The sequence below is a fragment of the Streptomyces sp. NPDC002574 genome (genome assembly GCF_042889545.1).
Lineage (GTDB): Bacteria > Actinomycetota > Actinomycetes > Streptomycetales > Streptomycetaceae > Actinacidiphila.
Genome location: NZ_JBIARB010000012.1, coordinates 56815 through 114136 on the forward strand (window position 1 = coordinate 56815; position 57322 = coordinate 114136).

A 57322-nucleotide genomic window follows, 5' to 3' on the forward strand; every position below is an offset into this window, starting at 1 on the left:
GCGCAGGTCGCATGAGGTTTCGACCGCTGGTTACGTGACCGGCCGCCGGGATAGCGGGGGCATGTGCCCCTGGTCAGGAGCAGCATCAACTCACCCCTACGAGGGATGCGCGCCACCGCGCGCGCCACCGGCGCGCATCGCTTCCTCCAGCACGCCGCCGCGGCCGGGCGCCCCTCGGTGCCCGCACGCTTCGGGGCCTCCCCAGAGAGGGGGGCCGCTCGTATGGTGTGGGCATGAACCCCCGACTGCGCCGCGAACTGGACGGTATCCCCACCTACAAGCCGGGTCGACCCCCGGCGGTGGCGGACGGCGTGACGGCTTACAAGCTGTCCTCCAACGAGAATCCCTACCCGCCGCTGCCCGGTGTCCTCGAGGCGGTCACGGCCGCCGCGGGGAGCTTCAACCGCTATCCCGACATGGCCTGCACCACGCTCCAGACCGAGCTGGCGGACCGGTTCGGCGTTCCCCCCGAGCACATCGCGACCGGCACCGGATCGGTCGGCGTCGCCCAGCAGTTGCTCCAGATCACCTCGGGCCCCGGCGACGAGGTCGTCTACGCCTGGCGGTCCTTCGAGGCATATCCGATCATCACGCAGATCAGCGGTGCGACCGCGGTGCCGGTCCCGCTGGACGCCGAGGAGACGCACGACCTCGACGCGATGGCGGACGCGATCACCGACCGCACCCGGCTGGTCTTCGTCTGCAACCCCAACAACCCCACCGGCACCGTGGTCCGCCGCGCCGCGCTGGAGCGCTTCCTGGACCGTGTCCCCTCCGACGTGCTCGTCGTCCTGGACGAGGCGTACAAGGAGTTCATCCGCGACCCCGAGGTGCCCGACGGCGTCGAGGTCTACCGGGACCGGCCCAACGTCGCCGTGCTGCGCACCTTCTCCAAGGCGTACGGTCTGGCCGGCCTGCGCGTCGGCTTCGCGATCGCGCACGAGCCGGTGGCGGTGGCGCTGCGCAAGACCGCCGTCCCCTTCGGCGTCAGCCAGCTCGCCCAGGACGCCGCGGTGGCCTCGCTGCGCGCCGAGGAGGCGCTGATGGACCGGGTGGACGCGCTGGTCGCCGAGCGGGCCCGGGTGTACGAGGGGCTGACCGCGCAGGGCTGGACGGTCCCGGTGACGCAGGCCAACTTCGTCTGGCTGCGGCTGGGGGACCGTACGACGGACTTCGCGGCGCGCTGCGAGAGCGCGGGCGTCACGGTGCGTCCGTTCGCCGGCGAGGGCGTGCGGATCACGATCGGCGAGACCGCCGCCAACGACGTGCTGCTGCGCACGGCCGAAGCCTTCCGCAAGGAGCTGTAGCCGAGCTGCAGCCCCGGCGCTTCCTCCCTTTTGCCCCCTCCCACCCCCCCGGTGCGAGGGGGCAAAAGTATGTACGTCATACTGAGCTTGTGAATGCGTTCACATTCACAAGCTCGCAAGATAGGAGGCGTGACGTGGACCTGGCACTGGACCCCGTCGTCGTCGCGCGATGGCAATTCGGTATCACGACCGTCTACCACTACCTCTTCGTCCCCCTCACGATCTCCCTCGCCGCCCTGACCGCCGGCCTCCAGACGGCCTGGGTGCGCAGCGGCAAGGAGAAGTACCTCCGGGCGACCAAGTTCTGGGGCAAGCTCTTCCTGATCAACATCGCCATGGGCGTGGCCACCGGCCTGGTCCAGGAGTTCCAGTTCGGCATGAACTGGTCGGACTACTCGCGCTTCGTCGGCGACGTGTTCGGCGCCCCGCTCGCCTTCGAGTCGCTGATCGCCTTCTTCTTCGAGTCCACCTTCATCGGCCTGTGGATCTTCGGCTGGGACAAGCTCCCGCAGAAGCTCCACCTGGCCTGCATCTGGCTGGTCTCGCTGGGCACGATCCTGTCCGCGTACTTCATCCTCGCCGCCAACTCCTGGATGCAGCACCCGGTCGGCTACCGCTACAACAAGGTCACCGGCCGTGCCGAACTCACCGACTTCTGGGCCGTGCTCACCCAGAACACCACCCTCGTCGTGGTCTTCCACACGCTGACCGCGGCCTTCCTGACCGGTGCCGCCTTCATGATCGGCATATCGGCGTACCACCTGGCCCGCCGCAAGCACGTCGCCGTCATGCGGACCTCGCTGCGCCTGGCCCTGGTCACCGCCGTCGTCGCCGGTCTGCTCACCGCGATCAGCGGCGACCGGCTGGGCAAGGTCATGTACCAGCAGCAGCCGATGAAGATGGCCGCCGCCGAGGCCCTGTGGGACGGCGAGTCCCCGGCCCCGTTCTCGATCTTCGCGTACGGCGACGTCGAGAAGGGCCACAACACGGTGGCCGTCGAGGTCCCCGGCCTGCTGTCCTTCCTCGCCCACGACGACTTCAGCTCCTACGTCCCCGGCATCAACGACGTCAACAAGGCCGAGCAGGCGAAGTACGGGCCCGGCGACTACCGGCCCAGCATCCCGGTCGCCTACTGGGGCTTCCGCTGGATGATCGGCTTCGGCATGACCTCCTTCGCGGTCGGCCTGGCCGGACTCTGGCTCACCCGCCGCAGGTTCTGGCTGGCCGAGGACCGGCGCACCGCCGACGACGAGCCACCGCACCTGATGCTCACCAGGAACACCGCCCTCTCCCCGGCGCTGTCCCGCTGGTACTGGCGGATCGGGCTGCTCACCATGGGCTTCCCGCTGATCGCCAACTCCTGGGGCTGGATCTTCACCGAGAACGGCCGCCAGCCGTGGGTCGTGTACGGGCTGCTGCGCACCGAGGACGCGGTCTCCCCCGGCGTCTCCACCGCCGAGATGCTCACCTCGCTGATCGTCCTCACCGGGCTCTACGCCGTCCTCGCCGTCGTCGAGGTCAAGCTCCTGGTCACGTACGCCAAGGCCGGGCCACCCGAGCTCACCGAGGCCGACCTCCATCCGCCCACGAAGATCGGCGGCGACGCCGACGCCGACCGCCCGATGGCGTTCTCGTACTAGGGAGAGACGGCATGCACCTCCACGACGTCTGGTTCGTCATCATCGCCGTCCTGTGGACCGGCTACTTCTTCCTCGAGGGCTTCGACTTCGGCATCGGCGTCCTCACCCGGCTGCTCGCCCGCGACCGCCCCGAGCGGCGGGTGCTGATCAACACCATCGGCCCGGTCTGGGACGGCAACGAGGTCTGGCTGATCACCGCCGCCGGCGCCACCTTCGCCGCCTTCCCCGAGTGGTACGCCACCTTGTTCTCCGGCTTCTACCTGCCGCTGCTGGCGATCCTGCTCTGCCTGATCGTCCGGGTCGTCGCCTTCGAGTACCGCGCCAAGCGCCCCGGCGAGCGCTGGCAGGTCACCTGGGAACGGGCCATCTTCTGGACCTCCCTCATCCCCGCGTTCCTGTGGGGCGTGGTCTTCGCCGACATCGTGCACGGCGTGGCGATCGACCGGTCCGGCGACTACACCGGGCAGGTCTGGGATCTGCTCGGTCCGTACGCGCTGCTCGGCGGGCTGGTCACGCTGAGCCTCTTCACCTTCCACGGGGCGGTCTTCGCGGCGCTCAAGACCCTCGGCGACATCCGCGCGCGGGCCCGCCGCTTCGCCACGGGCGCCGGCGCGGTCACCGCGGTGCTCGCGGTGGCGTTCCTGGCGTGGACGCGGGGCAGCGGCGGGGACTCCGCGAGCCTGGCCACCGCGATCGCCGCCGTTCTGGCGCTGCTCGGGGCGCTCGGCGCGAACCTGCGCGGGCGGGAGGGCTGGGCGTTCGCCCTGTCCGGGGTCACGGTCGTCGCCGTCGTGGCGACGCTGTTCCTGACGCTCTTCCCGGACGTCATGCCCTCGTCGTCGGACCCGGCGTGGAACCTGACGGTCGAGAACGCGTCCTCGACCCCCTACACCCTGAAGATCATGACCTGGTGCGCGGGGATCGCGGCACCGCTGGTCGTGCTCTACCAGGGCTGGACGTACTGGGTGTTCCGCAAGCGGATCGGCACCCAGCACATCGCCGAAGCGCACTGAGCGACACGAGGGGCTGTTTCACGTGAAACCCGTCGACCCGCGGCTGCTGCGGTACGCCCGCGCCACCCGCGTCTTCCTCGCCGTCTCCGTCCTGTTGGGCCTCGCCGGCGCGGGGCTGGTCATCGCCCAGGCGATGCTCCTCGCGAAGATCGTGGTCGGCGGGTTCCAGGACGGCCTCGGCGCGGGGGAGTTGCGCACCCCGCTGCTGCTGCTCGCCGCGGTCGCGGCCGGCCGGGCCCTGGTCTCCTGGCTCACCGAACTGTGCGCGCACCGGGCCGCGGCGGAGGTGAAGTCCACCCTGCGCACCCGGCTGATCGACCACGCGACCCTGCTCGGCCCGTCACAGCTCACCGACCGCAGGACCGGTGAACTCACCGCCCTCGCCACCCGCGGAATCGACGCCCTCGACGGCTACTTCGCCCGCTACCTGCCGCAACTCGGGCTCGCCGTCGTCGTTCCCGCCGCCGTCCTCGCCCGCATCGTCACCGAGGACTGGGTCTCGGCAGCCATCATCGCCGGCACCCTGCCCCTCGTCCCGTTGTTCATGGTCCTCATCGGCTGGGCCACCCAGGCCCACATGGACCGCCAATGGCAGCTGCTCGCCCGGCTGTCCGGGCACTTCCTCGACGTCGTCGCCGGTCTTCCCACACTCAAGGTCTTCGGCCGCGCCAAGGCGCAGGCGGCGTCGATCCGCGCCGTCACCGCCGACTACCGGCGGGCCACGATGCGGACGCTGCGCATCTCCTTCCTCTCCTCCTTCGCCCTCGAACTGCTCTCCACGCTCTCGGTGGCCCTCGTCGCGGTCGGCGTCGGCATGCGCCTCGTGCACGGTGAACTCGACCTGTACACCGGGCTGGTCATCCTCGTCCTCGCACCCGAGGCGTACCTGCCGCTGCGGCAGGTCGGCACCCACTACCACGCGGCGGCCGAAGGGCTGTCGGCCGCCGACGAGGTCTTCGCCCTCCTGGAGACCCCGGCCCCGCGGCACGGGGACGCCGCCGCCCCCGACCCGCGCACCGCGGCCGTCGAGGCCGAGGGCCTCACCGTCGCCGGCCGCCTCGGCGCGGTGTCCCTGCGGGTCTCCCCCGGTGAGACGGTCGCGATCACCGGAGCCAGCGGCGTCGGCAAGTCCACGCTGCTGAGCGTGCTCCTCGGCTTCACCCGGCCGACCGCCGGACGCGTGCTGGTCGGCGGCACCGACCTCGGCGATCTCGAACCCGCCGACTGGCACCGGCACATCGCCTGGGTCCCGCAGCGGCCCCACCTCTTCGCCGGCACCATCGCCGACAACGTCCGGCTCGCCCGCCCGGACGCGGACGACGCGCGGGTGCGCGCCGCCCTCGACGACGCGGGCGCCCCCGAACTCGACCCCGCCCGCCGGCTCGGCGAAGCCGGATCCGGGCTCTCCGCCGGGCAGCGTCAACGGGTCGCGCTCGCGCGGGCGTTCCTCGCCGACCGGCCGGTCCTCCTACTGGACGAGCCCACGGCGGCGCTGGACGGCGAGACCGAGGCCGCCGTGGTCGACGCGGTCCGGCGGCTCGCCGTCGGCCGCACCGTCCTGCTGGTCGTCCACCGGCCCGCACTGCTGGCGATCGCGGACCGCGAGGTGCGGCTCGGCGACGGACCGGCGCGCGCGGGCGTCCGGCCCTTCGGAGCGGCCGCGTTGTCCGCGCGTCCCCAGGTGCCTGCCGAACCTGCCGACCAGGACACCGGTGCCGGCGCGCCCGCCCGTTCCACCGGGACCCGGCCGGGGGAGGCCGGCGCGGCCCGGCGGGTGCGGGCCGCGGCGTCGCCGCTGCGGCCGCGGTTCGTGCTCGCGCTGGTGCTGGCGGCGCTCGCGCTGCTCAGCGCGGTCGGCCTGATGGCGACCTCCGCATGGCTGATCGCCCGGGCCTCGCAACAGCCCCCGGTGCTCTATCTGATGGTCGCGGTGACGGCGACCAGGGCCTTCGGCATCGGACGTGCCGCGTTCCGGTACGCGGAGCGCCTGGTGTCGCACGACGCGACGTTCCGCGCGCTCGCCGACCTGCGGGTGGCGGTCTACCGCCGCCTGGAGCGGCTGGCGCCGGCCGGGCTGCGCGACATCCGCCGCGGGGACCTGCTCTCCCGCCTCGTCGCGGACGTGGACTCGCTCCAGGACTACTTCCTGCGCTGGCTGCTGCCCGCCTCCGCGGCCGCGCTCACCGGCGCCGCGGCAGCCGGGTTCACGGCATGGCTGCTGCCGGAGGCCGGAGCCGCCCTCGCCCTGGGGCTGCTCGTGGCGGGCGCGGCCCTACCGGCACTGTCGTCCGCGCTGTCCCGCCGGGCGGAGCACGCCCTCGCCCCGGCGCGCGGGGAACTGGCCACGCAGGTGGTCGACGTGCTCACCGGCACGGCCGAGTCGGCCGTCGCCGGGGCACTGCCCGCACGGCGCGCCAAGGCCGCGGACGCGGACCGCGCGCTGACCCGGATCGCGGCCCGCTCGGCGGCCGGGGCGGCCCTCGGCGCGGGCCTGAGCACCCTGCTGACCGGGCTGACCGTCGTCGTGTGCGCCTTCGCCGGCGTGCAGGCCACCGCCGCCGGACGGCTGGACGGACTCGGACTCGCGGTGGTCGTGCTCACCCCGCTGGCCGCCTTCGAGGCTGTCGCGGGCCTGCCCCTCGCGGCCCAGCACCGCCGCCGCAGCCTGCGCGCCGCACAGCGGGTCCACGACGTCCTGGACGCCCCCGAGCCCGTACGGGAGCCGGAGCACCCGGCGCGGCCGCCGCGGGCACCGCACCCGGTGGTGCTGCGCGCCCTGACCGCGCGGCACCCCGGACAGCCGGTGCCCGCGCTCGACGGCGTGGACCTGGAACTGACCCCCGGCCGCCGCGTGGCCGTCGTGGGCCCCTCCGGCGCGGGCAAGACGACCCTGGCCCACGTCCTGCTCCGCTTCCTGGACCCCGAGTCCGGCTCCTACACCCTCGCCGGCACCGACGCGACGACCCTCGACGGCGACGCCGTCCGCCGCATGGTGGGGCTGTGCGCGCAGGACGCGCACGCCTTCGACAGCACGGTCCGGGAGAACCTGCGGATGGCCCGCCCCGGCGCCCCGGACGCCGAGCTGACCGGAGCCCTGGCCGCCGCCCGGCTGGACCTCGGCCTCGACACCCCCGTGGGCGAGCACGGCACCCGCCTGTCCGGCGGCCAGCGCCAGCGCCTCGCCCTCGCCCGCGCGCTGCTCGCCGGCTTCCCCGTCCTCGTCCTCGACGAGCCCGCCGAGCACCTCGACCTGGCCACGGCCGACGCCCTCACCGCCGATCTGCTGGCCGCGACGGCCGGCCGGACGACCGTCCTGATCACGCACCGCCTCACCGGACTGGCCGACGTCGACGAGATCGTCGTCCTCGACCGGGGCCGGGTCGTGCAGCGCGGCACCTACGACGGGCTGGCCGCCGCCGAGGGCCCCTTCCGCCGCACGCTGGAGCGCGAACGCGCAGCTGACGCGCGGACCGCGGCGCTTCCCGCACCGGCATGAGGGCCGCTCCCGGCCTACGCTCGCGGTATGGCAGAACGACTCGCCAAGCTGCTCGACGCGGTCGGCTCCGTCACCACGGCACTGCTCGGCAACCCGGGGGCCGGGGCGCTCGACGTCGTCGCGGAGCAGGCCCGTGCGCTGGTGGAGGCCGACGCGGGGCTCGTTCTGCTGCCGACCGCCGAGGGCGGCCTGGAGGTCGTCGCCGCCTCGGCCGACCATCCGGCAGGACTGGTCGGCACCGTCCTGGAGGGCGACAGCCCGGCCGTCGCGCCCCTGCTGGCGGGGGAACCGGTCCACATCGAGGACGCGGCCACCGACGACCGCATGGGCGCGACCATCACGCCCCGCTTCGGACCCAGCATGATGCTGCCGCTGCTGAGCAGCGGGCATGTGATGGGGGCGCTGGCCCTGCCGCGGGTGCGCGGCGCCCCGGGCTTCACCGAGGACGACCGCATGTTCGCCACGCAGTTCGCCGCGCAGGCCGCGCTGGCGCTACTGCTCGCCGAGGCGCAGCGGGACCGCAACCGGCTGGCGGTGTACGAGGAGCGCGACCGCATCGCCCGCGACCTGCACGACCTGGTCATCCAGCGGCTCTTCGCCACCGGGCTGATGCTCCAGGGCGCCATCCGCAAGTCGGTGCCCCCCGAGGCCGAGGCGAGCATCGCCCACGCCGTCGACGAACTGGACGCCACCATCCAGGAGGTGCGCACCGCGATCTTCGCCCTCCAGCAGGAGCCCGGTGACGACGCCCCGGCGGGACTGCGCGCCCAGGTGCTGCGGGAGACCTCCGTGGTCGCCCGGGGCCTGGGCTTCCCGCCCTCCGTGCGCTTCGTGGGCCCCGTCGACTCACGGGTCGGCGCGCTCAGCGCGCGCAACCTGATCGCCGCGCTGCGGGAGGCGCTGTCGAACGTGCTGCGGCACGCCGGGGCCACCCGGGTCGAGGTGGTCGTGGACGCCACCGCCGTGCTCGGCGAGGGGCTGGAGGGGGTCCGGCTCATCGTCTCCGACGACGGGGTCGGCATCCCGGAGACCGGGCGGCGCAGCGGCCTGCGCAACCTGGCCCGGCGGGCCGAGGCGCTGGGCGGCGAGTCCACCTTCGGGCCGGGCCCCGACGGCCAGGGCACCACCCTGGCCTGGGAAGCGCCCCTGTGACGGTGCCCGGGGCAGCGGTAGGTCAGCGGTCCGTCAGCTGTTCGAGAGCATCCGCTCGATGACCCGGGCGACGCCGTCGTCCTCGTTGGCGGCGGTGCGGTGAGTGCTGGCCGCCAGCACGTCCGGGTGGGCGTTGGCGACGGCGTACGAGGTGCCCGCCCACGACAGCATCGCCAGATCGTTGGGCATGTCGCCGAACGCGACCACCTCGTCGGCGGTGATCCCGCGGTCGGCGCAGCAGCGGGCCAGCGTGGTCGCCTTGCTGACCCCGGTGCCGCTGATCTCCAGCAGCGCGGAGGGGCTGGAGCGGGTGATCTCCGCGTACTCCCCGGCCGCCGCCAGCGCCGTGCGCAGGAAGACGTCCGGGTCCATGGAGGGGTGCTTGGCCAGCAGCTTCAGCACCGGCTGACCGCCACCGGCCGCCCCGAGCAGCTCCTCCACGGGCGCCACGACCGCGTCGGGCACCGGTGAGTACGGCGGGTACTCCGGCTCGTAGGCGAAGCCGCCGGTCAGTTCCACGGCGAAGGTCGTGCCGGGCACGGTGGTGCGCAGGGCCGCGACGACGGCGAGCGCGTCGCGCGCGTCGAGCGGATAGGCCGCGAGCAGCCGCCCCCGGTGCAGGTCGTAGACGGCGGCGCCGTTGGCGCAGATGGCCATGCCGTGGCCGGCGGTGTGCTCCGCGACGACGTCCATCCACCGGGCCGGACGGCCGGTGACGAAGAAGACCTCGACACCTGCCGCCTCCGCGTCCGCGAGCGCGGCGATCGTCCGGTCGGAGACGGTCTTGTCGTCGCGCAGCAGCGTGCCGTCCAGATCGGTGGCGATCAGTCGCGGTGCGGGGACCGCGAGGAGGGAGTCCGTGGACGGGGGAGGCTTGGTGGCTGAGGTCACCGCCCCATGGTCGCTCATCGGACCGTCGATGGCTGCAGCCGGGGGCCGGGTGCGATCACCGCCACATTCGGTGCCGCGGCATTGTCAGTGGGGGCTGTCACCATCACGGCATGGCACTCATGACGCGTTGTGAGGAACAGCCCGACCGGGAGCCGGTCCTCCTGGCCGATGCCGTGGCGACCGTCCTGGACGGGATCGGCTTCGGATCCCGCGGGGAGATACCCGCTCAGGTCCCCGCCCCCGATCCGGCGGCCGGCACCGCCACGACCTGCGCCCGGTGCGGCTCCGCCGCCGTGTCGCACCGCACGACCGGCGGCCGCCGGATCGGCCACGCCGACGTCTGCCCCGCCGGTCCCCCGCCCGCCGCGTCACCGGTGCCGCTCGCCCGGTGGCGGCGGCGGGGGACCGGGCACAGCCTCAGCTGAGCTGCGCGGGGGCCTCGGTGGCGATGCGCTCGAAGACCTTCTCGTCGGCCGCGTAGACCGAGTCCGCCACCGGCCAGTGCAGGACGATCTCGGTGATGCCGGCCTCCGCGTACCGGCCGGCGAAGTCCACGAAGGCGTCCAGGGACTCCAGCGGGCGCTCCGCCGTGGACCCGGTGAGCAGCACGCGCTCCAGTTCGCCCGGATCGCGGTCGATCTCCGCGCACGCGATCTCCAGCTTGTCGAACTGCCGGGAGACCACCGCCGGGCAGTCCTCGACCGGCACCTCGGCCGGACCCTTGGGGTCGCCGTACGTCACCCACGCCTGCCCGTAGCGCGCCGTCAGCTGCATCCCGCGCGGCCCCGTGGCCGCCACGGCGAACGGGATCCGCGGCCGCTGCACACAGCCGGGGATGTTCCGCACCTCGCGCGCCGAGTAGAACTCCCCCTCGTAGTCCGCGACCGGTTCGGTCAGCAGCTTGTCCAGTACCGGCAGGAACTCCCCGAACCGGTCCGCCCGCTCCCGCGGCGTCCACGCCTCCTGGCCCAGCGCCGTCGCGTCGAAGCCGGTCCCGCCCGCGCCGATGCCCAGCGTCAGCCGGCCGCCGCTGATGTCGTCGACGGTGATGAGTTCCTTCGCCAGCGTCACCGGATGCCGGAAGTTCGGCGACGTCACCAGCGTGCCCAGTCGCATCCGCTCCGTCGCCGCGGCCGCCGCCGTCAGCGTCGGCAGCGCCCCGTACCAGGGGCCGTCCCGGAAGCTCCGCCACGACAGGTGGTCGTAGGTGTAGCCGGTGTGGAAGCCGAGTTGCTCGGCCCGCTGCCACACCTCCCGCCCCTGTGCGGCCCAACGGTAGATCGGCAGAATCACAGTGCTCAGACGCATAGGACGACCATACGACCCGGGCCGCGGGCCGCTCCCCGCATCCACGGCGGCCGACGCATCCGTCGCCGCGAGCCGCCCCGGGGCTTTCGGCACGACGGGTGGTCCTCGGCGCGGTCGCCCGCGAGGCGGGCCGTCAGGAACGCCACCACGGCGCCCCGCCCCAAGCGGCGCCTTGGGACCGTCGGGAAATAACACCGGCGTCCGCGGCCCGCAACTCGGGGGATTGTCAGGTGAGCGGGCCTCCGAACGGGGCTGAGAGGGCCCCGCTTGAGCCACCCGGGTGGTGTTGATCCGAATATCGCCACTCTCGAGGTGCGCTTCCGGGCATTTCGTGCTCACTTCCGCATCATCGGACTAGTCGCTCCCCGACTCACGAGGAAGTGAGAGGTCATGGCTGCCAACAATCACGCCAAGGCGTTCTGGAACGCCTTCGTCACGCTCCTTCTCAAGATGATCGCCGGTCTCGGCTTCGCCGTCCCGGCCCGCCGTACCACCGCCGCCGTCGCCCCGCGACCGGAGGCCGCCCGCCTCTCCCTGGTGGAGGCGCTGCTCGCCGAGACCGTCAGGGAGGTGAACACACCACCCACGGGCGCGGCAGCGGAACGCCGCGAACCCGTCCTTCCGCCCCGGGCGCGGTCGGCACGTCACCTCGTTCCCGCCGCCCGGCCGCGACCGCGGCCCGACCGGACGACACGGCAGGCCACCGCGCACCGCGCCGCCGTCGCCCACCGTGCGGCAGTCCCGTCGCCGTCGGCCGGGTCGCCAGGGTCCACCGCGTCGCACGAGGCGTCCGCCGCACTCGCCCTCGTCCCCCGTATCGCCGAGTGCCTGCGCGAGCTGTCGCTGCCGCCCACGATGAAGCAGCGCATCCGCGCCGAAGCGCACGGCGCCTCCCCGGTGCCTCGCAGTGGTTCCCGCAGGGTCCGTGAGAACGCCTCCGGTCAGCCGGCGACGGCCGGTGCCGACGAGAGCTCGGCCAGGACCGCGGCCGAGGCGCACGCCCGCACGGCCGACCGCCGCCGCGACTTGGCCCTGTGCGCGTGAGCGTCGCGTACGCGCCGCCGCGGACCGCGGGACCGGTCGTGTCGCCCGAAGCCGGGAGTCCCGACAGCCCGCACGGCCCGCACGGCCCCGACAGTCCCGTACGGCTCCAAGGGGCGGGCAGGGAAAGCCGGTCAGGCCGGCCGACGTGCCACCGCCCGCTGGTGGAGCGTCATGCGGTGGATGCCGGAAACGGTCGCGGAGAGCAGGCCCGTCGCGAGGAACAGTGCGACGACGCAGCCCGCCGTGGCGACCATGACCGTCACCTTGTCCGACTCGACCGCGAGGATGAGTGCGATGATCGCGACGACCACCACCAGGACGGTTGTCAGGGCCAGACGTATCCCGCCGGCCACCCGGTTGCCCAGCTCCGCCCGGCCCATTGCCCTTGATTGGCGCGGGCCGGTGAAGAGGCCGGTGCCCTCGACGACGATCACGGGCAGCACGAAGAAGGTCCGCAACGACCAGGACGTCCCGGCCGGTTCGAAGATCCAGGACACCCCCGCGGTCGACTCCAGGACCCGCAGCACCATCCCCAGACTGCTGCCGAGCAGGCACCACGCCAGCAGCGTCGGCAGTCGTCGCAGCGCCGCCCGCAGCGAGGCGCGCACGGCCGGGCGCGGGCCCTGCCCCAGCGCGTGCACGGAGTGCAGCAGCGCCGCGTTGACGTACGTACTGGTGCACGACACCAGGAAGAAGACCACCAGGAGTGCGATGTACTGCCCCGTGGTGGGCGACTGGTCGAGCCGCGCACGCTCCCAGATGCCCCGCAGCGGCTGAAGCCACGCGATGAGCAGGACGACCCCGAGGACCCCGGCGCTCAGCGCCGGAAAGCACAGCAGCGCCGGTCTGCGGCGCAGCACCCGCAGGACCGTTCTGACGATCCCCCGTTGCCCGCTCCCCGGACTCCGCGAGCCGGCCGAACCGCCCGCGTTCCCCCGGCTCTCCTTGTTCCCGACGCTCCGCACGCTCTCCACGACCGACCCGCCCCTCCCGCATGAGCTCCCCGCCGGCCGCGATCCATCCGGCGATCCCCCGTCCCCTACGGGAACATCAGTCCCAAGGACTAGGCACAACCGCCCCCGAGGCTGACGACGGGTGTGGCTCGCACCACTAGGTTCGTGGTGTGACTGTGATCGCTGCTGAAAGCCTGACGAAGCGGTACCCGAGGGTGACCGCTCTGGACCGGCTCACCGTGGACATCGAATCCGGGGTGACCGGGTTGGTGGGCGCGAACGGAGCCGGCAAGTCGACTCTGATCAAGATCCTGCTGGGGTTGTCGCCGGCCACCGAGGGCCGTGCCGCCGTGCTGGGCATGGACGTGGCGACCCAGGGCGCGGACATCCGTGCCGCGGTGGGATACATGCCGGAGCACGACTGCCTGCCGCCGGACGTCTCCGCGACGGAGTTCGTCGTGCACATGGCCCGCATGTCCGGGCTGCCGCCGACGGCCGCGCGCGAGCGGACCGCCGACACGCTGCGCCACGTCGGGCTGTACGAGGAGCGTTACCGCCCCATGGGCGGCTATTCGACGGGCATGAAGCAGCGCGTGAAGCTGGCACAGGCCCTGGTGCACGACCCGCGTCTGGTGCTGCTCGACGAGCCGACGAACGGGCTGGACCCCGTCGGCCGCGACGACATGCTCGGGCTGATCCGGCGCGTCCACACCGAGTTCGGCATCTCCGTGCTCGTCACCTCGCATCTGCTCGGCGAGCTGGAGCGCACCAGCGACCACATCGTGGTGATCGACGGCGGCCAACTGCTGCGCGCCTCCTCCACCAGCGACTTCACACAGGCCACCGCCTCTCTCGCGGTCGAGGTGACCGACCACGAGGAGGAGCTGCTGAGCAAGCTCACCGCCGCGGGGCTGAACGCGCACGCCGACGGCCATCTGCTGCTCGTCGACATCGAGGGCGACGAGACCTACGACACCGTGCGCGACGCCGTCGCCGAACTGGGCACGGGCCTGGTCCGGATGGAGCAGCGCCGCCACCGCATCGCCGAGATCTTCCGGGGAGGGGACGACCGTGACGCAGCTTGAGGGACGCGCGCCGGCTGCCGGCGGCGCCCAGGACGTCATTCACGACATCGGGTACCGGCACTACGACGGACCGCGGCTGGGCCGGGCGTACGCCAGGCGTTCGCTGTTCACCCAGAGCCTGCGGGGCGCCTACGGACTGGGCCGTTCGGTCAAGTCCAAGGTGCTGCCGATGACCTTGTTCGCGGTGATGTGCGCGCCCGCCGCGATCATCGTCGCGGTGGCGATCGGCACGAAGATGACCAAGTTGCCGATCGAGTACACCCGGTACGCGATCATCATGCAGGCGGTGATCGGCCTCTTCCTGGCGGCACAGGCCCCCACGGCGGTCTCGCTGGACCTGCGCTTCAAGACGACGCCGCTGTACTTCTCCCGCCCGATCGAGGCGGTCGACTACGTCGCGGCGAAGTTCGCGGCGCTCACCTCGGCGCTGTTCATCCTCACCGCCACGCCGGTGCTGGTCCTCTACATCGGCGCGCTGCTGGCGAAGTTCGACTTCTCCGACCAGACCTCGGGCTTCGCCAAGGCCCTGCTGGCCGAGCTGCTGCTGTCGATGCTCTACGCGGGCGTCGGCCTGGTGATCGCGGCGCTCACGCCGCGCCGCGGCTTCGGCGTCGCGGCGATCATCGCCGCGTTCACGCTCCCGTACGGCGCGGTCAGCAGCGTCCAGGCGGTCGCCTCCGTCCAGGGCGACAAGGACGTGGTCGGCTGGCTGGGACTGTTCTCGCCGATCACGCTGATCGACGGGGCGCAGACCTGGGTGCTGGGCGCGTCGTCCTCCTTCGTCGACGCCGCGGGCCCGCCGAACGCGGTGGCCGGAGCGGCCTACGTGGTTGTCCTGCTCGTCGCGATCGCCGGCTCCTTCGGCCTGCTGATGCGCCGCTACCGAAAGGCCGTTCTGTCGTGACCACCTTGTCCATCGACCATGTGTCCCGCTGGTTCGGCAACGTCGTCGCCGTCAACGACGTCACGATGACCATCGGCCCCGGCGTCACCGGTCTGCTCGGCCCCAACGGCGCCGGCAAGTCCACGCTGATCAACATGATGGGCGGCTTCCTGGCCCCCTCGGTCGGCAGCGTGACCCTCGACGGCACGGTGATCTGGCGCAACGAGCAGGTGTACCGGCACATCGGCATCGTCCCCGAGCGCGAGGCGATGTACGACTTCCTGACCGCCCGTGAGTTCGTGGTGGCCAACGCGGAGCTGCACGGACTGCCCGACCCGGGCGCGGCGGCCCAGCGGGCGCTGGCCACCGTCGAGATGGAGTTCGCCCAGGACCGCAAGATCGCCACTTACAGCAAGGGCATGCGGCAGCGCGCGAAGATGGCCTCCGCGCTGGTGCACGAGCCGTCGGTGCTGCTGCTGGACGAGCCGTTCAACGGCATGGACCCGCGCCAGCGGCTCCAGCTGATGGACCTGCTGCGCCGGATGGGCGACGAGGGCCGCACGGTGCTGTTCTCCTCGCACATCCTGGAGGAGGTCGAGCAGCTGGCAAGCCACATCGAGGTGGTCGTGGCCGGCCGGCACGCCGCGTCCGGCGACTTCCGCAAGATCCGCCGTCTGATGACCGACCGGCCGCACCGCTACCTGGTGCGTTCCAGTGACGACCGGGCGCTGGCCGCCGCGCTGATCGCGGACGGTTCCACGGCCGCCATCGAGCTGGACTGGCACGAGCGGGCGCTGCGCATCCAGGCGATCGACTTCGCCGGTTTCACCGAACTGCTGCCGCGGGTCGCCCGCGAGCGCGGCATCCGGCTCTTCACGGTCTCGCCGTCCGACGAGTCCCTGGAGAGCGTGTTCTCCTATCTGGTCACGGCATAGGGCGAGGAGCTTCCCGTGTTCCCACTGTTCAATCCCACCGTGGCCCGGCTGACCTACCGGGGTCTGCTCGGCCGGCGCCGGGCGCTGGTCCTGTTCGCCCTTCCCGCGCTGCTGATCCTCATCTCGGCGGCGGTGCGCGCCCTGACCGGCGCGGACGACTCCACCGCCACGTCGGTCCTGGGCGGTTTCGCCCTGGCGACGATGGTGCCGCTGGTCGGCGTCTTCGCCGGCACCGGCGCCGTCGGACCCGAGATCGACGACGGCTCGATCGTCTACCTGCTGGCCAAGCCGGTCCCGCGGCCGACGATCATCGTCACCAAGCTGCTGGTCGCGATCGGTGTCTCGGTGGTCTTCTCCGCCGTGCCGACGCTGATCGCCGGTGTCATCCTCAACGGCAACAGCCAGGGCATCGCGGTCGCCTTCGCCGTGGCCGCGGCCGTCGCCTCGGTGACCTACGCGGCGGTCTTCCTGCTGCTGGGCGTCGTGACCCGGCAGGCCGTGGTCTTCGGCCTGGTGTACGCGCTCATCTGGGAGTCGCTGATCGGCTCGCTGGTGCCGGGCGCCCGCACGCTGAGCGTGCAGCAGTGGGCGCTGGCGCTGGCCCAGCGGATCGCGGGCGAGGGGCAGATCACGTCCGACGTGGGGCTGCCGCTGGCGGTGGTGCTGCTGATCGGCGTCACCGTGCTGGCCACCTTCTACGCGGGGCAGCGGATGCGCGCGCTCACACTGGCCGGCGAGGAGTAGCCCGCCGCGCCGCGGAATCGGCCGCCCGGGTGGTCTTCACCGCCCGGGCGGCCTGGTTTCCTCGGGTCGTCGCGCATCGGATTGTCTGATGTGCTGAGTGACGTCCGAGACTCCGCTGCTCTGCGCCGTCGGTGTGTTCCTGGTCGCACTGGGGCTGCTCATCGCCCTCTTCCGCCCGGAGCTCGCCGAGCGCATCGACCTGCGCCTCGCCGCCCGTCGCCGGCGACGGAGGCGGTTCTTGGTGTTCCCTCGAAAGTGGGCTCCGTCACGTTCCTCCTTGAGGATTCAAGGGAATGGCGTTACGGTGCAAGAGGTTGAAACCTAAACCAACCCCCGACGAGGAGTTAAGACATCATGGGCCTGTTCAGCCGCAAGACCGACGCCGAGACCGCGGGCACCCCCGACGCCGTGGCCACCGCCGACCTGGCGAACCTGACCGGCGAGTACACGATCGACCCGACGCACAGCGAGATCGGGTTCTCCGTCCGCCACGCCATGGTCACCACCGTGCGAGGCCAGTTCACCGAGTACGAGGGCTCGCTGAAGCTCGACGGCACCAAGCCGGCCAACTCCTCCGCCGAGCTGAAGATCAAGGTCGTCAGCATCGACACCAACCAGGCGCAGCGCGACGAGCACCTGCGCACCGGCGACTTCTTCGACGCCGCCTCGCACCCGGAGATCACCTTCCGGAGCACCTCCGCCGAGCAGGTCGACGCCGAGACCTACCGCATGCACGGTGACCTCACCATCAAGGACACCACCAAGCCGGTCTCGATCGACTTCACCTTCAACGGCTCGGCCACCGACCCGTACGGCAACCTGCGTGTCGGCTTCGAGGGCGCGACCACCGTCAACCGCGGTGACTGGGGCCTGACCTACAACGCGGCCCTCGAGGGCGGCGGCGTGCTGATCAGCGACAAGGTCAAGCTCACCTTCGACGTCTCGGCGATCAAGGCGGCCTGAACCGGCTGAGTGCCTCGGCCGTCCCTGTCGCAAGATGGTGGGGATGGCATCGAACGAACCGGCGCACGACGCCGGTGGCAGGCGACGCCGCGTCGCTCCGGGCGACGCGGCGCGCCTGCTGTTCTCCGAGGCCCGCGCGTGGGTGCGGTCCACCCCCGGCACCCACACCTGGCTGGCCATCCTCGCGGTGACCAGCGGAATCCTCGCGGCCGTCTCGCCGCACATCCGCGCATTCCTGCTGCACCACAACAGCACCAACCTGGAGGAGCTGGGCAGCCACCCGGTCCGCGTGCTGATCGTCAGCGCCCTGTGGATCGAGTCCCCGCCGGCCTTCCTGCTGTACTTCCTGCTCTACGAGACGGTGCACGCCCCCGCCGAGCGCCGGCTCGGCACGCGCCGCTGGCTCGCGGTGGTCGCCGTGGCCCACGTCGGCGCCACGCTCATCAGCCAGCAGGCCGTCTTCCTGGGCATCCACGCCGACAGGCTGTCGCCGTCACTGGCGCACACCGTCGACATCGGCGTGAGCTACGGCCTGGCCGGTGTGGCGGGCGTGCTCACCTACGTCCTGCGTCCCCCGTGGCGATGGGCGTACCTCGCCGCCGCCGTGGGCTTCCTCGGGTACCCGCTGCTGCAGTCCGGACGGACGTACACCGACCTCGGGCACTTCACCGCCCTGCTGATCGGGCTGGCCTGCCGCGGGCTCACACCGCGGGGAACAGCCGCTCCAGCACCACCGCGATACCGTCCTCGGCGTTGGAGGCCGTGACCTCGTCGGCCGCGGACTTCAGCGACTCGTGGGCATTGCCCATGGCGACGCCGTACCCGGCCCAGTCGATCATCGGCAGGTCGTTGGGCATGTCGCCGAAGGCGATGGTGTCCGCGGCGGTGAGCCCCAGCCGCCGGGCGGCCAGCGACAGGCCCCTGGCCTTGGAGAGCCCCAGGGGCAGCAGTTCGACGATGCCGGCCCCGGACATCACGACTCCGACCAGGCCGCCGGCGGCGGCGGTCGCCGCCTCGGCGAGCTCGTCGTCGCTCAGCTCCGGCTGCTGGATGTACAGCTTGCTGATCGGCGCCGTCCACAACTCGTCCAGCACCTCGACCTGGCCCACCGGCAGTTCCGACTCGAAGAGTCGGTAGCCGGGGCCGAGGACGATGTCGCCGTCCATGCCGTCGAGGGCGGCCGCGACGGCCAGCCGGCCGGTCGTCGCCTCGATCTTCTCCAGGGCCAGCCGCGCCGTCTGCCGGTCCAGCGTGACCGACGTCAGCAGCCGCTTCTCGCCGGCGTGGTACACCTGCGCGCCCTGCATGCAGACGGCGAGGCCCTCGTAGCCCAGCGACTCCAGCACGTGCCGGGTGCGGGCGACCGGGCGCCCGGTGACGACGATGTGCGCGGCGCCCGCCGCGGTGGCGGCGGCGAGCGCCCGGCGGGAGCGCTCGGAGACGGTGTGGTCGGGACCGAGCAGCGTGCCGTCGAGATCGGTCGCCACGAGACGGTAGGGCAGGTGCGGGGGCTGGGCAGTCACTTGGCGACCGGCTCCAGTACCTCACGGCCGCCCAGGTACGGGCGGAGCACCTCGGGGACCCTGATCGAGCCGTCGGCCTGCTGGTGGTTCTCCAGGAGGGCGACGATCGTGCGCGGGATGGCGCAGAGGGTGCCGTTGAGGGTGGCCAGCGCGCGCGTGCCGTTCTCGTCCCGCATGCGGATGGACAGCCGGCGGGCCTGGAACTCGGTGGTGTTCGAGGTCGAGGTCAGCTCGCGGTACTTGCCCTGGGTGGGGATCCACGCCTCGCAGTCGAACTTGCGCGCCGCGGAGGAACCGAGGTCACCCGAGGCCAGCTCGATCACCCGGAACGGCAGCTCCAGCGAGGTCAGCCACTGCTTCTCCCACTCCAGCAGGCGCTGGTGCTCGGCCTCGGCGTCCTCGGGGCGGGTGAAGACGAACATCTCCACCTTGTCGAACTGGTGCACCCGGATGATGCCGCGGGTGTCCTTGCCGTACGAGCCGGCCTCGCGGCGGTAGCAGGGCGAGAAGCCGGCGTAGCGCAGCGGCAGCTTCGCGCCGTCGATGATCTCGTCCATGTGGTACGCGGCGAGCGGGACCTCGGAGGTGCCGACCAGGTACAGGCCGTCCTTCTCCAGGTAGTACACGTCGTCCTCGACCTGGCCGAGGTAGCCGGTGCCGGCCATGGCCTCGGGCTTGACCAGCGTCGGGGTCAGGACGGGGGTGAAGCCGGCCGCGGTGGCCTGCGCGATGGCCGCGTTGACCAGGGCCAGCTCCAGCAGGGCGCCCACACCGGTGAGGTAGTAGAAGCGCGAGCCGGACACCTTGGCGCCGCGGTCGACGTCGATGGCGCCGAGCAGTTCGCCGAGGTCGATGTGGTCCTTGGGCTCGAAGCCCTCGGCGGTGAAGTCGCGCGGGGTGCCGAGCACCTCCTTGACGACGAAGTCCTCCTCGCCGCCGACGGGGGCGTCGGGGTGGACGATGTTGCCCAGCTGCAGCAGCAGGCGCTGCGCCTCCTCGGCGGCCTCGTGCTGCTCGGCGTCGGCGGCCTTGACCGCGGCCTTCAGCTGCTCGGCCCGCCCCAGGAGCTCGGCCCGCTCGTCCCCCTGGGCCTTGGGGATGAGCTTGCCCAGCGTCTTCTGCTCGGCGCGCAGCTCGTCGAAGCGGGTACTGGACGACCTGCGCCGCTCGTCGGCGGAGAGCAGGGCGTCGACGATGCCGACGTCCTCTCCACGGGCGCGCTGGGAGGCGCGCACACGGTCGGGGTCCTCACGAAGCAGGCGAAGGTCAATCACGGGGACAGGCTACCGGTGGAACGGGCCCGGACGCGACAAGTTAAGTGCTTTATGTAGCGTTATGTCCGATTCTAAAGAACGGACCCCGGAAATGCGGGGCGGCGGGAAATGACGTTAAAGTGACCGTCAACCGAATTCCGCACGTCCCTCCCCCGAGGGCATGTGGCCTGTGGACAACGGCAGTTGGGGCAGGTCCGGCGGGACGGGTTATCCACAGGGGGCCGGGTATTCCACCGGCTTGTCCACAGCGGGTGTGGATGAACTGTGGAAGACGGAGTTGATCATTCCGTCGGCCGGTCGCGGGCCCATGGATTCCCCGGTCAAACCCCACTCACACTCCCTTTCGAGTGAGAATTCTTCCCCCTATCGAGTTGTTCGAAGGTATTGGGGTGACGAATGTGGACCTGAGGGTCTGTGCGGTGGGATGGAGCCCCTGTACCGATTTGTCGATCTGGTCCCTACTCGTCATCACTGTCGTGTCGACTTATCCCCAGGTTGCTCCCAAGGCCTGTGGATAACGCGGTGGACAACGGAGGGGCCCACCGGTTGTTCACCGGCAGGCCCCCTGGGACGTGCGGAGCGGAGGGTCAGGCCCGTCCGTCCAGAGCCCTCCCCAGCCAGTCCGCGGCCGCGATGAACTCCTCGTCCGTGGTCCCCTTGCGCTGCTGCGCCGCGACCCGGTCCGCGCGCGGGTACGAACCGAGGAAGCGCACCTGCGGGCAGATCCGCTTCAGCCCCATGAGCGCCTCGCCGACGCGGCGGTCGGTGATGTGCCCCTCGCAGTCCACGGAGAAGCAGTACCGGCCGATGCCCTCGCCCGTCGGGCGGGACTCGATGCGGATCAGGTTCACCCCGCGCACCGCGTACTCCTGGAGCAGTTCCAGCAGCGCGCCCGGATGGTCGTCGCCCAGCCAGAAGACCGCGGACGTCTTGTCGGCCCCGGTCGGCGCGACCGGCCGGGCCGGGCGGCCGACCAGCACGAAGCGGGTCTCGGCGTTCACCGCGTCGTGGATTTCGGTGGCCAGCGCGTCCAGTCCGTACGTCGGCGCCGCGAACTCGCCCGCGAACGCCGCGTCGTGCCGGCCCTCCGCGACGAGCCGGGCGCCGTCCGCGTTGGAGGCGGCCGACTCCCACTGCGCGTCCGGCAGGTGCTCCGCCAGCCAGCGGCGCACCTGCACCTGGGCCGCCGGGTGCCCGGTCACGGTCTTGACGTCCGCCAGCCCCGTGCCCGGCCGCGTCAGCAGCGCGAACGCGATGGGCAGCAGCACCTCGTGGTAGATCATCAGCGGGGTTCCGGCCGCCAGTTCGTCGAGGGTGGCGGTGATGCCGCCCTCCATCGAGTTCTCGATCGGCACGAGCGCGGCCGCGGCGTCCCCGGTGCGCACCGCGTCGAGCGCCGCCTGGACCGACACCGCCGGCACCAGCTCCCGGGTGGCCGCCTCCGGGAGCGTGCGCAGCGCGGCTTCGGTGAACGTGCCCTCAGGACCCAGATAGGTGTAGCGGCTCGCCGGTGACATAGAGGTCAGCCTAGGGGCCCTCCCCGCGGCGCGCCCTATGCCTCCAGCAGCCGCTGCCCCACGTACTCGCCGGGTTCCGCGCCGCCCGGCACCGCGAACAGCGCGCTCGCCTCGTGGCGCAGGAAACGGGAGAGCCCGTCGCCCCGGTCGAGCTTGCGCTGCACGGGGACGAAGCCCGTCAGCGGATCGGCCTGCCAGGCCACGAAGAGCAGCCCGGCGTCCGGGGCGCCGTCGTCGCGGAAGCCGTCGTGGTACGAGAAGCCGCGCCGCAGCATCGCGGCGCCGCCGTTGGACTCCGGCGCGGCCACACGGACGTGGGCGTCGGCGGCGATGGCGAACGTCCGGCCGTCGGCCTCGATCCTGTTCAGATCGGGCTTGGTGGTCCCGGTGCCGCCGGACAGCGGCGCGCCGTCGGACTTGCGGCGGCCGATGACCCGCTCCTGGCGCTCCACGGAGAGGTGGTCCCAGGAGTCCAGCAGCATCCGGATGCGCCGCACCACCGCGTACGAGCCCCCGGCCATCCACTCCGGCTCGCCGGAGGAGGGCACGAAGACCCGCTGCCCGAAGTCGGGGTCGGACGGCGCGGGGTTGTTGGTGCCGTCGATCTGGCCCATCAGATTGCGGGTGGTGCGGGGAACGGCGGTGGCGCCGGGGGCACGGTTGAAGCCGTTCATCTGCCAGCGCGGCGCCGCCGTTCCCGCCGCCTGTTTCTGCAGCACGCGCAGGGCGTGGAAGGCGACCAGCGGGTCGTCCGCCCCGATCTGGATCCACAGGTCACCCTCGCCGCGCCGCGGGTCGAGCGCGTCGGCGGAGAAGGGGGGCAGCGGGGCGAGCGCCCCGGGCAGCCGGGCGCGCAGGCCCGTCCGGTCGAAGAAGGAACGGCCGAAGCCGAAGGTGACGGTCAGCGAGGACGGCCCGGCGTCCAGGGCGATCTGGTCGTCCCCGGCGGGCGCCCGGCCTGAGGTCATCGCCTCGGCCGCCGCCGACCAGCGGCGCAGCAGCGCGGCCGCGCCCCCGCGCCCGGCGTCCGCGGCCAGATCGAAGGCGACCAGGTGGCCGTGGGCCTGCGCGGGGGTGACGATGCCGGCCTGGTGGACGCCGTGGAAGGGCAGGCGCGCGGCGCCCACCGAGGCGAGTGCGGCCGGTTCGTCGCGGACCGCGTTCGCCGCGACGGCGGAGCCGCCGCCCACGGCCAGTCCCGCGGCGCCGGCCGCGCCGGCGGTGCCGAGCAGGCGGCGCCGCGAGATGTGCCGGTGGATCGGGTCGTTCGTCAACTGATCTTCACTGTCCTGGTGCGGGTGACCTGGTCGATGTCCGAGGTCCGTACGGTGACCGAGAGCGTCCACTGCCCGGGGATCGGGATCTGCACGTTCTCCGCGCTCCAGTGGCCGGTGTCGATCTTGCCCAGGGTGACCGGGATCGGGCCGATCTTCTGGGACGGGAGCGTGAAGGAGACCTTCACTTCGGGGACGTCGCGGGCCTGGCCGTCGGGGGCGGTGATCAGCAGGTGCAGCTCGTTCTCTGCGGTGCTGCCGGGGTCGAGCGTGACCTCCGCCTCGCCCTTGCCGTTCGGGCCGCCGGTGTCGAACGGGATGCGCACGTCCAGCGGTTCCGGGACCGAGGTGACCGGGGCGGTCGCCCCCGCCGCCGCGCTCTCCTCGGCGGCCCGGCCCGGCTGCGTACCGGTGAGCAGGGTGGTGACGCCCAGGATCACGACCGCGACCGCGGCCTCGGCCAGCACGGACTTGCGCAGGCCCGCGCGCTCCGGGTCGGCGTCGCGCGCCTTGCGGTCCCGCTCCTTGGCCAGCGCCGCCTCCTGCCGGGCCAGCTGCGCGGTACGGACGGCCGGATCGCCGCCCCGCCCCGCGGCCACCGGCTGGGCGACGGCGGCCGCGGCCCTGGCGCTCTTCGAGCTGCGCACGGGCTGGACGGCCTTGGCCCTCTCCGCGAGCCGCCCCGTCCAGCGCCGGGAGAGCCATGCGAGCTCCAGCAGCAGCACGACCAGGCCGATCTTGACCAGCAGCAGCTGCCCGTACCCGGTGGAGACCAGGGCGTCCCAGGAGCCGAGCTGACGCCAGGACTGGTAGACACCGGTGGAGACCAGCGCCGCCACGGCCCAGAAGGCGATCCGGGAGAACCGCCGCACCGCCGACCGCTCCACCGGCAGCCCCCGCCACAGTGCGACGAGCAGCGTGGCCAGGCCACCCAGCCAGACCGCCATGGCCAGCAGGTGCACGATGTCGACCGGCATGGCCACCGACGCCTGGATGCCGACCGAGGCGTGCTCGGCCATGGCCCACGTCGCGGCGAGGCCCACGGCGACGACGGTGCCGCCGATCGACAGACCCCAGGCGAGGTCCTGCCGCTCGACCGGGTCCTCCCGCTGGGCGAAGCTGCCGAAGAGCACGGCGATGAAGACCGCCGACGCCGCGAGCAGCAGCAGCCGGGAGAGCAGCGCGGCTCCGGGCCGGGTGTCCAGCACGTCGCTCACGCCGCCGAGGTCGAGGACGTCACCGAGAGACCCCCCGTTGGCGTACGGGGCGCGCAGCAGCAGCAGCGCTATCGTCGCGGCGACCATGGTGGCCCAGCCGCCGGCGACCAGCGCGCGCAGCGGCCGCTGCCGTGCGCCGGTGGGCCAGCACACGCCCAGGAAGAAGGCGGAGCCGACCATCAGGGCGAACCCGAGGTAGGCGGCGTAGCGCCCGACGTCGTACAGCGCTCCGACCACGCCGCCGCCCGCCTCCTCGGTGGGCAGGGTGACCGTGGTCTTCGAGGGCGCGCCGATGGAGAAGACGAAGGCCCCCGCCACCGGGTGGCTGTCGGCGGAGACCGCCTTCCAGGCCACGGTGTACGTGCCGTTGCCCAGTCCGGGCCGCAGCGCGACGACCGCCGTGTCGTTCCCCTCGCCGCCGTTGCTCGCGGCGCCGGTGTCGGCCCGCCGGCCGTCCGGTCCGAGGACGCGAACGGCGTCGGACGCCAGCAGCACGCCCTCGGAGAAGGTCAGCCGCACCTGCTGCGGCGCGGTCTTGACCACCGAGCCCTGTGCGGGGTCGGTCCTCACCAGCGCGGCGTGCGCGGAGGCGGGCGCGGCGCCGCCGAGCAGCAGGCCGAGCACGGTCAGTGGTACGGCCAGCAGTCGCAGCCCGGCCTTCGTCAGCTCCTTCATGGCGCCCTCCTCAGTCCCCCGGGCGATAGCCCGCCGGCTTGACCGGGACCCGTACGTCGATGGTGTCGGTGTCGTCGAAGTGCAGTTCCACGGACACCTCCTCACCGGCGACGGGCTTGTGCGTGAGCTTCATCAGCATCAGGTGGTTGCCGCCGAGCCCGAGGGTCAGCCGCCCGCCCGCCGGGACGGTGAACGAGGGGACCCGCCGCATGGCGTTGCCCGCGGTGGAGTGCATGGTCACCTCGCCGGCCAGGTCGCTGGTCACCGAGGTGAGCCGGGCGTCCCGGTCACCGCTGTTGGTCACCGTGAAGTATCCGGCGGCCATGTCCGCGAGCGCGGGCTGCGGTATGTAGGCGCCGCTCACCTCGAGTTCGGGACCGCCGGATGAGGAGCCGCAGGCCGTGGCCCCGAGCCCGAGCCCGAGAGCCAGCGCCGCCGCGGCCACCGCCGCGCGGCGCCTCACGGCGTCCGCCCCTGGATGATCTTGGGCAGGTCGGCGGCGAACTGCTGCGAGGTGGTGCCCGACATGTAGAGCGCGTGCGCCTTGTCGTCCTTCGGCGAGTACGCCACGACCTCCGCACCGTGCGTGACGGTGATGCTGCCGTCCTTCTCCTTCACGGGCTTCTCCACGGCGATCCCGAGCGAGCGGGCGCCCGCCTGGATCGTGGCGAAGTCGCCGGTCAGGCCGACGAAGGACGTGTCCATGGCGTCCAGCCAGGCGCCGAGCCGCGACGGGGTGTCGCGCTCGGGGTCGGTGCTGACGAAGACCACGGTGAGCGCGGCCTGTTCGGCCTTGGACAGCTTGGACTTGGCGATGGCGATGTCGCTCATCGTCGTCGGGCAGACGTCGGGGCAGTGGGTGTAGCCGAAGAAGAGCAGCGTGGGCCTGCCCGCGGTCTCCTTGACCAGGTCGTACTTCGCGCCGTGCGTGTCCGTGAGGATCATGTCCGGCTTGTCGAAGGGCGTGTCGAGGACGGTCGCGGCCTTCTGAGTGGCGTCGGTGGACACGACGACGGCGTCGCTGCCGGTGCCCGCCGTGTCGTCGGAGCCGCCGCAGGCGGCCAGGGTGAGGGCGAGCGCGGCGACGGCGGCCGCCGCGGCCACCGTCCGGGTGGTGGTACGCATCAGGGTTCCCCAGGAAGTTCGGTACGACGCCGGGTGACCGCCGCCGCGCACGGCGGCGGTCACCCGGCGATGCTGCGTCAGACGGCGGGGGTGCCGCCACCGGTGCCGCGGCGGCGGCCGGCGAGCACGCCGAAGCCCACGCCCAGCACACCGACGACGATGCCGACGATGCCCAGGACCCGGGCGGTGGTGTCACTGGAGTCCGTGGACGCGGCCTGCTCGGTGGCGGCGCTCCCGCCGCCGGCCTTGGTGTCGGCGACGGGCGAGGGGGAGGAGGCCGCGCCATGGCCGTGGCCACCGTCGGCGTCGTCGGCGGCGGCCAGCGTCAGCACCGGAGCCGGGTGCTCAGGCTCGGCCTGGCCCTCCTGCTGCTCCTCGATCCAGCGCACGACGTCCTTGTTGTCGTACGTCTGGACGGCCTTGAAGACCAGCTGGTCGGCGTCCTCGGGGAGCGGGCCCAGTGAGACCGGGAACTGCTGGAACTCGCCCGGGGCGATCTTCCCGCCGGTCCAGGTGATCTTGGTGACGGCCTCGGTGATGCTGCCGTCGTCGCTCGTGATGGGCTTGGCGAGCTTGCTCTTGACGACCTGTGCCGTCCAGCCGGGGACGGGCTGGAGGGAGACCGAGGCGATCGGGTGGTCGGCCGGGAGGTTGACCTCGACCTTGATGGTCGACGCCTTGTCCTCCTCGTTGGGGACCTTGAAGGCCACCGTGCTGTAGCTGCCCTTGGTGGCGGTGCCGGGCTGCACGGAGACGTGCGCGAAGGCGGGCACGGCGGCCGCGAGGACGGCCGCTCCGCTGAGTCCGGCGAGGGCGACGGCGCGGCGCATGGTGATGTTCATGGGTGCAGACACTCCACGGGTGAAGGTGTGAGGGATGACGGATGGCACGCGTGCGGCGCGCGACTCCGTCCCCTCGAATCCGTGGAGCGGGTCGCGTTCAGGCCGCGAGGGCGTACGCCGGGGGCCCGCGCCGGGCGAGGCTGTGCCGCAGCGCGGCGGTGCGCGGCGGCCCGGAGTCGGCGGCCCGGCGGCGCGGGCCGCCGGTGACGGACGGCGCGGTGAGCGCTCCCGCGACCAGGGCGCGCACCAGCGCGACGGCCTGCCGCAGGGCGGCGCCGGTGAGTTCGGCCAGACCGCGCACGCCCAGGGCGACCATCCGCCACAGCGCGGCCTCGCCGCGGCGCAGCAGCCAGCCCGCGGCGAGCGCGGCGAGCAGGTGCCCGAGCAGCATCGGCAGGCTGTAGGCCAGCATCGTGCTCTCGGCGTGAGCGTGCGTCATACCCGCCATGCCGCTCATGTGGCCCATGCCGTCGAGCGGCAGGGCGTGCGGGTCGATGCCCGCCTGGCGCACGATCTGCTGCGCCATCGCCGGGGTGAGCGGCAGGGCCCGGTGGCTGCAGATCAGCCGTCCGGCGATCTCCACGATCCCGCCGGGCCGGGGGGCACCGTCAGGGCCGCACACCCCGCCCGCGTTGAACAGCACGTGCAGGGCCAGTTGTCCGGCCGCCAGGCCCGCCGCGATGCCGGGGAGCGAGCGCTCCCGTCCGGCGAGCGGCGCCACCACGGCGAAGACCATCACCCAGCCGGCCACCAACGACCAGCCGGGTACCGCGTGGCCCGAGGCGAGGGAGTGCGCGACCGCGGACAACGCGACGCAGACCGCGGTGAACACCGCGGCCCGCAGCAGTCGCAGATCGGCGCCGGCGCGCACAGGAGAGGCCATGACGGGCGTCATCTTCTCACCGAGTCCCCCGTTCGCGTGCAGGGGGTCTCGCATTCCGGCGGTGTGTGCTATGGGTTCCGGCCGCCCGCGTACACCCATGTGCCGGGGCCGGGCATCGGCCGTATGGGCGTCATCACGTCAACACCACGCTTACCGACCGTGTTTCGGGGCAATACGTATCGGTATGTCGAGCCGCAGCCAGGAGGCTGAGCATGAGCATCTGGTGGTCCCTCCATTTGCGGCGCGAGGCTGCGAGCGTTCCGCTCGCCCGTCGGCTCCTGCTGGGGACGATGGAGACCGCCGGGGTGGACCCCGACATCTCGTACGACTTGTCCGTGGCCCTCAGCGAGGCCTGTGCCAACGCTGTTGAGCACGCGAGCCACGGCGAGTACCGGGTGACCGCCCGTATCGAGGGCGACCGCTGCCGCATCGAGGTGGCCGACTCCGGACCGGGCTTCGCCCCGGACCTGCGCCGCACGCACCACGCCGTACGACCGCTGTCGAAGAAGGACCAGCACGCCGAGCACGGACGCGGGCTGTTCCTGATCGAGGCGCTGGTGGACCATGTCCACTTCCACAACCGGCCCGGTCACGGGGCGGTGGTCAGTTTCGACAAGATCCTCAAATGGCGGGACGACGCGCTGCTCAGGGTGTCGTGACCCGGGCCGTTCCCGTCCGGCGCCAACCGCCCGCCCGCGCGCGGTCCTTGCGCCGGTGCGGGCGGCCCCCCGTCCCGTGGGGACGGAACGGGGGCACCGCCCGCGCGCGGTGGCTCAGCCCCGCAGGCCGGCCATCCAGCTCTCGACCTCGTCGGAGCTGCGCGGCAGGCCCGCGCTGAGGTTCCGGTTGCCGTCGGCGGTGACGAGGATGTCGTCCTCGATGCGCACGCCGATGCCGCGGTACTCCTCGGGGACCGTCAGGTCGTCGGCCTGGAAGTACAGGCCGGGCTCGACGGTGAGGACCACGCCGGGCTCCAGCGTGCCGTTGACGTAGGTCTCGGTGCGGGCCGCGGCGCAGTCGTGCACGTCGAGGCCGAGCATGTGACCGGTGCCGTGCAGGGTCCAGCGGCGCTGCAGACCGAGTTCCAGGACGCGTTCCACGGGTCCCTCGACCAGGCCCCACTCGACGAGCTTCTCCGTCAGCACGCGCTGGGCGGCGTCGTGGAAGTCGCGGTAGGCGGCGCCGGGGCGGACGGCGGCGATGCCGGCCTCCTGGGCCTCGTACACGGCGTCGTAGATCTTGCGCTGGATGGCGGTGTACGTGCCGTCGACCGGCAGCGTGCGGGTGACGTCGGCGGTGTAGAGGGAGTGCGTCTCCACACCGGCGTCGAGCAGCAGCAGGTCGCCGGAGCGCACCGGGCCGTCGTTGCGGACCCAGTGCAGGGTGCAGGCGTGCGGGCCGGCGGCGCAGATGGAGCCGTAGCCGATGTCGTTGCCCTCGACGCGGGCGCGCAGGAAGAACGTTCCCTCGATGTAGCGCTCGGTCGTCGCCTCCGCCTTGTCCAGGACCCGGACGACGTCCTCGAAGCCGCGGGCGGTGGAGTCGCAGGCCTTCTGCAGCTCGCCGATCTCCCACTCGTCCTTGACCAGCCGCAGCTCGGACAGGAACTCCTTCAGCTCGGCGTCGCGCTCCGCGGTGACCTTGTCGGTCAGCGCGGCCTCGATGCCGGCGTCGTAGCCGCGGACGACCCTGACCGGGCCGGTGGCCTCGCGCAGCGCGTCGGCGGCCTTGCGCACATCGGCGCACGGCATCCCGAGCAGCACCTCGGCCTCCGCCAGGCTGTGCCGGCGGCCGGTCCACAGCTCGCCCTGGCCGTCGAGCCAGAACTCGCCGTTCTCCCGGGAGGAACGGGGCAGGAGGTAGGCGGTCGCATCGTGACCGACATCACCGTTCGGCTCCATCACCAGGACGGCGTCCTGGGTCTGGTCGCCGGTCAGGTGCACGTACTCGGTGGCGGCCCGGAAGGGATAGTCCGTGTCGTTGGCGCGGGTACGCAGGTTTCCGGCCGGGACGACCAGCCGCTCGCCGGGGAAGCGGGCGGACAGGGCGGCGCGCCGCTTGGCGGCGTACGCGGCCTGCTCCAAAGGCTGCAGGTCACGCAGCTCCGTGTCGGCCCAGCCGGACTTCATCACTTCGGTGAGCTCGTCGGAGACGGCCGGGTACAGGCCGTTCTTCCGCTGCTTGATGGGCTCGTCGCCTTCCGGGTTCTCCGGAGCGCGGTCCTCGGCCACGTCATGCCTCCTCGCTGTAGACCCACCCATCGTAAGTGGGTCAGTCGAAGCGGGCGGCCAGCAGGACGAGGTCTTCGGTGTCCTCGTGCGCGCCGCGGCCGTCCGGCAGCAGCGTGCGCAGGACGTGGTCGGCGAGCAGGGCCGGGTCCTCCCGGACGGCGCGCGGGGCACCCGCCGCGGCGGCGTGCAGTCGCGTGACGGCCCGGTCGGTGGCGTCTCCGGTGCGGTGCAGCAGCCCGTCGGTGTAGAGCAGCAGCGTCTCGCCGGGCAGCGCCCGGAACTCGGCGCCGGGCGCCTCCCAGCAGCTGAGCATGCCCAGCGGTGCCGACAGCGAGGTCTCCACGAACTCCACCCGGCGCTCGCCGACGACCAGCGGCGGGCAGTGCCCGGCCCCGGACAGCGCGATCCGGCGGCTGGTGAGGTCGACGTGGGCGTACAGCGCGGTCGCCGAGCGCGCGGGCTCGGTCAGCCGCAGCAGCAGCTCCAGGTCGGACAGCACCGCGACCGGGTCCTCGCCCTCCATCACCGCGTACGCCCGCAGGGCCGCCCGCAGCCGTCCCATCGCGCCGACCGTGCCGGTGCCGGAGCCGGTGACCCCGCCGACGGACAGCCCGAGGGCGCCCTCCGGCAGTGCCATCGCGTCGTACCAGTCCCCTCCGCCGCCGGGGGCCGCGACGTGCGTCACAGCCAGCCGGACCCCGGGGATCCGGGGCAGCCGGGTGGGCAGCAGCTGGGCGCGCAGAGCGGCCGCGGTGGCGCGGAGGTGGTCCAGCTCGACCAGCCGGGCGAGGTGTTCGGTGGCGTGGCGGCAGTACAGGCCGATGAGATGGCGCAGCCGCTCGCCCGGTTCGGCGGGCTCGTCGTAGAACCACACGGCCGAGCCGAGCCGGCCGGCGTTCTCCGTGGCCAGCCGCACGGTGTAGCTGGCGCCCAGGCCCAGGCGCACGGCGACCTCGCGGTGGCGCGGATCCAGGCCCGGCTCGTGGCACAGGTCGGGGTGGATCTCCTCGGCCGGCACCGTGCCGGGCGAGGCGGGCAGCGGGACCGTCTCCAGCGCGCCGAGCTCCGCGGGGCAGAGCCCGAGCCCGGTGACCGTGGCGGGACGGCCGTGGTCGGCCGGACCGGCCGCGGCCAGCCCGCGCCGCGCGCCGGTCAAGGTGCCGCCCGCGCGCAGCATTTCGCGCAGCGCGTCCTCGACGCAGGCGGTGCGGGCGAGGCGTTCGGACAGCTCGTGCAGCGTCGTCAGGTCGTCGACCCACGACGCCAAGGCGTCCTGTGCCGTGCCCGGTTGACCGGCGGGCTCGTCCGTCCCGTCCGGTCCGCCCGGTGCGGAACGGCCGTCCGGATGGGCTCGCTGTTCGACCGCGGGAGCGGCAGTGTGCGCCGATGCCGGAATGGGTGGGTTGATTCCGGCCACTTTCGGAAGTCCTGCCGTGCTCATGGTCGCCGGCTTTCGCGACCTTTGACGCGATACGGCGGCGGCTCCGTAGAGCAGCGCATTTGTGTCAATAGCATCGCAAACCCCCAAGTCGTTCTGCGCCGCTATCAATGGATTACCTTCTACCGCCTCCTTAGGGGTGTGTCCAGGATTGCCCAGGTAGGTGCGGTGGTGTCGATGCGCCGTAAGGGTTGCGGGACTATGGCCGAAAAAGGGCACCGCGTGCCACAATTAGTTGTCGACTGGGGGGGTTCGACAGTGCGTCATATCCACAGCAGTGGGTACGTACGGGATGGGAGTTGGCGGCCTCAGGAACCCGGCGCCCGGTCCGAGCGTCTTAGACGGCGACGGCCGACCCTCCCCCCACGGCGGGGTGTTGCACAGCCAGCGGGACCGCACACGGAGTACGGAAACCACGGAAACGCAGTACGCAGCACACCCTGGACGGACAAGCGCCATGTGTGCGCCACCCCCCGCCACGTTCCACGCTCGGCTCGAGACGTGATGCGCTGCCTCGTAAGCGGTGTGTTCCAGATTACGTTGTGTCATGGGCAGATCCCTGAGCGCCAACGGAAAGGAACGAGCGCGGATGCGTGAGATCCTCGGAAAGCGACGCAAGAGCAGTCCCGAGCTGCTGCGCGCGGCGCTCACCTGCGCCGAGCAGTGGCAGTGGCCCGTGGTGCCCGGAGCCGGGACGGACGGGCACGGCGGTTGCGCCTGCCTGCGTCCCGACTGCCCGGTTCCCGGGGCCCATCCGCACGACCCCGGCCTCCTGGCGGCCACCCGTGACCCGCGGATGGTGCGCTGGTGGTGGACGCACCACCCGGACCAGCCCGTCGTCCTCGCCACCGGCGGGTGCGTCTCCGCGGTCAGCCTGCCGGCCGTCGCGGGGGCGCGGGCGCTCGGCGTGCTCGCCAAGCGCGGGGTGCGCGTCGGGCCGGTGGTGGCCACCCCGACCCGTGTCGCGGTCCTGGTGGAGCCTTACTCCCTGGAGGAACTGGGGGAGTTGCTCGACCGGCACGAATGGGTGCCGTCGTCCCTGCGCTTCCACGGCCAGGGCGGCTACACCGTGCTGCCGCCCTCGCCCGTCGGGGCCGGCGGTGCGCGCTGGGAGCGGCGGCCGGTCGTGGACCCGGGGGAGCGGGCGCCGTGGCTGCCGAGCGTGCGGGTGATCGTCGACACGCTGGTGCAGGCGGGGCGCACGGCGCCGGACGGCAGCCGGCTCTCGTACTGAGTCCCGCGGACGGAGCGCCGTTCGCCGTCACTCTTTCGGGTTGGAGCGGGGCCACGGGGGCGTCAACTGCCCGTGGCCCCCGGTTCGGCGCCCTTTTCTCCCGCTATGTTCTGCGCATGATGCGCGCGTCGAACCTTCGGATGGCCGCCCTCGTCTGTGTCGTCGTGGCGGCCGCGCTGGTCGTCCCGGCCGCCGCCGGCACGGGGGCCTTCGTCCCCGTCGAACCGGTGTCCGCCGATACCGACGGCGGGTTGCTGTCAAGTGGGTCCGAACTGCTGGGCGGACGGCCCGAACTGGCCGAATCCGAACGCCAGACCGCATCCTGCGGTCCCCGGTTCGTCTCCCCGCAGGGGCTGCGGGCGCAGACCTGCACCGTCGTCGGCGAGGGCGACACCTGGGCGCGCACGTACTGGAGCAACACCACCGGGCGGCGGCTGGACGGCGTGCTGACCCTGCTGCTGCCGGACGGCCGCGCCGTGCAGGCACGCTGTGCCATCGACGCGGCGCTGGGGAGCGGGAGTTGCGAGACACCGCGCGAGCGGACGGTCCCGGTGCCGGAGGGCGCCGAGCCCTATGCGGCGGTGGCGGAGATCGCCGAGGAGAACGCGGAACGTCCGCTGCTGCGCAGCGGGTCCGCACAATGAAACGTCCGGTCGCTGGCGACGGGGGATGCACCAGCGACCGGACTGTTCAAACGGTAACAAGACTTCGCCCGAACGCAAATCCGGGTGCGCGGGTTCCGGCCCCTGTTTCGCCCCGGACGGGGGTGGCTGTGACCAGGATCACCACGACGATCTTCACACCGTCACACTGCTGTCACTGAGTGTCAACTCAAGGTGATCTGACGGTTGGTGAGACCACTGCGCGCCCGGCGCTCGTCCGCGGTCAGCGGGGTGTCCAGCTCCAGCACCTCGGCCAGCCGCTCGCCGAACGCCGCCGCCGGCTTCTCGACCTCGTCCGCGGTCACGCCCACCGGCAGGTCCCACACGGGGACGACCAGGCCGTGCGCCCGGAACGAGCCCACCAGCCGTGTGTCCTCGCCCAGCGACGAGGCGCCGGCGGCGTGCAGCCGCGACAGCGCGTCCAGCAGCCGCTCCTCCGGGTGCGGCATGACCCAGCGCAGGTGGTTCTTCTCCGGGGTCTGGCACCAGTACGCGGCGTCCACGCCGGTCAGCCGCACGGTGGGGATCACGGCCGCGTTCGCCCGCTCCAGGGAGGCGGCGACCTCCCCGGTGGCGGCGTCCGCGTTCTCCAGCCAGAACTCGAACCCGGTGTGCACCACCGGCTCGAACGGCGCGTCCAGGTCCAGCACGTCCTGCAGCCGGGGTCCGACCGGCGCCGGCCGGTTCCCGTCCACCGGGTGGCCAGGCTCCGCCGTCAGCGCGCGCAGCAGGGTCTCGGCGAGGTCGCGGCTGATGTCCCCGGAGGCCGTCTCGTTCTGCAGGCCCAGCAGCACCTGGCCGGTGTCGCGGCGCAACCCCGGCCAGGCCATGGGCAGCACGGTCGCCAGCGTCACCACGGGCACGCCCTCGGGCAGCCCGTCCTTCAGCTTCAGCTCCGCCGTCGCCGCGGGCACCAGTTCGCGCAGCGCCACCCAGTCGCACTCGCCCGGCAGGCCCTCGAACGGCCGCCGGACCAACTCGGCCACCGCGTGCGACGCCTCACGTCCGTGGCACGCCTTGTAGCGCCGCCCGGAACCGCACGGGCAGGGCTCCCGGGCCCCGACGACGGGGATCTCCCCGTCGGTGAGCTGCGCGGGTCGGGCGGGGGCCTTCGTCTTCGTCGGGCGCTTCTTCGCCATGGCTCGATCTCTCCCGGTAACGGCGGTGTTCCGGCCGTGAGCCTAGCGCCACGTGGCCTCCCGTCAGGGGAGGTCGCGACCGGGGCGGGGTCCGGGGCCGCCCGGACGGGGGCCGCGGCAGGGCCGGACCGTCGTCAGGGAAGGTCCTCGAAGGGGTCCGCGAAGTCGATCGGGATGTCGATCTGCGGCGCCAGGTCGTCCCGCCGCGCGTGGCGGCTGCGCACCGCGAGCATCGCCCAGACCGTGACCTCGCCGGGGGCGTCCCGCACGCCCCAGCGCAGCGAGAGGCTGCGGACGATGCCGAGCCCCCGGCCGCCGCGAGCGGTGAGCGAGGGACTGGCCGGAAGTGGGCGGGTCGGACCGCCGCCGTCGGTCACCTCGACCGTCAGCAGCCCGTCCTCGTCGATGCGCCACGTGGCGCGGATCCCGCTGCCGCCGCCCGCCGAGGGCTCGTCCTCGCCCAGCGGGCGCGCGTGCCGGCAGGAATTGCTCAGCAACTCGGAGAGGATCAGCACCGCGTCGTCGACGACCGGCTCCGGAACCTCGTACGCACACAGTTCCTTGCGCAGCCTTCGCCGCGCCTCAGCGACACCCGTCGGACCATGCGGCAGGGCCATGGTCGAGGACGTCGGCACCTCCTGGGCCACCACCAACGCCACCCCCGAGACCTCCTTCACCCCACGCCACCGGATGGATGCCCTCTCGTTTCATGCCGGAAACCGGCCAACAGCGATCTCTTGGTGCACACACAGCGATCGAACGGGCACCGAACGCGCCGGGGCGCGCCGCGACTCGGGCCCCCGGGCGGCGTGAACGGAACGATGCCGTCCACCGCCCTTGCCTAGCGGCCGAGTTGGGCCAGAACCTGCTTGGGGCGATTGGTGATGACCGCCTCGACGCCGAGCCGCGCGCACAGTTCGACGTCCTCCGGCTCGTTGACCGTCCACACGTGCACGCTGTGCCCGGCCCGGTGCAGCCGCTCCACGTACCCGGGGTTCGTCCGCAGGATGCGGATGCTCGGCCCGGCGATCCGCACCCCCGCGGGCAGCCGGCCGTCGCGGTGCCGGGGCAGCACGTACTGCATGAGGAAGGCGGTAGGCAGCTGGGGCGCGGTCAGCCGGACCCGGCGCAGCGAGCGCGAGGAGAAGCTCATCACCCGCACCCGCGGCGGCTCGCCCGCCGGTGGCCGCAGCATGCCGAAACGGTCCAGCAGTTCCAGCAGCCGGTCCTCGACCTGGCCCGCCCAGCGGGTGGGGTGCTTGGTCTCCACCGCGAGCTCGATCCGGCGGCCGGTGTCGGCGATCAGCTCCAGCAACCGCTCCAGGGTGAGCACCCGGCTCGCCTCGTCCGGGTCGGCGTCGAAGCGGTCCGGCACCTCGGCGTCGGTGTGCTGCCCCTTCCACGAGCCGAAGTCCAGGGTCCGCAGATCGGCGAGCTCCATGGCCGAGACGGCGCCCCGGCCGTTGGAGGTGCGGTTCACCCGGCGGTCGTGGACGCAGACCAGCACGCCGTCGGCGGTGAGACGCACGTCGCACTCCAGGGCGTCCGCACCGTCCTCGATCGCCTTCCGGTACGCGGCGAGTGTGTGCTCCGGGACATCCTCGGAGGCACCCCGGTGGGCGACGACCTGGATCGCGCGGTCTTGGGTCACCGGGCTATCGTGCCATCCGCCCGGTCGTACCACGGACGCCGCTCGCGACTGTTTACGGTGGTCTGACAACCGGTGGGAAAAGCTGTCCCCATCCTGTCGGCCGTCGTACGTCTCCGTGACCGCAACCGTACGCACGGCATACAACGCATATCCCGGAGGAGATACAGCCGTGAGCACCGAGAACGAGGTCGGTCCGGTCCCGGCAACGCAGCCGGCGCAGCCGTCCGTCGCCGCTGAGCCCGCCGCTCCCGCTGCACCTCCCGCGCCGCCGCAGGCCGCGCCCGCGGAGCCCGCCGCTCCCCCGGCGGCGCCCGACGGTCCTCCCGCGGCCGCTTCGGCGCAGCCGGCCGACGCGCCGCCGGCCGATGCGCCCGCGCCGGCCGCCGCGGCCCCGGCCCCGGCCGAACCCCCGACCGCCGTGCAGCCGCCCGTGCAGCCCCCGGCTCCGCCGCACGCCGCTCCGCCGCACGCCGCTCCGCACCACGCCGCTCCGCACCACGCGGCCCCCCATCACGCCGCTCCGCCGCACGCCGCCGCGCACCACGCGGCGCCGCACGCGGGCCCGTACGCCGCGCACCCGGCCGGGCCGCCCGCGGTTCCGCCGACCCAGCCCTTCGGAGCCCCCGCGGGCCCCGGCGGTCCCGCGGGTCCGGTCTGGGGCGATCCCGTGCCGGCCCCCGCAGCGCCGCGCAAGCGCGGCAACGGCGGACTGATCGCCGCGGTCCTGGTCGCCGCGCTGGTCGCCGGCGGCATCGGCGGCGGCATCGGTTTCTGGGCCGCCGACCGCAACGACGGCAGCGGGTCCACCACGATCTCCGCCGCGGGCAACCCCAAGGACCTCAGCCGGGCCGCCGACTCCGTCGCGGGCATCGCCAAGCAGTCCCTTCCCAGCGTCGTCACCATCGAGGCCAGCGGCAGCCAGGAGAGCGGCACCGGCACCGGCTTCGTGTACGACAAGGAAGGCCACATCCTCACCAACAACCACGTGGTCGCCCCCGCGGCGGACGGCGGCAAGCTCACGGCCACGTTCTCCAACGGCAAGAAGTACGAGGCGGAGGTCGTCGGCCGCGCCCAGGGCTACGACGTCGCCGTCATCAAGCTCAAGGGGGTCAGCGCCGACGAGCTCTCCCCGCTCGCCGTGGGCGACTCCGAGAAGGTCGCCGTCGGCGACTCCACCATCGCCATCGGCGCCCCCTTCGGCCTCTCCGGCACCGTCACCACCGGCATCGTCAGCGCGCTGCACCGTCCCATCGCCTCGAGCGACGGCCAGGGCTCCAACGCGTCCTACATGAGCGCCATACAGACCGACGCCTCGATCAACCCCGGCAACTCCGGCGGCCCCCTCCTCAACTCCGAGGGCGCCGTCATCGGCATCAACTCCGCGATCCAGTCGACCGGCAGCAGCGACGGCACCTCCCAGTCCGGCAGCGTCGGCCTCGGCTTCGCCATCCCGATCGACCAGGCCCGCCGCGTCGCGGAGGACCTGATCAAGACCGGCCAGCCGATCTACCCGGTCATCGGCGTCAGCGTCGACTCCAGCTACAACGGCGAGGGCGCCAAGATCGCCACCGGCCCCAGCGCGGTCACCGGCGGCGGCCCCGCGGAGAAGGCCGGACTGCGGTCCGGCGACATCATCACCAAGTTCGACGACACCGTCGTCGACTCCTCGCCCACCCTCATCGGCGAGATCTGGCAGCACCAGCCCGGCGAGAAGGTCGACGTCACCTACACCCGCGACGGCCGGACCCGCACCGCCACCCTCACCCTCGGCGAGCGCAAGGGCGACAGCGCCAGCTGATCCGACCCGTTAGGCTGTCCCCGCGCCGCCGCCCCACACCTGGGCCGGCGGCGCGGGGAGAGTTGCCCGAGCGGCCTAAGGGAACGGTCTTGAAAACCGTCGTGGCAGCGATGTCACCGTGGGTTCAAATCCCACACTCTCCGCGTGTGAACGGCCCCCGACCGGTGTTCCGGTCGGGGGCTCGTCGCTGTTGCGGTGCCCGTGGGCGACCGCGCCGTGGAGCGGCGGCGCGGGTCTACTCGTCGAGCAGGTCGCGCAGCCGGGCCTTCCGCCCGTCGGCGGTCGCTGGCGGTCGGGGCTGGGCCGGGGTCTTTCCTCTGGCGAGACGGCCGGACCCCTGCGGCCCGTACACAACGGTTCAGGCCGCCGCCAGGTCGGAGACGACGGACACCGGTTGCCACGCACAGCCGTCCCACCGGGAGACGAGACGTGGGGCGTCCGGGTTCACGTGGGTGCCCCGTCGGGGCCCTGAGGCGAGGGTGTCGAGCCGAAGTCGCCCCTTCGTGCGTTCCTGTTGCTCCTCGCGGCGCCGCATCCACCGCTCCAAGGACTCGTCGGACATGGGAGCAGCATGTCGCAGGCGCCGTTGAGCCGCCAGAACCACGGCGAGGGCCGGCGCGACATCCTCGGGTGCTAGGTTCTCGAACGCTCAGGCGAAATCTGGTGGGGAGTCCGAATGGTGCGAGGAGCGGTGCGGGCCGCGCTCGGCGGCGCCGGTGCTTTGCTGCTGCTGGGCTGCCAGGCGCAGGCGTCGCCGGGTGCCGGGGCCGAGGCGGACCCGCTGGAGGTGGGGTGCGCGCCGGTCGCGGTGTTCACGTCGGGAGAGGGCGGTTACCACACCTTCCGGATACCGGCGCTGGTCGAGGCGGCCGAACCGGGTTCCGGGAAGCCCGTGTTGATCGCCCTCGCGGAGGGCCGCCGCCACTCGGAGGCGGACTACGGCGACGTGGACGTCGTCGAGCGCCGGTCGACGGACGGCGGATGCAGCTGGTCGCCGCTGGAGCGGGTCTCCGACGCCGGGACCGACACGGTGGGCAACCCCACGCCGATCGTGGACAGCCGCCGGGGCCGAGTGGTGCTGCTCACCACGCGCAACGCAGGCACGACGGCGGAGCAGCAGATCATGGCGGGGACCGTGCCCCCGCGGGACAGCCGGAGGGTGTACGTCCAGAGCAGCGCCGACGCGGGTGCCACCTGGTCACGGCCGCGCGAGATCACGGACCAGGTGAAACTCCCCGGCTGGCGGTGGTACGCCACCGGCCCGGGCCACGGCGTCGCGCTCACGAAGGGGCCGCACGAGGGCCGGCTGGTCGCCGGCGCGGACCACTCGGTCACGCCCCCGGCCGGCAGCCACGACACCGGCGAGGAGTGGCGCTACTGCGGCGGGAACTCCCTGATCAGCGACGACGGCGGCGTGACGTGGCGGATCGGCTACGTCGACCCCGCCGGCGACGACCGGATCAACGTCAACGAGACCGCGGTCGCCCAGCTCCCGGACGGCCGGCTGTACTTCGGGGCCAGGGACCAGAACGGCAAGGCACCCGGCAACCAGGCGCACGCCTGGAGCTCCGACGGCGGTGCGTCGGTCGAGGCACCCTTCAGCGAGAGCGCGGGGGTCACCGCGCCCATGGTCAAGGCCTCCCTGCTGCAGACCGACGACGGCCGCGGAACGGGGCCGCTGCTGATGGCCGCGCCGTCGGACGCCCAGGAGCGGGTGGGCATGGGTGTGCGGGTCAGCCGCGACGGGGGCGCCACCTGGTCCGCCGCCCGCCGGCTGTCGTCCGCACCCGCCGCCTACTCCGACCTCGCGCAGCTGGACCGGGACCGGGTCGGCCTGCTCTACGAGACCGGGGCCGGCTCCCCCTACGAGAGCATCGTCTTCACCGGGTTGTCCCTGCCGGTGCTCGGCGGCTGAGGGCCGGGTCCGTATGTGGCCGGACCCGGCCCTCGGCGATGCCGAGCGATCACTGACCACTGATCAGTGGTCGACGTACACGGTGTCGAATCCGGACAGGGTGTCGAGGTAGGCACCGCTGGGCGTCCGGTACACGGCGCGCCAGGCGCCGTCCCACTTCGCGGTGAACCGCTTGCTGAAGTGCCCGCGGGAGTCCGTGCGGGCGTAGCCCATGGAGGCGAGCCGGTCGCTGCCGTACACCCGGAAGTAGATGTCGACCTTCTGGTTGGCGAAGGCGACCCACGCGCTGCCGGGCTGCCGCTGGAGGTTGCCGCTGACCGTGATCGGCCGGCCGGCCACCACCGGCTCCGGGGCCGCGTTGAACGTGGTGATACGGGTGGCGGTGCGCACGAGGTGCTTCACCGGGCTGGTGGAGGGGGCGAAGATGCTGTTGCCCTCGTAGCGGATGCGCCAGTAGCCGCGCGGGGTGGCGTGGACCTTGCGGTAGGTGAAGTTCCCGCCCGCCGGGGGGTCGAAGGCGCCGATGTTCCTCCACGTCCGGTTGTCGGCGGAGTACTGCACGGCCAGCCGCGGCGCAAGGCGGCCGCTCAGGGTCCTGGCGGTGCCCTTCAGGGTCAGGAGCCCGTCGGCGCCCATCGAGGCGCCGGTGAGGCCGATCGTCACCTGGTCGTGGACGTCGACGGTGTACCTGGCCGTGCTGTGTTTCAGGAACCACCCGGCCGGTATGGCGTCGCTGTAGTCCACGACGCCGACCGATCCGCCGTTGACGTCGGTGGGCGGACCAACGGCGATCGAGAAGCGGCCTTGGGTATCGGTGTGCCCGACGAGGCGGTCGTTGTGGACCGTGGTGCTCACGGGGATACCGGCCAGCGGCCGCCAGCCCTGTGCGGTGTAGTCGAAGTAGTCGACCCGTCCCGTCACCGCCGTGCTTTTGCCCTGCACCATCGGGAGCGCGCTCTTGTCGAGAGTGATCCGGGTGTCGCTGGCGAAGAAGCTGACCTGGTGAATCTGCCCGCATTCCGTGTACTGGAAGCTTTCATAAAGGCAGGGCTGAACATAGGTGAACTGCGAAGTCAGGCCCTGCGGGCCGACGGTGAGCCGATAGGTGCCGTCCTCGGCGGTCACGGCACTGGCCGTGGAGATGCCCATGGATACGACCTGTTTTCCGGCGACAGGCCCGATCAGGGTGCCGTCCGGGTGGGTCCTGATCACCTTGCCGGACAGGGTCACGGTCTGGTGGAGCCAGTCCGTGGTGTCCGGCGCTGTGTCGTCCTCGACGAACCAGTCCTCGTCGTCGTAGAAGAGGTCGCCGAAGCCCTTCACGTGGTTGCCCTGATCGTCGGTGACGTCTGCGGTGACGATGTAGTTCGGGTTGGAGGCCAGGCCGCTGGGCGTCGCCTGCCACAGGGTGTTGCCCGAGGCGTCCGTGCCCGCCTGGTGGAAGGCCTCGGCCGGGACGGTACCCACGGCGGTTCCGCCGACCTGGGTAATGGTCGCGGTGACGGACTGGGCGTGGGTGGAGGGGGACACGGCCACCCGGAGCGCGATCGCGTTGTTCGCGTCGTGCGTCCTGGTGACGTAGGGGACGGCCGGCCCGGCGGCCGCGCTCTGCGCGCTCGCGGTGGTGGGCACCATGCTCAGCATTGCCGCGGCAGTGGTTGTGGTTGCCGCCAACAGGGCGTACCTGTTTCTGGAGGATGCGTTCACATGGCATGTGACCTGCGGGCAGGCGGTTGAGTTGTACAGATGTGCGATGGCGTTTCGGTGGCGTGCGACGGGCGTTCCGGTGAACCGGCCCATAGGCCGTCTCATCGGTAAGTCGGCGTCCTAAAAGGGAAGTTGGCGCCGGGCCTCCACCTTGGGCGGACCCGGTCAGGACGGGTGGGGCGGCAGGGGTTGTTCCGTCCAGATGGTCTTGCCCTCCGCGTCGTAGCGGGTGCCCCAGACCTGGGCCAGCTGCGCGGTGATGAACAGGCCGCGGCCGCCCTCGTCGACGGTGCGGGCGTGGCGCAGGCGCGGAGCGGCGGGGCCGGCGTCGCGGACCTCGCAGGTGAGGGTGCGGTCGTTGATGAGGCGCAGCGCGAGGGGTGGGGCGCCGTGGCGGATGGCGTTGGTGACGAGTTCGCTGACGATCAGTTCGGTGTTGAAGACGGTGTCGCCCTCGATGCCCCAGGCCGCGAGCTGTTCGCCGGCGTGGTGGCGCGCCGCGGAGACCGCGGCGGGGTCGGCCTCGAGCTCCCAGGAGGCCACCCGGTCGGCGGGGAACGGGCGGGTGCGGGCGAGGAGGAGGGCGCCGGCCCGTCCGGCCAGGTCCGGGGGGAGGGAGTAGAGGACGTCGTCGCAGAGGTCCGCGAGGGGCCGGCCGCCGTCCGTGGGAGGGCCGGCGGCGGGTCCGCAGGGCAGGCCGGGATGTCCCGCGAGATGGGCCGCGACGACGGGCGAGCTGGACAGGGCCAGGATGCTGCCCTCCTCCAGTGCCATGTCGCCCGCGGTGAACGGGGAGCCGCTGGTGACACCCAGAGGAGGGCCGACCGGGATGTCGGGGATCTCGGTGGTGCCGTCGGGCCGCGCGATGACGGGGGAGAGGTGACCGGCGCGGGCGATGGTGCACATCCGGGTCAGCGGGTCGTAGACGGCGTACACGCACGCGGCGGTCAGCGCCTCGCGGTGCAGCGGATCGCCGGGCGGCAGCGACGCGCGCTCGGCGGCCAGCAGGGTCGCGGTGTCGTTGAGGCGGGCGAGGAGTTCGTCGGGCGGCAGGTCGAAGGCGGCCAGCGAGCGGATGACGGTCCGCAGTTGGCCCATGGTCGCGGTGGCGTGGATGCCCTGCCCGGCGACGTTGCCGATCACCATGGCGGTGCGGGCGGCGGACAGCGAGATGGTGTCGTACCAGGAGCCGGCGCCGTTCGTGGCGGTCGGCACGTACGCCGTCTCCAGGGCGGTGTGCGCTGCGGCCCGGTGCGGCAGCAGGTGGCGCTGGACGGTGGAGGCGATGGTGTGCTCGCGGGTGAAGCGCCGTCCGTTGTCGATGCACAGGGCGGTGTGGTCGGCCATCTGGAGGGCGAGTTCGATGTCGTCCTCGTCGAACGGGTCGAGGTCCCGGCTGCGGTAGAGGCTGACGAGGCCGAGGACGTTGCCGTGCAGCGCCAACGGGACGACCATGAGCGAGCACACCCCGGACGCCATGATGGCCTCGGCGCGGGCGGGGTCGGTGGCCAGCCACGCGGGCTCGGAGTCCAGGGCGATCACCCGGGGCCGCAGGTCGGCCAGGGCCTGGGTGAACGGTGTCGGGCCGGGCAGGCTGAGCACGGCGCCCACCGGGTGGGCCTGCGGGTGGTGGGGCCCGCGGCTGTTGCGGAAGGCGGCCCGCAGCAGGGGCACGCCCTTGGGGAACGGGGAGAGCGGGGGATCGTCGCCGCGGAGCACGGCGTCCACCAGTTCCACCACGGCCACCTCGGCGTACCCCGGGCAGAGCGTGGTGACCAGCTCGTCGCAGGTCACCACGGAGTCCATCGTGCGGCCCACCCGCTCGCGCACCGCGTCCAGGATCTTCAGCCGGCCCAGCGCCTGCTCCTGGCGGGTGACGTCGACCACCGACATGGCGAGTCCCAGCACCTCTCCCTTCGGGCTGTCGAGGCGGAACACCGAGATGGCATAGTGCCTGGTCGGTGTCGTCGCGGTCTTGCGGCGTGCCCGCACCAGGTGCTCGCGCAGGGGCGTACCGGTCTTCAGCACCTCGCGGACCACGGCCTCGTGGCGCTCCTCGTCGACGACGTCGTACACCTCCGAGAACCGGCGGCCGATCAGGGACTCGGGCGGCACGCCCCGCATGGCGGTGGTCGCGGTGTTGACCCGCACCACGCGCAGGTCGGTGTCGAGCAGGTGCAGGCCCACCGGCGACTGGGTGAAGAGGGCGCCGAGCATCGCCGTCTCCGCCTCGCCCATCGGCGGGGTCGGGTCGCCGGGTGCCACGTGGTCGTCCTTCCCGCCGGAGCCGGGCACTACTTGCCCCGCGTCTCGTCCCGGCTCCGGCCGGAAGGACGGACGATGTCGAGGACGGCCATCATGCCCATGTCCTCATGGTTCAGGATGTGGCAGTGCAGCACGGTCCGCCCGGCGAAGTCCCGGAACGCGATGCGCAGGACGACCCGGCCCCGGACGGGCACGTTGACGGTGTCGAACCAGCGGCGGGACGGCGGGTGGGGCTTCCCGTCGGTGCTCATCAGCTGGAACTGGTTGGTGTGGACGTGGAACGAGTGCTCCTCGTCGCTGTCGTTGCGCACCGTCCACTCCTCGACGGTGCCGAGCACGGAGGTGAAGTCGTTCCGCTTCGGGTCGTAGGTGCGCCCGTTGATGTAGAAGACGGTGCCGGCCGCGTTCTCGGTGAAGACCACGGTCTTGCGGGCGGCGATCGTGGCGCGGGACAGGTCCTCGTTCGGCGCGAAGGCGCCCGGGAGCGCGGCCGGCCTGACGGGGGTGCCGGCGGTGACGAGGGTGGCGAGATCGGCGCGCGGGAACTGGTTCCCGGCCTTGCCGGTGTCGTACGCCAGGGTCTCCAGGCGTGCGGTTCCGGGGGAACCGCCCCGGACCAGGACGTCGTAGCGTGCCCCGGCGGCGATGACCAGGGTGTCCGCCGACCAGACCCGCTGGACGGGGTGGCCGTCCTGGGCGATGACGTGGAAGCGGTGCCCGGGCAGGTGCAGCTTGTAGTAGATGTTGGCGCCGATGTTGGCCAGCCGCCACAGCTGGGTCTCGCCGGGCCGGATGCCGATGACGGGGTTCCGCTGCCCGTTGACCGTGCGGTTGGTGGCGGCGCCGATGCTCAGCGGGTGCGTCCTGATCGCGTCGCCCTCGACCTGGAAGTCCTTGAGCGCGATGACGTGCTCGGTGATGCCGCGCAGGGACGGCGGCAGGTACCGCCGCAGGCCGTCCACGACGATGACGCCGGACTCGCCGCCGGCGACCTGGGCGGCGGACATCATGTCGGCGTGCGAGTGGTACCAGTAGGTGCCGGCCGGATGGTTCCGCGGCAGCCGGTACACGTAGTGGTACGAGCGGTTGTACCCGATGGCGATGAAGATGTCGTCGGACGGGCTGCGCGGTGAGACGTGGAGCCCGTGGACGTGCAGGTTGGTGTCCTCGTCGATCCTGTTGGTCATGGTGAGGTCGATGCGGTCGCCTGGCCGGACCCGCAACGTCGGAGGCATGTACATGCCGTTGTAGGTGGTCGCCCACAGCCGGCGGTCGCCGACCCGGACCTTGCGCCGCTCCACGACGACGGTGGCTCTGAGGAGCCCGTCGTGGCTCACCAGTTCGGGCGGGTCCTGCAGCCGCGGGCCCGCGACGACCGGGGAGGCGGGCCCGTCCTGCGGGCCGGTACCGGAGAGGCCGTGGCCGCATCCGGCGAGCCAGGCGAGGACGAGTACCAGGCCGCCGGCGAACCGGGCCACGGCGGATCGGGACCGAGTCACTTCTCTCCCTGGGGAAACCGTCCGGCGGAGCGGGCCCACTCGCGGATCGTCAGACGGAGCCTAAGGAGAACCCCGCCCGGCCCCCCGTCGCGCCACGCCCCCCGGCGCGCCATCCGCCCCAACGGCAGCATCCGCGGCCGTGCGGGAGCCGCCGCCCCGGCGGCCGGTCGCAGCGTGGCCGAAAGTTGTGCCGGAACGTTTCGTCGCTTGCCGGGGCCGGGCGGTGCGCCCCTCTGTACGGCCGATACGGTGAATTGGGATGACCTTGGAGGTTTGTCGATAGATCGTCACGCTTGCGAGCGAAATGGACCGGAGGGCCTGGTTGGCGGCCCGGGTGCTGGGCAACTCTGGTTGCGGCGACGTCGCACAGCCGGCGGAGCGGTCGGCCAACCGCCCCGCACACCCCATATCCAGTCCTCTGGAGGGAAAAGACATGGCAAGCACCCGTACCGCCCGAGTCCTGGCCGCGATGGCCTCGCTGCCGCTGGCCGCGGCACTGTTCGCCGGGACGGCAGTGGCCGACAACGGCGCCCTGTCGGGCGGCGGTTCCAACGCGACCGTGGTGAGCAACAGCGGTGGCAGCGTGGGGCGTGACAACTTCGGGAGCGTGACCACGACGCAGCAGGCCGCCACCGGGGCGGGCGCGTCCAACCAGAACAACAACGCGAGCGTGGTCGGGTCGGCGTTCACCGAGATCCACCAGTCGAACGTGAACATCCACTTCGGTCCGATGTGGTGACCGGGGCCCCTGGGGCTCGCTGACAAGGGGCGACTGCGCGACGGCAACCTCACTGCCGTCGCGCAGTCGCGTTCGGGTGTCCACAGGCTGTGGACAACGCGCCGCCAGCGACGCCCCGCGGCGCCGGCGCCGGGGACACCGTACCGGCCGGAGCCGGGCCCGGGGCCTGGTGGAGACCTAGCGGTGAACCCCCGCGGCGGCCAGTCCGGGAGGCGGGCCCGCACGGATCGAACGGCATCGCCGTACGACTGCGCGAACCCCGGGGCGGTCGCGGCGATCGACTGTCCGGCACGATGAACGTGCTGGTCGGAGCGGGTGCGAGCGGGTCGGCCGCAAGGATGCCGTCCGGGCGCGGCGGACCGGCGGGGCGGTCCGCCGCGGTCTCCAGGATCACGACGCCCACGTTGCTGCGTACGGCTGACTCCCGGGCGTGGCGCACCGCCCGACGAGCTGCCGCGCCCTTTCACTCGACCCATGCACGAACACAAGCCGATCATCCGATATGTGACGATCGTGGGGCTGGTGCTCGCCTGTCTGCTGACCGGACCGGTCTCCGCGGAGGGCGCCGTCCCCCGGCTCGCCGCTTCCCGCCCCGCCGCGCTCACGCCCGCCGCGGCGTCGGCACTGGCACCGGGCGGCGACACGGATCCCGGTGACGCACTGGGCGGGTACGACCTCGGCCCGGATCTGTCCGGACTGCTCATGCCGTACGACGCGTACGGCGGCGAGGAGCCCGAGGGAGCCGCCCCCGAGCGGCGGAACTTCAAGGGCTACGGCTTCGACACCTGCCGCGCCCCCTCCCTGGCCACGATGCGTGCCTGGCTGAAGTCCAAGTACCGCGCCATCGGCGTGTACTTCGGCGGCCGCGCCCGCGCCTGCAGCCAGCGCAACCTCAACCGCAACTGGGTCCAGTCCGTGCACAGGATGGGCTGGCGCATCCTGCCGATCTACGTCGGTTCGCAGTCGCCCTGCGTGCGGGGCAAGCATCTGCGCAACTACCGGATCGACCCGGACGACCCCGAGGGCCAGGGCGACAGCGAGGGCTGGGACGCCGTCCGCACCGCCTCCGACCTCGGCTTCGAACCCGGCAGCGCGCTGTACCTCGACATGGAGGCGTACAACGCGGGCAAGGCCCGCTGCGCCGACCAGACCCTGGACTTCATCCGGGCCTGGGACCGCCAGGTCAGCGACAACGGCTACCTGCCAGGCCTCTACAGCAGCTCGGAGTCCGGCATCCGGCACATCGAGCGGGCCCGCCGGCAGGGCGTCGACGACCTGCCGGAGGCCGTGTGGTTCGCCCGCTGGAAGGGCAAGCCCGCCCTCCGCAGCGAACCGGTGCTCCGCCCCGACGCCTGGGACGGCGGCCGCATCCACCAGTACTCGGGCGCCGTCCGCGAGAAGCACGGCGGCAAGCGGCTGGCGATCGACCGCAACCGGCTGGACGGTCCCGTGGCCGTCGTCAATTGACACGCCGGGAATGACGCGCCGCGCCGCCGCCCCTGCGGGGTGACCCCGTAGGGGCGGCGGCGCCGTTCTCCGTCCTCCGGAGGTGGGGCGGACCCCCCTCGTACGACTTCAGGGTGATCCCGCTTCGGCACCTGCGGCGGATCCGCGGGACCGGGCCGCGCTCCTAGCGTGGAGCCATGACCACGCCCGTGTGCACCAGCGCCTCGCAGGCACAGTTCACCCGCTACGTGCAGGCCAGGGGCCCGGCCCTGCTGCGCACCGCGCGCTCGCTCACCGCCAACCCGAGCGACGCCGAGGACCTGCTGCAGACCGCCCTGACCAAGACGTACCTGGCGTGGGACCGGATCGACGACCACCGCGCGGTCGACGGCTACGTCCGCCGCACGCTGGTCAACACCCGTACCTCGCAGTGGCGCAAGCGCCGCGTCGAGGAGTACGCCACCGACGACCTGCCCGAGCCGTACGGGCCGGCGGCACTGACCGGCCACGACGAGGCCGAGCAGCAGTGCCAGCGCGACGCCATGCTGCGCGCGATATCCCGCCTTCCGGCACGCCAGCGGGTCATGGTCGTGCTGCGGTACTACGAGGACATGAGCGAGGTCCAGACCGCCGAGGCGCTCGGCGTCTCGGTCGGCACCGTCAAGAGCGCCGTCTCCCGCGCCCTGGGCAAATTGCGGCAGGACCCCGAATTGTTCCCGGGGTAGTGACATACCGCGCGGTATGACTCCAGAATCGCAGCACCCACCTACCTTCGCGTAGCCGCTTCGATGAGGAGGCGCCCGGTGCTGAGCACAATGCAGGACGTGCCCTTGCTGGTCTCACGGATCCTGACCCACGGCACGACCGTGCACGGCAGGTCGCAGGTCACCACCTGGACCGGCGAAGGGGAGCCGCACCGCCGCTCGTTCGCCGAGATCGGCGCCCGCGCCGCCCGTCTGGCCGGGGCGCTGCGCGACGAACTCGGGGTGGGCCGTGACGAACGGGTCGCCACCCTCATGTGGAACAACGCCGAGCATGTCGAGGCCTACCTCGCCATCCCCTCCATGGGCGCGATCCTGCACACGCTCAACCTGCGCCTCCCGGCTGACCAGTTGGTCTTCATCGCCAACCACGCGGCCGACCGCGTCGTCCTCGTCAACGGCACGCTGATCCCGCTGCTCGCCCCGCTGCTCCCGGCGATGGAGTCGGTCGAGCACGTCGTGGTGGTCGGTCCCGGTGACACCGCTCCGCTGGAGGGCTGCCGCCCCGCGCTGCACGCGTACGAGTCCCTCCTCGAGGGCCGCCCCGACACCTTCGACTGGCCCGAGCTGGACGAGCGTTCGGCCGCGGCCATGTGCTACACCTCCGGCACCACCGGCGACCCCAAGGGCGTCCTGTTCTCGCACCGTTCGATCTACCTGCACTCCATGCAGGTCAACATGACCGAGTCGATGGGCCTGAACGACCGTGACACCACCCTGGTCGTCGTGCCGCAGTTCCACGTCAACGCCTGGGGCCTGCCGCACGCCACCTTCATGACCGGCATCAACATGCTGATGCCCGACCGCTTCCTGCAGCCCGGCCCGCTCGCCGAGATGATCGCCACCGAGCGCCCCACCCACGCCGCCGCCGTGCCGACCATCTGGCAGGGACTGCTGGCCGAACTCGCCGTCAACCCGCGGGACATCAGCAGCATGCGGCAGGTCACCATCGGCGGCTCCGCCTGCCCGCCCTCCCTGATGGAGGCGTACGACAAACTCGGCGTCCGGCTCCGCCACGCCTGGGGCATGACCGAGACCTCTCCGCTGGGCACCATGGCCCACCCGCCCGCCGGCCTCACCGCCGAGGAGGAGTGGCCGTACCGCATCACCCAGGGCCGCTTCCCCGCCTCCGTCGAGGCACGCCTGGTCGGCCCCTCCGGCGAGGTCCTGCCCTGGGACGGGGAGTCCGCGGGCGAGCTGGAGGTGCGCGGGCCGTGGGTCGCCGCGGCGTACTACGGCGGCGCCGGCGCCGAACCGCTGCGCCCCGAGGACAAGTTCAGTGAGGACGGGTGGCTGCGCACCGGTGACGTCGGCACCATCACGTACGACGGCTACCTGACCCTCACCGACCGCGCCAAGGACGTCATCAAGTCCGGCGGCGAGTGGATCTCCTCCGTCGAGCTGGAGAACGCGCTCATGGCGCACCCGGCCGTCGCGGAGGCGGCCGTCGTCGCGGTGCCCGACGACCGGTGGGGCGAGCGCCCGCTGGCCACCGTCGTGCTCAAGGACGGCTTCCAGATCGGCTACGAGGAACTGCGCGCGTTCCTCGGCGAGCACATCGCGCGCTGGCAGCTGCCGGAGCGATGGGCGGTCATCTCGGCCGTGCCGAAGACGTCGGTCGGCAAGTTCGACAAGAAGGTACTGCGCAGGCAGTACGCGTCCGGCGAGCTGGACGTCACCCGGCTGGGCTGACGCCCCGCACGCGAAGAGGCCCCCGGGAATCCCCCGGGGGCCTTACGCTGTGCGTACGGACGAAACCCCCGGTCCCGCGTCAGGAACCGATCTTGCCGAGCAGGTCGACGATGCGGGACTGCACGTCCGTGCTCGTGGAGCGCTCCGCGAGGAAGAGCACCGTCTCGCCGGACGCCAGGCGCGGCAGCTCCGCCGGGTCGATGTCCACGGCGGTGTAGACGACCAGCGGGGTGCGCTCCATGCGGCCGTTGGCGTGCAGCCAGTCGACGATGCCCTGCCGCCGGCGGCGCACCAGCATGAGGTCCATGACCACCAGGTTCGGGTGGAACTGCCCGGCGACGTTCATCGCGTCGGCCTCCGAGGAGGCGTGCGCCACCTGCATGCCGCGCCGCTCCAGGGTGCCGGTGAAGGCCTGGGCGATCGGCAGGTGCTCCTCTATCAGCAGCACGCGCGGCGGATGCTGGTCGCTGTCGCGCGGGGCGAGCGCCTTCAGCAGCACGGCCGGGTCCGCGCCGTACGCGGCCTCCCGGGTCGCCTGGCCCAGCCCCGCCGTGACCAGCACCGGCACCTCCGCCTGCGCGGCGGCCTGGCGCAGAGACTGGAGCGCGGTCCGGGTGATGGGCCCGGTGAGCGGGTCCACGAACAGCGCCGCGGGCGGCTCGGCGACCTGGGCGTCGACCTCCTCGCGGGAGCGCACGATGACCGGGCGGTAGCCGCGGTCGGTCAGCGCCTGGCGGGTCGAGACGTCGGGCTCCGGCCACACCAGCAGGCGGCGCGGCTCGTCGAAGACGGCCTCCGGCTCGCGCGGCGACTCGTCGGTGACGTCGACCGCGCCGTTCGGGCCGTCGAGCGGCTCGGGGCCCTCGGTGTCCTCCGTCGGGGCGCCTATGGCGTACGCGCGGCCGGGAGTGTCCGCACCCCTCGGGGCGCTCTGGGGGGCGTTCTGGCCGTTCGGGGACGGCGCGGGGGCCGGGGCCGGTGCCGGGGCGGGAGCGGGAGCGGCGGCGGCCGGGCGGGCCTCGGACTCACCGGGATTGGCCAGCTTGCGGCGGCGGCCGGTCGGCGTGACCGGGTGCGCGGTCTGCTCACTGATCTGCTGGGCGAAGGGCACGCCCTGACCGAGGGTGCGCACGCTGATGGCACGGCCCTGGGTGGTCGACGACTGGGGGTGCGCCGGCGGCGGGGGCGGCTGCACGGGGACAGGAGCCGGGGCCGGCGGTTCCGGCTGCGGGACCGGGGGCTCGGGACTGCGCTGCGTCTGCTCCGGGATCACCGGCGCGGCGGGCGCGGGCGGCGGCTCCGGCGTGGGCAGCACGACCGGTGCGGGCGCCGGGGCGGGAGCGGGCAGCCGGCGCGGGTCGACGATCGCCGACGGCCGCGGGGTGCTCTCGATGATGCCGCGCGACCGGGGCGCCGAGCCCACGGCCTCCGGCCACTCGGGGGCGGCGGTTCCGTGCCCGGGGCCGCTGCCGTTCGCCCCCGGGGCGCTCCGGCCGTTCGGGGACGGCGCGGGCGGCAGGGCGGGCAGCAGATCCGCCTGCGGTTCCTGCGGGGCGGGTGCCGCGGCGCGGCGGGCCCGGCGGCCCGTGGGCTGCTCGGCGACCTGTTGCTGGCCCTGTTGCCGGCCCTGCTGCGGTGGGGCCGGTACGGGGGCCTGCGGCGCGGGCGCCGGGACGGGGATCTGCGGGGCCGGGGCCGGCACGGGGATCGCGACCGGGCGGACCTCCTGTGCCGGCAGTGCAGGTTGTGCGGATTGCGCTGGCTGTGCCGGCGCCGCGTCGGGACGCCGCAGCGCCCGGCGGCGGCCGGTCGGGGTCGGGGCGTCCGTGGTGGGCGCCGCGGGCAGGGCCAGCGCGGAACCACCGGCGGGCAGCGCCGGCGCCGGGGTGTCGCCGGCCGGCCGGGGCGGCGCCAGGGCCGGCGGAGCCGGCGACGGGACCGCGGGGGCCGCCAGGGCCGTACCGCGCACCGGCTCGGACGGCACCGGCATGACGGTCGTCTCGGACTCCCGCCGGGGCTCCTTGGCCGCGGTCCTGCTTCCGGCCGTGCCCACCGGCACCTCGACCACGTACGCGCTGCCCTGTCCGGGCACGTCGTGCGTCTGGAGCACCCCGCCGTGGCGCTCGACGATGCCGCGCGCGATCGGGAGGTGCACCGGGTTGGCGCCGGCGTGCGGCCCGCGCACCTCGATGCGCACGGAGTCGCCGCGCTGCGCCGCCGCGACCACGATCGTCGAGTCGCCGCTGTTCGGCACCACGGGAACGTTGCCGGCCGCGTCCACGCCCGCCACGTCCGCGATCAGGTGGGACAGCGCCTGCGACATGCGTTCGGGGTCCACCGTCGCCTCGATCGGCGGGGAGTGCACCGCGTACTGGGCACGGCCGGGCCCGATCAGCTCGATGGCCGCCTCGACGCCGGACGCGACGACCTTGTCCATGGACGTGGTCTCGCGCTGCAGCTTCTCCTCGCCGCGGTCCAGCCGCTGGAAGGTGAGTACGCTGTCGATCAGCGTGGTGATCCGCGCGTAGCCCGCCGTCAGGTGGTGCAGGATCTGGTTGGCCTCCGGCCACAGCTGCCCGGCCGGGTCGTTGGCCAGCCCGGCGAGCTCGCCGCGCAGTTCGTCCAGCGGCCCGCGCAGCGTGTCGCCGAGCAGCGACCGCAGCTGCTCGTTGCGGGCCGCGACCGCGTCGAAGCGCGAGCGGTCGGTGAAGGTCATCACCGCGCCGACCAGCTGGTCGCCCTCCCGCACCGGCGCCGTGATCAGGTCCACCGGCACCGCGCGCCCGTCCTTGCGCCACAGCACCTGGCCGCGGGCGCGGTGCTTCAGCCCGGAGCGCAGGGTGCCGGCGAGCGGGGTCTCCTCGTACGGCAGTGGGGTGCCGTCCGGACGCGAGTGGTGGACCAGCGGGTGCATCTCCTGGCCGCCGAGGTCGGTGGCACGGAACCCGAGGATCTGCGCGGCCGAGGGGTTGACCAGGACGATCTTGCCGTCGGTGTCGACACCGATGACGCCCTCGCTCGCCGCGCGCAGGATCATCTCGGTCTGGCGCTGCTGGCGGGCGAGTTCGGTCTCGGTGTCCAGGGTGCCGGTCAGGTCGCGGACGACCAGCATCAGCAGCTCGTCGCCGGTGTAGCTGTAGGTCTCGGCGAAGGGTGTGCGGGCGTCGTCGAGGTTGGCGCTCGTAACCTCCACCGGAATTTCACTGCCGTCGGTCCGCCGGGCGATCATCCGGGTGGGTTTCGTACGGCCCACGTCGTCGTCGGGGCGGCGCATGGAGCCGGGGATGCGACGGGCGTCGAAGGACGGCAGCAGGTCCAGCAGACCGCGGCCCACGAGCGCCGTTCCGGGGGACTCGAAGGTCTCCAGGGCGATGGAATTCGCGTTGACGACGGTGCCGTTGGCATTGACCAGCAGCAACGCGTCCGGAAGCGCGTCGAGTATTGCCGCGAGGCGAGCAGCGCCTCGGGATGGCCTGCTGCTCACGAGACGCGTCCTCCCTGGAAACCGCACTTGCCGCCGCGCCACCACCCACTAAGGGGCTTCTACCGGTGGCGGCCCATCTTGCCGCCGACCGGGGGGCATGTCACTAGAGCGAGTGTACGGGCAGCCGTTGGACGGGAGGCTCCGGATGCCCATGTCCCGTACGTGTGGGTATCGTTCGCTGTCGCACGGCGCGGATGTGGCATCGGTCACGCCCGCGGGTCGCGACGCGGAGGTTCGGTGAAGGGGCTGTCGGGGGCCGCGCCGGGCGTCGCGGGGAGCACCGGGGCCATCCGCCGCCACCGGTCGGCCTCGCAGCCGTTCGTGCGGTCGTAGCGGTCGTCCACCGGCCTGCCGTCCCAGGTGCCGCGCACCCGGGCCCGCTGCGGGCCGCTGTAGATCATCGTGCACAGCGTGCCCTTCGGGGACGGCCCCACCGGCCCGCCCAGCCGCCGCAGCCGGTCGCAGGCCCGCCGTGCGTCGGGGTGGGTCCCCCGTCCGCCGGCCGGGCCGCAGCGCAGCTCGTACGAGGACAGGCCGCCGGTCCCGTCGTCCACGATCACCGTCAGCCGGTCCCCCGCCCGGTCCGGCGGGCAGGCGACGGCCGGCGCGGCGGCGGTCAGTGACAGGCCGAGCGCGAGCGCGGCGGTCAAGGGCATCCGAGCCATTCGCATGCCTCGTCCCTACCTCCCCGCACCCCTCGCGGGCCGGCAATCCACCCGAACGTGGGCGCGCCGCGACGACGCCCGCCGCAACGCCTTTGCCCTGCCCATGGGCGGCCTAGTAATCTGGTCAGCGATTGGTCCCAGCCCAGTGGGCTGTGTCATCATCTGCGTGCACCCGCTCGCGCGGGACACCTGGAGGCGTCGCCTAGTCCGGTCTATGGCGCCGCACTGCTAATGCGGTTTCGGGTTTACACCTGATCGAGGGTTCAAATCCCTCCGCCTCCGCTCCCTGGAAGCCCCGGCCACCCGGCCGGGGCTTCTGCCGTTCCTGGGCGGCCTCCTGACCCCTCCGCCGGGCGTTTTCGCAGCTCATGCAGGGTGCGGCTAATGGATTTCACCTCACGGCGCAGGTCATGTAATGTTGTTCCCGCAACGCCGACCGGCAAGAAAACGCCGGGAAGTACAAGCACTCGTAGCTCAACGGATAGAGCATCTGACTACGGATCAGAAGGTTGCAGGTTCGAATCCTGCCGAGTGCACAGCAGGCCGAAGGCCCCCGGAGATGATCCGGGGGCCTTTCGCGTTGGAGGGGTGTACGGCTCGGCGCCCGTCGGCCGTCGTCGTGATCTGCGCGTGCCTCAGGATGCGCTGAGGCGTCTTCGGATGGACCCCCGGGCCGCACGTGGTGATCAGGTGATCCGGAGCAGCCCGTAGCCGCCCACCGTCGTGCCGCTTGGCTGGGTGAGGTTGACGTTGGCCGCCGTGATGAACCGGCTCCCCTGGGCCACCGGCCCCGACGCGCCGCCCGGGACGACCCGGACCGCGCCCGAGGAGTTGTTCTCGCCGGCGGCGCTCACGGTCGCCTCGGGCTTGCCGTCCTTGTTCACGTCCCCGACGGCGACCGTCGTGCCGAAGCAGTCGTCGCTCTCGTTCACGCCTCCCACTCCCGCGACCGTCTGGTTGAAGGAGGAGGAACCCGCGCCCAGCGCGCCCGTGCGACGGCCGGGGATCACGGCCACCTCACCGGAGCCGTTCTTGCCGCCGAGACCCTCGTACGCCGCGGCCACGACGATGCCGGCGAGCCCGTCCCGTTGAGGTCCGCGACGGCCAGCGACCCACCGAAGGTGTCACCGCGCTCGCTGCTCCCCGGCACCCCCGCGGAGTTCTGCGTGAGCACCTCGGGCTTGGCGTCGTACGCGGATGCCCTTCGCCGTACCGCGCCAGACGGGCACGCGGCCGCCCAACGCGCCGTCCACCCCGTTCTTCTCGGGCTCGTCGGGGTCGCCGACGAGGTCCGCGGAGCCGTCGCCGTTGAAATCCCCGAGGGTCACGGTCCTCACGCTGGGGGTGTCGTCGTCGGACTCGGCGGAACCGTAGGTGCCGGTGCTGCTGAAAGGACCGCGGAAGAGCGAGGTGCCGCCCATGGTCCTGTCATCCCTGTTCGCGCCGATTCCCGCATCGCCCACGCGTTCCTGTCGCCGCAGGGGACCGGCGCAACCGGTCGCGTGTTCGATTTGGGTTCCAGGTCTCGTTGCTCCGGTGCGAGTTCAGGGCTAGATTCTCGATAGATAGAACGTTCTATCTACTGCTGGGGCCGATATGACACCGCGCCCTGCCGGCCCTCCAACTCGCCAGGAGACACAAGGTGTTCAAGCACCGTCGTACCAAGAACCGTCGTATGGGCATTGCTGTCGTCGGAGCGGCGGGCCTCGCCCTCGCCGCCGGCCTGGCCGCGACCGCCACGGCCGCCCCCGGTGACAGGGCCGGCACGGCCAAGCCGGCCGCCGCCAAGCCGACCGTCGTACTGGTCCACGGCGCCTGGGCCGACTCGGCCAGTTGGAGCGGCGTGGTCAAGCGCCTCCAGGCCGACGGCTATCCGGTCGTCGCCCCCGCGAACCCCCTGCGCGGGCTGAGCAGCGACTCCGCCTACCTGGCCGACTACCTGAAGACGATCCACGGACCGGTCGTGCTGGTGGGCCACTCCTACGGCGGCAGCGTCATCACCAACGCCGCCACGGGCAACCCCGACGTCAAGGCGCTCGTGTACATCGCCGCCTTCGCGCCCGACAAGGACGAGACCCTCGGGTCCATCACCGCCAAGTTCCCGGGCAGCCACCTCAGCGACGACCCTGCCGCCCCGGTGCCCACGGCTCTCAACGCCGTCCCGTTCACCCAGCCCGACGGCAGCACCGGCACCGACCTCTACATCAAGCCCGACAAGTACCGCGACGTCTTCCTCAGCAACCGGCTCAGCCGCACCGACGCCGCGCAGCTGGCGGTCAGCCAGCGCCCGATCGCCGCGCAGGCCTTCGGCGAGCCCTCGGGCACCCCGGCCTGGAAGACCATCCCGTCCTGGTACCTCGTCGCCCACGACGACCACGCCATCCCCCCGGCCGCCGAGCGCTTCATGGCGTCGCGCGCGCACGCCCACACCGTCGAGATCAACGCCCCGCACGCGGTCCCGCTGACCGCCCCGGGCGCCGTGACGCGCCTCGTCGAGCAGGCCGCCACCGCGCGCTGACCGGTACCTGGCCGGCCTCCGCCCCGCGTCGGTCGGCGGGCGTCAGCCGGATGCCACGACCCGGTCGACGCCGAGGACGCCGATGCCCTCCGTGCAGTGAAGGTGATCTGTACGGACGGCCGGTGAAGCGGTCGTCACCGGCCGGCCGGCTCATCCCCGTGGTCGTCGGCGTCCTGGGAGGGGCCGTTGGTTGTATGCCCGGAAGGGCGGAGAGCGCCGTGCGCGGATCGAGGACCGCGCGCCCCGGGGCCGGGTCCGGGGCGGCTAGGGTGTGTGCGCGACAGACCGACACATACATGGAGGGGTGGTCACGATGGCCGACATCGACGCGGCGAAGCGGGCGTTCACGCGGTACGACATCGACGGGGACGGTCTCATCACGGCCGGCGAGTACAAGAGCGTGATGGCCCAGCTGGGCGACTTCCACGTGACCGAGACGGTGGCCCAGTCCGTGATCAGCCGGGTCGACACCAACGGCGACGGCAAGATCTCCTGGGACGAGTTCTGGGCGGCGCAGCAGGCCTGAGCCTCAGGCCGTCTCGTCCAGGACGAGTTGGGGGACCTCGGTCGCGCCGCACAGGCGAAGGGTCCGTGCGTGCAGCCGCGGGCAGCGGACGGTGACGCGGTCGGCGGGGCCGAGGGACGCCGCGTGGCGGATGAGGACGCCGGCGCAACGGGCGTCGATGAAGCCGAGCCCGGTGAGGTCGACGACGTACGGCGGGCCGGCAGGCGAG

49 protein-coding genes, 3 tRNA genes and 1 pseudogene (1 of these 53 cut by a window edge) are annotated in these 57322 nt (G+C 72.6%); 27 read left to right on the forward strand and 26 right to left on the reverse strand.

What is annotated here, in order from left to right:
* Nucleotides 1–233: 233 nt before the first annotated feature.
* The 5 genes and pseudogenes from hisC to ACFYXS_RS27990 all read left to right on the forward strand — a co-directional run.
* The gene (gene hisC / locus ACFYXS_RS27970) at nt 234–1307 is read left to right on the forward strand and encodes a histidinol-phosphate transaminase (protein ID WP_389253033.1); all 1074 of its coding nucleotides are present in this window, start codon (nt 234–236) and stop codon (nt 1305–1307) included.
* A 134-nt stretch (nt 1308–1441) separates the two neighbouring features.
* Nucleotides 1442–2947 carry a cytochrome ubiquinol oxidase subunit I gene (locus ACFYXS_RS27975; protein WP_389253035.1) on the forward strand — a complete coding sequence of 502 codons (1506 nt, stop codon included), beginning with the start codon at nt 1442–1444 and terminating at the stop codon, nt 2945–2947.
* 11 nt (nt 2948–2958) lie between these two features.
* On the forward strand, nt 2959–3960 hold the full coding sequence (gene cydB / locus ACFYXS_RS27980) for a cytochrome d ubiquinol oxidase subunit II (protein ID WP_389253037.1): 1002 nt from the start codon (nt 2959–2961) through the stop codon (nt 3958–3960).
* A 22-nt stretch (nt 3961–3982) separates the two neighbouring features.
* Nucleotides 3983–7456, forward strand: a complete 3474-nt coding sequence (gene cydD, locus ACFYXS_RS27985) for a thiol reductant ABC exporter subunit CydD (protein WP_389253039.1) — start codon at nt 3983–3985, stop codon at nt 7454–7456.
* Nucleotides 7457–7507: 51 nt separating this feature from the next.
* Nucleotides 7508–8608 (forward strand): annotated as a pseudogene (locus ACFYXS_RS27990) (GAF domain-containing sensor histidine kinase); the annotation flags it as partial.
* Nucleotides 8609–8641: 33 nt separating this feature from the next.
* Here the strand turns inward: ACFYXS_RS27990 and ACFYXS_RS27995 are convergent.
* Entirely contained in the window at nt 8642–9499 is an 858-nt protein-coding gene (locus ACFYXS_RS27995) for an HAD family hydrolase (RefSeq protein ID WP_389253041.1), read from the reverse strand.
* A gap of 110 nt (nt 9500–9609) precedes the next feature.
* Between ACFYXS_RS27995 and ACFYXS_RS28000 the strand changes: the two genes are divergently transcribed.
* Nucleotides 9610–9924 carry a hypothetical protein gene (locus ACFYXS_RS28000; RefSeq protein WP_389253043.1) on the forward strand — a complete coding sequence of 105 codons (315 nt, stop codon included), beginning with the start codon at nt 9610–9612 and terminating at the stop codon, nt 9922–9924.
* Here ACFYXS_RS28000 and ACFYXS_RS28005 read toward each other — a convergent pair.
* Nucleotides 9917–10807 carry an LLM class flavin-dependent oxidoreductase gene (locus tag ACFYXS_RS28005; RefSeq protein ID WP_389253045.1) on the reverse strand — a complete coding sequence of 297 codons (891 nt, stop codon included), beginning with the start codon at nt 10805–10807 and terminating at the stop codon, nt 9917–9919. The two genes, ACFYXS_RS28000 and ACFYXS_RS28005, sit on opposite strands and share 8 nt — an antisense overlap.
* Nucleotides 10808–11197: 390 nt before the next feature.
* On the opposite strand from ACFYXS_RS28005, the gene ACFYXS_RS28010 reads away from it, so the two are divergent.
* Complete coding sequence (locus ACFYXS_RS28010; protein WP_389253048.1) at nt 11198–11851, forward strand: DUF6344 domain-containing protein; 654 nt, start codon at nt 11198–11200, stop codon at nt 11849–11851.
* A gap of 131 nt (nt 11852–11982) precedes the next feature.
* Here the strand turns inward: ACFYXS_RS28010 and ACFYXS_RS28015 are convergent, their stop codons facing one another.
* Complete coding sequence (locus tag ACFYXS_RS28015) at nt 11983–12711, reverse strand: DUF6159 family protein (RefSeq protein WP_389253050.1); 729 nt, start codon at nt 12709–12711, stop codon at nt 11983–11985.
* A gap of 263 nt (nt 12712–12974) precedes the next feature.
* Between ACFYXS_RS28015 and ACFYXS_RS28020 the strand changes: the two genes are divergently transcribed.
* The 6 genes from ACFYXS_RS28020 to ACFYXS_RS28045 all read left to right on the forward strand — a co-directional run bounded on the left by ACFYXS_RS28020 (nt 12975) and on the right by ACFYXS_RS28045 (nt 18180).
* On the forward strand, nt 12975–13889 hold the full coding sequence (locus ACFYXS_RS28020; RefSeq protein WP_389253053.1) for an ABC transporter ATP-binding protein: 915 nt from the start codon (nt 12975–12977) through the stop codon (nt 13887–13889).
* Nucleotides 13876–14793 (forward strand): ABC transporter permease, encoded by a 918-nt coding sequence (locus ACFYXS_RS28025; protein ID WP_389253056.1) that lies wholly within the window; start codon nt 13876–13878, stop codon nt 14791–14793. Before ACFYXS_RS28020 ends, ACFYXS_RS28025 begins: the two co-directional genes overlap by 14 nt.
* Nucleotides 14790–15707: an ABC transporter ATP-binding protein gene (locus ACFYXS_RS28030; protein WP_389253058.1), complete on the forward strand. Its 918-nt coding sequence runs from the start codon at nt 14790–14792 to the stop codon at nt 15705–15707. Before ACFYXS_RS28025 ends, ACFYXS_RS28030 begins: the two co-directional genes overlap by 4 nt.
* Nucleotides 15708–15731: 24 nt before the next feature.
* A complete protein-coding gene (locus tag ACFYXS_RS28035) occupies nt 15732–16451 on the forward strand; it encodes an ABC transporter permease subunit (protein ID WP_389253406.1) in 720 nt (239 codons plus the stop codon).
* A 354-nt stretch (nt 16452–16805) separates the two neighbouring features.
* On the forward strand, nt 16806–17414 hold the full coding sequence (locus tag ACFYXS_RS28040; protein WP_389253060.1) for a YceI family protein: 609 nt from the start codon (nt 16806–16808) through the stop codon (nt 17412–17414).
* 43 nt (nt 17415–17457) lie between these two features.
* Nucleotides 17458–18180 carry a rhomboid-like protein gene (locus tag ACFYXS_RS28045; RefSeq protein ID WP_389253062.1) on the forward strand — a complete coding sequence of 241 codons (723 nt, stop codon included), beginning with the start codon at nt 17458–17460 and terminating at the stop codon, nt 18178–18180.
* On the opposite strand, the gene ACFYXS_RS28050 is transcribed toward ACFYXS_RS28045, so the two are convergent.
* From ACFYXS_RS28050 to ACFYXS_RS28090, 9 genes are all read right to left on the reverse strand, one after another.
* Nucleotides 18116–18937, reverse strand: a complete 822-nt coding sequence (locus tag ACFYXS_RS28050; RefSeq protein WP_389253064.1) for an HAD family hydrolase — start codon at nt 18935–18937, stop codon at nt 18116–18118. The genes ACFYXS_RS28045 and ACFYXS_RS28050 overlap by 65 nt on opposite strands.
* Nucleotides 18934–20211 carry a serine--tRNA ligase gene (gene serS / locus ACFYXS_RS28055; protein ID WP_389253066.1) on the reverse strand — a complete coding sequence of 426 codons (1278 nt, stop codon included), beginning with the start codon at nt 20209–20211 and terminating at the stop codon, nt 18934–18936. Before serS ends, ACFYXS_RS28050 begins: the two co-directional genes overlap by 4 nt.
* A gap of 587 nt (nt 20212–20798) precedes the next feature.
* Nucleotides 20799–21728 carry a prephenate dehydratase gene (gene pheA / locus ACFYXS_RS28060; protein WP_389253068.1) on the reverse strand — a complete coding sequence of 310 codons (930 nt, stop codon included), beginning with the start codon at nt 21726–21728 and terminating at the stop codon, nt 20799–20801.
* Between the two features lie 35 nt (nt 21729–21763).
* On the reverse strand, nt 21764–23002 hold the full coding sequence (gene efeB, locus ACFYXS_RS28065) for an iron uptake transporter deferrochelatase/peroxidase subunit (RefSeq protein WP_389253070.1): 1239 nt from the start codon (nt 23000–23002) through the stop codon (nt 21764–21766).
* Nucleotides 22999–24894, reverse strand: a complete 1896-nt coding sequence (locus ACFYXS_RS28070) for a copper resistance CopC/CopD family protein (protein ID WP_389253072.1) — start codon at nt 24892–24894, stop codon at nt 22999–23001. Before ACFYXS_RS28070 ends, efeB begins: the two co-directional genes overlap by 4 nt.
* Nucleotides 24895–24904: 10 nt before the next feature.
* Complete coding sequence (locus ACFYXS_RS28075) at nt 24905–25357, reverse strand: copper chaperone PCu(A)C (RefSeq protein WP_389253074.1); 453 nt, start codon at nt 25355–25357, stop codon at nt 24905–24907.
* Nucleotides 25354–26019, reverse strand: coding sequence for an SCO family protein (locus ACFYXS_RS28080; protein ID WP_389253077.1), 666 nt, complete (start codon nt 26017–26019; stop codon nt 25354–25356). Before ACFYXS_RS28080 ends, ACFYXS_RS28075 begins: the two co-directional genes overlap by 4 nt.
* 77 nt (nt 26020–26096) lie before the next feature.
* Nucleotides 26097–26861, reverse strand: a complete 765-nt coding sequence (locus tag ACFYXS_RS28085; protein WP_389253080.1) for a YcnI family protein — start codon at nt 26859–26861, stop codon at nt 26097–26099.
* A gap of 97 nt (nt 26862–26958) precedes the next feature.
* Complete coding sequence (locus ACFYXS_RS28090) at nt 26959–27744, reverse strand: hypothetical protein (protein ID WP_389253082.1); 786 nt, start codon at nt 27742–27744, stop codon at nt 26959–26961.
* Nucleotides 27745–27956: 212 nt separating this feature from the next.
* Here ACFYXS_RS28090 and ACFYXS_RS28095 point away from each other — a divergent pair, with 212 nt between their 5' ends.
* Complete coding sequence (locus ACFYXS_RS28095) at nt 27957–28403, forward strand: ATP-binding protein (protein ID WP_319663428.1); 447 nt, start codon at nt 27957–27959, stop codon at nt 28401–28403.
* Nucleotides 28404–28517: 114 nt separating this feature from the next.
* Here ACFYXS_RS28095 and ACFYXS_RS28100 read toward each other — a convergent pair whose 3' ends face one another.
* Both ACFYXS_RS28100 and ACFYXS_RS28105 read right to left on the reverse strand, forming a co-directional pair.
* Nucleotides 28518–29975, reverse strand: coding sequence for an aminopeptidase P family protein (locus ACFYXS_RS28100; RefSeq protein ID WP_389253084.1), 1458 nt, complete (start codon nt 29973–29975; stop codon nt 28518–28520).
* 40 nt (nt 29976–30015) lie between these two features.
* Entirely contained in the window at nt 30016–31416 is a 1401-nt protein-coding gene (locus tag ACFYXS_RS28105) for a PP2C family protein-serine/threonine phosphatase (protein ID WP_389253086.1), read from the reverse strand.
* 586 nt (nt 31417–32002) lie between these two features.
* On the opposite strand from ACFYXS_RS28105, the gene ACFYXS_RS28110 reads away from it, so the two are divergent.
* Both ACFYXS_RS28110 and ACFYXS_RS28115 read left to right on the forward strand, forming a co-directional pair.
* Nucleotides 32003–32647: a bifunctional DNA primase/polymerase gene (locus tag ACFYXS_RS28110; protein ID WP_389253088.1), complete on the forward strand. Its 645-nt coding sequence runs from the start codon at nt 32003–32005 to the stop codon at nt 32645–32647.
* Between the two features lie 116 nt (nt 32648–32763).
* On the forward strand, nt 32764–33291 hold the full coding sequence (locus ACFYXS_RS28115) for a hypothetical protein (RefSeq protein ID WP_389253090.1): 528 nt from the start codon (nt 32764–32766) through the stop codon (nt 33289–33291).
* 182 nt (nt 33292–33473) lie between these two features.
* Here the strand turns inward: ACFYXS_RS28115 and ACFYXS_RS28120 are convergent, their stop codons facing one another.
* From ACFYXS_RS28120 to ACFYXS_RS28130, 3 genes are all read right to left on the reverse strand, one after another.
* A complete protein-coding gene (locus tag ACFYXS_RS28120) occupies nt 33474–34448 on the reverse strand; it encodes a DUF5926 family protein (protein ID WP_389253092.1) in 975 nt (324 codons plus the stop codon).
* A 134-nt stretch (nt 34449–34582) separates the two neighbouring features.
* A complete protein-coding gene (locus ACFYXS_RS28125) occupies nt 34583–35107 on the reverse strand; it encodes an ATP-binding protein (RefSeq protein ID WP_389253094.1) in 525 nt (174 codons plus the stop codon).
* Between the two features lie 182 nt (nt 35108–35289).
* Nucleotides 35290–36099 (reverse strand): glycerophosphodiester phosphodiesterase, encoded by an 810-nt coding sequence (locus ACFYXS_RS28130; RefSeq protein ID WP_389253096.1) that lies wholly within the window; start codon nt 36097–36099, stop codon nt 35290–35292.
* A gap of 169 nt (nt 36100–36268) precedes the next feature.
* Between ACFYXS_RS28130 and ACFYXS_RS28135 the strand changes: the two genes are divergently transcribed.
* The gene (locus ACFYXS_RS28135) at nt 36269–37897 is read left to right on the forward strand and encodes a S1C family serine protease (RefSeq protein WP_389253098.1); all 1629 of its coding nucleotides are present in this window, start codon (nt 36269–36271) and stop codon (nt 37895–37897) included.
* Between the two features lie 56 nt (nt 37898–37953).
* Nucleotides 37954–38040: transfer RNA gene (locus ACFYXS_RS28140), tRNA-Ser, on the forward strand.
* A 215-nt stretch (nt 38041–38255) separates the two neighbouring features.
* Here the strand turns inward: ACFYXS_RS28140 and ACFYXS_RS28145 are convergent.
* Entirely contained in the window at nt 38256–38459 is a 204-nt protein-coding gene (locus tag ACFYXS_RS28145) for a DUF6087 family protein (RefSeq protein WP_389253100.1), read from the reverse strand.
* 114 nt (nt 38460–38573) lie between these two features.
* Between ACFYXS_RS28145 and ACFYXS_RS28150 the strand changes: the two genes are divergently transcribed.
* A complete protein-coding gene (locus ACFYXS_RS28150) occupies nt 38574–39812 on the forward strand; it encodes an exo-alpha-sialidase (RefSeq protein WP_389253102.1) in 1239 nt (412 codons plus the stop codon).
* A 63-nt stretch (nt 39813–39875) separates the two neighbouring features.
* Here the strand turns inward: ACFYXS_RS28150 and ACFYXS_RS28155 are convergent, their stop codons facing one another.
* From ACFYXS_RS28155 to ACFYXS_RS28165, 3 genes are all read right to left on the reverse strand, one after another.
* Nucleotides 39876–41447, reverse strand: a complete 1572-nt coding sequence (locus ACFYXS_RS28155; protein WP_389253104.1) for a hypothetical protein — start codon at nt 41445–41447, stop codon at nt 39876–39878.
* A 237-nt stretch (nt 41448–41684) separates the two neighbouring features.
* Nucleotides 41685–43784: a SpoIIE family protein phosphatase gene (locus ACFYXS_RS28160; protein WP_389253106.1), complete on the reverse strand. Its 2100-nt coding sequence runs from the start codon at nt 43782–43784 to the stop codon at nt 41685–41687.
* 29 nt (nt 43785–43813) lie between these two features.
* The gene (locus ACFYXS_RS28165; protein WP_389253108.1) at nt 43814–45283 is read right to left on the reverse strand and encodes a multicopper oxidase family protein; all 1470 of its coding nucleotides are present in this window, start codon (nt 45281–45283) and stop codon (nt 43814–43816) included.
* Between the two features lie 433 nt (nt 45284–45716).
* Between ACFYXS_RS28165 and ACFYXS_RS28170 the strand changes: the two genes are divergently transcribed.
* The 4 genes from ACFYXS_RS28170 to ACFYXS_RS28185 all read left to right on the forward strand — a co-directional run bounded on the left by ACFYXS_RS28170 (nt 45717) and on the right by ACFYXS_RS28185 (nt 49921).
* Nucleotides 45717–46022 carry a hypothetical protein gene (locus tag ACFYXS_RS28170; protein WP_389253110.1) on the forward strand — a complete coding sequence of 102 codons (306 nt, stop codon included), beginning with the start codon at nt 45717–45719 and terminating at the stop codon, nt 46020–46022.
* Nucleotides 46023–46496: 474 nt separating this feature from the next.
* A complete protein-coding gene (locus ACFYXS_RS28175) occupies nt 46497–47489 on the forward strand; it encodes a glycoside hydrolase domain-containing protein (RefSeq protein WP_389253112.1) in 993 nt (330 codons plus the stop codon).
* A 176-nt stretch (nt 47490–47665) separates the two neighbouring features.
* Nucleotides 47666–48193 carry a SigE family RNA polymerase sigma factor gene (locus tag ACFYXS_RS28180; RefSeq protein ID WP_389253114.1) on the forward strand — a complete coding sequence of 176 codons (528 nt, stop codon included), beginning with the start codon at nt 47666–47668 and terminating at the stop codon, nt 48191–48193.
* 78 nt (nt 48194–48271) lie between these two features.
* The gene (locus ACFYXS_RS28185) at nt 48272–49921 is read left to right on the forward strand and encodes a long-chain fatty acid--CoA ligase (RefSeq protein WP_389253116.1); all 1650 of its coding nucleotides are present in this window, start codon (nt 48272–48274) and stop codon (nt 49919–49921) included.
* A gap of 79 nt (nt 49922–50000) precedes the next feature.
* On the opposite strand, the gene ACFYXS_RS28190 is transcribed toward ACFYXS_RS28185, so the two are convergent.
* Together ACFYXS_RS28190 and ACFYXS_RS28195 are read right to left on the reverse strand one after the other, a co-directional pair.
* The gene (locus tag ACFYXS_RS28190; RefSeq protein ID WP_389253118.1) at nt 50001–53405 is read right to left on the reverse strand and encodes a PAS domain-containing protein; all 3405 of its coding nucleotides are present in this window, start codon (nt 53403–53405) and stop codon (nt 50001–50003) included.
* Between the two features lie 206 nt (nt 53406–53611).
* Nucleotides 53612–54061, reverse strand: coding sequence for an SSI family serine proteinase inhibitor (locus ACFYXS_RS28195; RefSeq protein WP_389253120.1), 450 nt, complete (start codon nt 54059–54061; stop codon nt 53612–53614).
* A gap of 200 nt (nt 54062–54261) precedes the next feature.
* On the opposite strand from ACFYXS_RS28195, the gene ACFYXS_RS28200 reads away from it, so the two are divergent.
* Nucleotides 54262–54352: transfer RNA gene (locus ACFYXS_RS28200), tRNA-Ser, on the forward strand.
* 181 nt (nt 54353–54533) lie between these two features.
* Nucleotides 54534–54606, forward strand: a tRNA-Arg gene (locus ACFYXS_RS28205).
* 150 nt (nt 54607–54756) lie between these two features.
* Here ACFYXS_RS28205 and ACFYXS_RS28210 read toward each other — a convergent pair.
* On the reverse strand, nt 54757–55134 hold the full coding sequence (locus tag ACFYXS_RS28210; RefSeq protein WP_389253122.1) for an FG-GAP repeat protein: 378 nt from the start codon (nt 55132–55134) through the stop codon (nt 54757–54759).
* A gap of 60 nt (nt 55135–55194) precedes the next feature.
* Nucleotides 55195–55491, reverse strand: a complete 297-nt coding sequence (locus tag ACFYXS_RS28215; protein ID WP_389253124.1) for a hypothetical protein — start codon at nt 55489–55491, stop codon at nt 55195–55197.
* Between the two features lie 254 nt (nt 55492–55745).
* On the opposite strand from ACFYXS_RS28215, the gene ACFYXS_RS28220 reads away from it, so the two are divergent.
* Complete coding sequence (locus ACFYXS_RS28220; RefSeq protein ID WP_389253126.1) at nt 55746–56588, forward strand: alpha/beta fold hydrolase; 843 nt, start codon at nt 55746–55748, stop codon at nt 56586–56588.
* Between the two features lie 313 nt (nt 56589–56901).
* On the forward strand, nt 56902–57114 hold the full coding sequence (locus ACFYXS_RS28225) for an EF-hand domain-containing protein (RefSeq protein WP_389253128.1): 213 nt from the start codon (nt 56902–56904) through the stop codon (nt 57112–57114).
* 3 nt (nt 57115–57117) lie between these two features.
* Here the strand turns inward: ACFYXS_RS28225 and ACFYXS_RS28230 are convergent, their stop codons facing one another.
* Nucleotides 57118–57322: the 3' end of an MEDS domain-containing protein gene (locus ACFYXS_RS28230; RefSeq protein ID WP_389253130.1), read on the reverse strand. Its footprint extends 638 nt past the window's final position; the window shows 205 of its 843 coding nt (coding positions 639–843); its start codon lies off the right edge, out of view; the stop codon is at nt 57118–57120.

Bases quoted from the DNA above. Each gene is read 5' to 3' on its own strand.
- hisC (WP_389253033.1), top strand. From the start codon at position 234: ATGAACCCCCGACTGCGCCGCGAACTGGACGGTATCCCCACCTACAAG.
- cydB (WP_389253037.1), top strand. From the start codon at position 2,959: ATGCACCTCCACGACGTCTGGTTCGTCATCATCGCCGTCCTGTGGACC.
- ACFYXS_RS28000 (WP_389253043.1), top strand. From the start codon at position 9,610: ATGGCACTCATGACGCGTTGTGAGGAACAGCCCGACCGGGAGCCGGTC.
- ACFYXS_RS28005 (WP_389253045.1), bottom strand. From the start codon at position 10,807: ATGCGTCTGAGCACTGTGATTCTGCCGATCTACCGTTGGGCCGCACAG.
- ACFYXS_RS28010 (WP_389253048.1), top strand. From the start codon at position 11,198: ATGGCTGCCAACAATCACGCCAAGGCGTTCTGGAACGCCTTCGTCACG.
- ACFYXS_RS28040 (WP_389253060.1), top strand. From the start codon at position 16,806: ATGGGCCTGTTCAGCCGCAAGACCGACGCCGAGACCGCGGGCACCCCC.
- ACFYXS_RS28045 (WP_389253062.1), top strand. From the start codon at position 17,458: ATGGCATCGAACGAACCGGCGCACGACGCCGGTGGCAGGCGACGCCGC.
- pheA (WP_389253068.1), bottom strand. From the start codon at position 21,728: ATGTCACCGGCGAGCCGCTACACCTATCTGGGTCCTGAGGGCACGTTC.
- ACFYXS_RS28070 (WP_389253072.1), bottom strand. From the start codon at position 24,894: ATGAAGGAGCTGACGAAGGCCGGGCTGCGACTGCTGGCCGTACCACTG.
- ACFYXS_RS28080 (WP_389253077.1), bottom strand. From the start codon at position 26,019: ATGCGTACCACCACCCGGACGGTGGCCGCGGCGGCCGCCGTCGCCGCG.
- ACFYXS_RS28085 (WP_389253080.1), bottom strand. From the start codon at position 26,861: ATGAACATCACCATGCGCCGCGCCGTCGCCCTCGCCGGACTCAGCGGA.
- ACFYXS_RS28090 (WP_389253082.1), bottom strand. From the start codon at position 27,744: ATGGCCTCTCCTGTGCGCGCCGGCGCCGATCTGCGACTGCTGCGGGCC.
- ACFYXS_RS28095 (WP_319663428.1), top strand. From the start codon at position 27,957: ATGAGCATCTGGTGGTCCCTCCATTTGCGGCGCGAGGCTGCGAGCGTT.
- ACFYXS_RS28105 (WP_389253086.1), bottom strand. From the start codon at position 31,416: ATGAGCACGGCAGGACTTCCGAAAGTGGCCGGAATCAACCCACCCATT.
- ACFYXS_RS28110 (WP_389253088.1), top strand. From the start codon at position 32,003: ATGCGTGAGATCCTCGGAAAGCGACGCAAGAGCAGTCCCGAGCTGCTG.
- ACFYXS_RS28115 (WP_389253090.1), top strand. From the start codon at position 32,764: ATGATGCGCGCGTCGAACCTTCGGATGGCCGCCCTCGTCTGTGTCGTC.
- ACFYXS_RS28120 (WP_389253092.1), bottom strand. From the start codon at position 34,448: ATGGCGAAGAAGCGCCCGACGAAGACGAAGGCCCCCGCCCGACCCGCG.
- ACFYXS_RS28145 (WP_389253100.1), bottom strand. From the start codon at position 38,459: ATGTCCGACGAGTCCTTGGAGCGGTGGATGCGGCGCCGCGAGGAGCAA.
- ACFYXS_RS28150 (WP_389253102.1), top strand. From the start codon at position 38,574: ATGGTGCGAGGAGCGGTGCGGGCCGCGCTCGGCGGCGCCGGTGCTTTG.
- ACFYXS_RS28155 (WP_389253104.1), bottom strand. From the start codon at position 41,447: ATGGTGCCCACCACCGCGAGCGCGCAGAGCGCGGCCGCCGGGCCGGCC.
- ACFYXS_RS28170 (WP_389253110.1), top strand. From the start codon at position 45,717: ATGGCAAGCACCCGTACCGCCCGAGTCCTGGCCGCGATGGCCTCGCTG.
- ACFYXS_RS28175 (WP_389253112.1), top strand. From the start codon at position 46,497: ATGCACGAACACAAGCCGATCATCCGATATGTGACGATCGTGGGGCTG.
- ACFYXS_RS28180 (WP_389253114.1), top strand. From the start codon at position 47,666: ATGACCACGCCCGTGTGCACCAGCGCCTCGCAGGCACAGTTCACCCGC.
- ACFYXS_RS28195 (WP_389253120.1), bottom strand. From the start codon at position 54,061: ATGCCCTTGACCGCCGCGCTCGCGCTCGGCCTGTCACTGACCGCCGCC.
- ACFYXS_RS28215 (WP_389253124.1), bottom strand. From the start codon at position 55,491: ATGGGCGGCACCTCGCTCTTCCGCGGTCCTTTCAGCAGCACCGGCACC.
- ACFYXS_RS28220 (WP_389253126.1), top strand. From the start codon at position 55,746: ATGGGCATTGCTGTCGTCGGAGCGGCGGGCCTCGCCCTCGCCGCCGGC.
- ACFYXS_RS28225 (WP_389253128.1), top strand. From the start codon at position 56,902: ATGGCCGACATCGACGCGGCGAAGCGGGCGTTCACGCGGTACGACATC.